The sequence below is a fragment of the Collinsella sp. AF20-14LB genome (assembly GCF_003459505.1).
GTDB lineage: Bacteria > Actinomycetota > Coriobacteriia > Coriobacteriales > Coriobacteriaceae > Collinsella.
In genome coordinates this window covers 1-57,671 of record NZ_QRWD01000006.1, presented here as the reverse complement: position 1 = coordinate 57,671, position 57,671 = coordinate 1, and the positions used below count along the sequence as shown (strand labels likewise).

The following is a 57,671-nucleotide window of genomic DNA, read 5'->3' as shown; positions in this document are numbered from 1 at the left end:
CATCGGAGCGTTTGTGCTTATTGTTGGGCTTGTCTTTGGCGCTTCGCGGACATGGATTCATTTTGATGGTCCGTGGGATCTCGGCACTATTGCATCCGGCTTGTCCGGTAGGGACGATGCGGTTGACGCCGATGTTTTGAACGATGGCGGTAAGTATTCCGCTCAGCCTCAGCAGCTTTCGAGCACGACTTTTGATGCCGATGAGTTCCGCTACCTCGATTTCGATATCAATGCGGCTTCGGTGGACGTCAAGGTTGTTGATGGCAACAAGGCTCGCGTTATCGAGCGGGGGCGCGTTGCCGAGGGTATGGATGCCTCCAAGGCCGCGACGCAAAACATCGCATCCGTCGAGGACTCGACGCTCAAGGTTTCCCAGTTTGGAAGTGACGACGGTAAGGCAATCGATCGCTCAGTTACGGTCGAGCTGCCGCGCCGTGTTGCCGAACATCTGAAGGGAGTCAACGCGCACGTGGGCTCGGGCGATCTGCAGATTGCCGGTGTCATCTGTGATGGTTTCGACCTTTTCCTGGGTGCGGGAGATGTAGAGTTTACGGGCAGCGTGACTGATGCGCTCAGCGCTGAGGTCGGTTCGGGCGATGTGACGTTCGAGCTTTACCAGGCCCCCGCGAAGTCGATGGACGTGAGTGTGGGCTCGGGCGATGTGGAGATGACGGTTCCGAACTCGACGGGCTTTAAGGCGAGCCTCACCTTGGGCAGCGGCGACTTCGAGAGCGATTTCCTTCCGCTTGACTACGACGGCGAGACCATTTTGAATCTTGAATTCGATAACGGCGATAAGTCTGCTACGTATCGTTTTGAGGTCGGTTCGGGCGACATGTCGTTTGATCCGGAGTGACATGCGGTTTTCGGAGATCGGTGCATATAGGCATGCTCTTTGATGGAGGCGCCGGGGCCGTGACGGGCTCCGGCGCCTTTGCCTTTACAATGGGGGCATGGAACAGATTATTTTGAACATACTCGAGGCTCTGCGTCGCGGTGAGACCGTGGACGACAAGGCGCTCGTCAAGTTGATACATGCCGAGGCGCGCCGCGAGGGTGCCGACAAACGCGATTTGGCCAAGCGCCGTCTGCTGCCGTTCTACCAGCGGGTGAAGCGTGAGGAGCCGGCTCGTTGGGCTGGGTGGAATGTCGATGCCGAGCTGGAACGTCGACTGCTGCAGGTGCTGCGTATGAAGCCGCGCCGAACGGCCTCGGGCGTGGCGACCATTACCGTCATTACCAAGCCGTGGCCCTGTTCGGGCGATTGCCTGTTTTGCCCCAACGACCTGCGCATGCCCAAGAGCTATCTGCACGCCGAGCCGGCATGCGCCCGTGCGGAGCAAAACTGCTTCGACCCGTATTTGCAGGTGAGCGCTCGTTTGACCGCGCTTTCGCAGATGGGGCATGCGACCGATAAGATCGAGCTCATTGTGCTCGGTGGTACCTGGAGCGACTATCCGCAGGGGTATCAGGCATGGTTTATGTCGGAGCTCTTCCGTGCGCTCAATGAAGACGCCGTGGCGGGCGTGGCGGCTAACCCCATGCTGGCACGTCCGGGCATCAGCCGTGCCGAGGCGGGGCGCCTGCTCGATGACGCTCCCGCCGATGCCCTGCCGCCGGTGGTGGCGGAGCGTCGCGAGCGCTATAGGGCTGCCGGTATTGCGACCGATGAGGCCGAGCTTGCCGCCGGCGTTGCCGGCGTGCAAGGGCGTGTGGATGCTGCCGAGGGTGGCTATAACCGCGCGGTGCGTCGTCTGTACGGCCCCGGCACGCCTTGGGGCGCAGTCGCCGAGTGGCAGACGGCAACGATGGAGGAGCTTGAGCAACAGCAGCGCATCAACGAGACGGCGAAGCATCGCGTGGTGGGACTCGTTATCGAGACGCGCCCCGATGCCGTAACGCCGCAGGCGCTTACGCTTATCCGCCGCCTGGGCTGCACCAAGATTCAGATGGGTATCCAGAGCCTCGACCAGCACCTGCTCGATATCAACGAGCGCCGTATTACGGTGGCACAAATCGAGCGAGCGTTTTCGCTTGCGCGCCTGTTTGGCTTTAAGATTCACGCGCACTTTATGCTCAACTTGCTGGGCGCCACGCCCGAGGGTGACAAGCGCGACTACGAGCGCTTTATGACCGAGGGCGCCTTTATGCCCGACGAGGTCAAGGTCTACCCGTGTGCGCTCATCGAGGGTTCGCGCCTGGTGGGCTGTTACGAGCGTGGCGAGTGGCGCCCCTATACCGAGGAAGAGCTGCTCGACGTACTGGCCGATGACATCGTGGTGACGCCGGCGTTCTGCCGCATCAGCCGCATGATTCGCGACTTTAGCTCCGACGACATTATGGTGGGCAACAAGAAGCCCAACCTGCGTCAGCTCGTTGAGAACCGCCTGGCTGCTCGGGGTGACGGTGCGACGGTGCGTGAGATTCGCTATCGCGAGATCAGCACGGCGGGTGCCGACCTGAACGAGTTGGCCCTTGACGAAGAAGTGACGTACGAGACGCCGGTGACGCACGAGCGCTTTTTGCAGTGGGTGACGCCGCAGGGCAAGATTGCGGGCTTTTTGCGGCTGTCGCTGCCCGATCGCGCATTTGTTGCCGCGCATGCGGACGAGTTGCCGACGACGCCGGACGAGGCGATGATTCGCGAGGTACACGTGTATGGCATGGCGGCGCGCGTGGGGGATCAAGGCCAGGCAGCCCAGCACCATGGATTGGGGCGTTTGCTCGTAGAGCGTGCGTGCGAGATTGCCCGGGATGCGGGTTATGCACGCATCAACGTGATCAGTGCGATCGGCACGCGTGAGTACTATCGCCATTTGGGTTTTTACGACCATGGACTCTATCTGCAAAAGGAGCTCTAGATGAACAAGCCGAGTGTTTCTGCCGGCGTCGTTGCCGGCGTTGCTCTGGGAGCCGCGGCGCTTGGTGCGGCCGCCGTCGCTGTTCGCGCCGCCTGCCTGCAGGTCGCGAGGACCCGCAATGGGTTGGCGCGTGTGAAGCGCGTGCACGATGAGAGCGGTGAGGAAGTCCGCGTGTTGGTGCAAGGCAGCGTCTACCAAAGCGCGACCTACGTTGGCGAGCGTTGGGCAGAGCCCGTCTTTGCGTACTATCGTGCGTTTGACGATGTGTTTGAGGCCGAGGATGCCATGCGCGATGCTTATGGTCATGGCATCGACCGCATGCTTATGCTGGGCGGCGGAGGGTTTGCCTATCCCAAGTTCGCGCTGATGTCGCACGAGAGTTTGCGCATGGACGTCATTGAGTACGACGCCGAGATTACACGTCTGGCGCGTCGTTGGTTCTACCTAGACGAGCTGGAGCACGCGGTGGGCGATCGCCTGCGGGTGATTACCGCTGAGGCTCGCTCGTATCTGGGCGTGACGAGTGTGGGGCATCGTCGCTACGATGCGGTCGTGAGCGATTGCTTTGGCGGTGCCGAGCCCGTGCGCGAGCTGGCGACGATTGAGGCGCTGCGTTTGGTGCGGGGCAGCCTGAACCCCGGCGGTATCTATGCGGCCAATATCGTGAGTGCGAACGAGGGGAGCGATGTGACGTTCCTGCGCGGTTGCGTTGCCACGGCGCTCGAGGTGTTTGCGCATGCCTGGGTGGTTCCCTGCGGCGACGCGGAATTTGGCGGCGAGGAGAACTACCTGCTCATCGCCAGCGACGGCGACTATGTCTTCGCCGAAGCCGTGCCTTTTAACGCCGACTTCCTCGGCACCGTCCTTCACGACAAGTAAGTCTCCCCGTACCAAAAAGACTGGTTTTATGTGTGGTCGCACCAGCCGAGAACGCGCTGCTTCATGCCTTCGATGTCGAGCACGCCTTCGGCAAAGCCCTTACGCACGAGCTCTTCGGGAACGAACTCATCGTAACGATCAAAGTAAGGCACTTCGCCGGGATAGACGAGCTCGATGGGATCGAAGTCCTTCTCGGCCTCGGCGGCGAGCACCTCAAAGAACGTCTCCTCGTCGGCCTTCATCTTAAACTGCATAAAGTACGGGCGTGACGGGTCAAGTCCGCGAAGGCCCAGTTCCGCGGCACACTTAATTTTGAGCATGCGCTCGAGCGCCAAAAAGGCGTAGCTGCCCAGCCAGGGGAAAAGTGCCCAGGTATCGCCGCCCAGGTTGATGAGCGGCTTAGTTCCCGCACCCGAAATATCGGCCGTATGACGAGCCTGCGCCAAGCGGGCTCTCGCGTTGCCCATAAGGTACGGATATGTCGCGTGCTCGTTGAGCGCCTTGCGCATGCGCTCGAGTACGTGTGTATTGATGTCACCGGGGCAGTCGCCAAAGTAGGCCGGCACCCGGCCCTTGACCTGCGTGGCAAAGACGGTATGACGCTTCCAGTCCACTTCCTCGACAATCCAGCAGTGTCCGGCGATGGCGATGCGCTCACCGGGCGGTGGCGGATTGACGATCGTGCCCAACTCGGCCGACTCGCTGCGAACGGTGAACTCTTCGTTTTCCTGGAATACGGCGTAGAACTTAAAGTTGTTAATGATGCGCTCGCCCGCGAGACCCACGATGAGCCCGCCACCCTCGGTGACTTGGATATGGTCGATGGTAATGAGGTGACGCAGCAACACGCGATAGTCATCGGCCGAGATGCGATGGAAATAGCTGAGTGTGAGCACGCGCTGGGCAAGCTCTGCCGGCGTGAGTTCGCCGGTGCTGGCAAGCGTCGACATAGTCTGGTGATAGAGCAGACTGTAGGGGAGTCGATCGAGCTCGGGCGGCTCGACCCACTTTTCCTCGCGATAGAGTTGTACGAGTGCGATGCCCTGGAGGAGCTTCCAGGGAATGGTCTCGGGCATCATCGTGCGCGGCTCGGGTTCTTCCTCGCGCATGACGAACCACATCTCGGGCGGAAGATCGCGGCGTCCCGTGCGGCCCATACGCTGCAAAAAGGAGCTGACGGTAAACGGCGCATCGATCTGGAACGCGCGCTCCAGACGGCCGATATCGATGCCGAGTTCCAGCGTAGAGGTGGTGACGGTTGTCTGTGCCTGCTCCTCATCGCGCATGAGTTCCTCGGCCGTCTCGCGCAGCGATGCCGAAAGATTGCCATGGTGGATGAGGAAACGGTCGGGCTCGTGCCGGCTCTCGCAGTAGCTGCGCAGCATGGAGCACACGGCCTCTGCCTCCTCGCGCGAGTTGGCAAAGACCAGGCATTTGCGGCCGCGCGTATGCTCAAAGATATAACCCATGCCGGGGTCGGCGTTGTCGGGCGCCGTGTCGGTGGGGTTGAGAAGCGCCTGCTCGGTCGCACGTGGGATGTCGACTTCGCCCTCGGGGGCCGAGGAAGTGCGACGGTCTTTGGGAGCGGCCTTGCCCCGCGCCTGCTCACGACGTTGACGGTGTTCTTCCTGTGTAAGCTGTCCGCTGTGGCACATGTCTTGTCCGGATGCGGGCAGCGCCGCGGGCGCCGCCGTCTCAATACGCTCGCAAGCAAGCACCTCGGCTTCTTGTGGACCTGTGCCTACGAATCCTCGCTGCTGAGCCTGGGGGCCCGAGTTGTAGAAGTGCTCCATGGAGATGCGCCACACGCGGCGCGGTTCCTCAAAGCGGGGGATGATGCAACCGCGTCCCGTTCCCTGTGAGAGAAAGGCGCCCGTGCGCTCGGGGTCGCCGATGGTGGCAGAAAGGCCAATGCGGCGAGGCTGCACGCCGGCCATGCGCGAGAGTCGCTCGATAAGACAGAGCGTCTGACCGCCGCGGTCGCCGCGCATGAGCGAATGAACCTCGTCGATAACCACATAGCGCAGGTCGCAAAACATGCGCGGGATTGCCATGTGCTTATGGATCAGGAGCGCCTCGAGCGATTCGGGCGTAATCTGTAGGATACCGCTCGGCTTTTTGATGAGTTTGGCCTTGTGTGATTGTGAGACATCGCCATGCCAGTGCCAGACGGGGATATCGGCTTCTTCGCACAGGTCGTTGAGGCGGACGAATTGGTCGTTGATGAGCGCCTTGAGGGGGCCAATGTAGAGGGCGCCCACGCTTGCGGGCGGGTTCTCCCAAAACTCGGTCAGGATGGGAAAGAAGGCTGCCTCGGTTTTGCCGGAAGCCGTTGACGCCGTCAGGAGCACATTGTCCTGTGTGTTGAAGATGGCATCTGCCGCCGCAACCTGGATAGAGCGCAAGCTCTCCCAATCGTGGGAGTAGATGAAGCCTTGGATAAACGGGGCGTAGCGGTCAAAGGCGTTCACGGGGCCTCCTTTCAACAACGAATCTCTCAACGCGGCTGGCAACGGCTTGCTGCATTACTGCTTCAACGTTTGCCCAGATAAAACCTGCCAAAATAAACCTGTCCCTTATTGGCAGGTTAGATGGTGAATTCGGCGAAGTTACGGTCGCCGCCTGCGGTATCGGTGTCGCCTGTTGCGGTTGCCGGCGCCAACGCGTCGCCGCCGACGCTTTGCAGCAGCTCGGCCACGTTGGCGTCGGGGTTTTGGCATAGGATGTCGAGCAGCTCGATAAAGTCACGAATGACTTCACGCGGCGTCAGATGCGTGTCGGCCCCCACGCGGCCAAACTCAATCTTGAGAAAGTCCACCAAGTCGTTTTCGGTAAGCGTGGGTGTCCAGCCAAAGTAGCCGGCATGGATCTGCATGAGTTTTTCGATGAGCACCAGCAACTCCTCATAGGTGAGTGGCTGCAGGCGGATGATGGGCGCGAGCATGTCCTTAAGGTCCTCGCGCGCAAAGCGACCCTGAGCGAGTCGGCTGCGCAGGGCCTCGTAGGAGAACACGCCGCGGCGGCGGTCTTCGATGGAGGTTGGCGTGCCGCCCATGATCATGCCCAGGTACTGCGCCTTGCCCTGAAGTGTGTCGTTGTACATGGTCAGGATCTTCTCGTAGTTGTACTGGCGCGTGATGGCGTTGGGAATCTTATACAGATTCACGAGCTCGTCGATGAGCACCAGCATGCCCTTGTAGCCGCTGCAAACCAAAAAACGCGCGATGAGTTTGACGTAGTCGTACCAGTCATCGTCGCTGATGATGGTTGAGGACCCCAGTTCGGCGCGAGCCTCGCTCTTGGTGCGGTATTCGCCGCGGATCCATTTGGTCACGCGGCTCATGGCCTCTTCGTCGCCCTCGGATACGGCCGTGCGATAGCGGCGAAGCATGCGGGTGAAGTCGAAGCCGTGGACCATCTCCTCGAGCGGGGTCAGTTGGGCATTGACGACCGACTCGTCGACGTTGGCACACGAGGCGACCCAGCGATCCAGAATAAGGTTGAGCGCACCGCCCTCGGGGCGCGTCTTGGTCGATATATTGCGGATGAGCTCGCGGTAGGTGGCAAGGCCCTGCCCCTGACCGCCCTGCAGGCGTCGCTCGGGCGACAAGTCGGCATCGGCGACGACGAATCCCTCGCCCATGGCGTGCGTGCGGATGGTCTGGAGCAAAAAGCTCTTACCGGCGCCGTAGCGACCGACTAAAAAGCGGAAGCTCGCGCCGCCATCGGCGATGAGACTTAAATCGGTGAGCAGGGCGCGGATCTCGACCTCGCGCCCTACGGTGATGTAAGGAAGGCCGATGCGCGGGACCACGCCGCCCTTGAGCGAGTTGAGAATGACGGCAGCGACGCGCTTGGGCACGCGGGGTGCTGCGGATGCGGTATCACTCATGGTCTAGGTATCCTCTCACGTCTGCTTCGTAGTCCTCGATAATCTGCGGCCCTGCCGCGCCGAATTCGATAACGGTGTCTCCCACCAGGTCAAAGAGCGCCTCGTTGATGGTATCGACAAGCATGTCCTCACTCTTGCCCGACTGCGCCACCGCCGATGCCGTCTGCGCTGCGTTTTGCTCGAGTAGTGCTCGAAGATAGGCGTCTGCGGCGGGATCGAGTGCGGACGCGGTGTCAGCGGACGTGGGTGCTGGTGCGAGGAGCGGGGCCACGACGCCAAACTGCTCGGTGGAGATGGTCGGCTCGCTAGCCTCGTCCTGCTGCATGGTCGTCGCGACTGGTTCGGCGATCGTGCCGGCCACGGGCTTGGCTTCCCGTCGTTCGGCAACTGTCACCTCGGCATCCGCAAGCGTGCCGTCCTCGCGTTCCTCGTCGATCAAAAGCGCTTCGCGCGTTTGTGCGGCAGCGCTCCGAATGTGCCCCAGCTGGCTCAAATCGATATCGATCTTGACGGGCTGGTGTGCGGCGTCCCACGAAAGCCATGCCACAATCTCGTCATCGATAATCTTGGCCAGATATTTGGGGACCTTTTCTTCCTTAAGGGGATGGGCGGGGTCCAGCGCCAGGCGCAGGCGTTGGTCGCAGGCGCGCATCATTTCACCGAGCTTGCTGCTCTTTTGCCTGCTACCGTGAATCCGCATGCATTCCCAAAAACCGTTTTGGCAACGGTAGATATGGATGGGGTCCAGACGGTATTCGCAGTCCTCGTGGCGCTCGGGCGCAAAGAATACGGCCGAGGCAAACATGGTGTAGGGCATGGCCGTCTCCTCCCCAAATAAACTTGCCACGATGCCGGTCTTTCGGTGCGTGTCATAGTAGCGCGCCATGCGGACATACACGGCGCACGCCACGTGGCGCAGATCACGGTGGTGGCTGCGGTCGAGCCGCGAGCTACTTAGGTTGTACGTGGAGAGGGCGTTGATGGCGGCCATGAGTCGCTCCTCGCGCACCTCATCGGGCGGAAGGGGGAGCGTGGGCTCGGAGGTTTTGCGACGCTTAGGGGTCTGGCCGGACGGTGCCGGTACAAGGTCTCGTGCCGCGCGCCGCAGTTCGATAAGGGCGTTATCGAACATGACGGTTTTAGAGTCGCGAAGCAGCTTGGGGTCGAGCCCGTGGAACACGGCGTAATCTTGCAGCCACACGCGCGCAAACCGGTCGATGCCGGGCTCGAAGGCGCGATAGACATCCCAAAAAGCCTTGATCTTGTTAAAACCATCGAGTGGATTATCTACGCCAATGCCGCAGATCAGCTCATAGAGATACAGAAAGGCAAAGGACGTAGACGTTTCCTCGACGGTTCCGCGGCGCACTTGGGCACGCCAGGTAAAGTAGCCGCGCAGTTGCCGGTCGCTCATGGCGTTGTAGGTGGGAAAGTACGACTTAAAGGTGCCGTTGTAGGGACAGTCGTCCTCAAAGTCGGCCATCAGCAGGCCCTGGCGGTAAAAAAGCTCGGCTTCCGAAAGCCAGCGGCCCGCACCGCCCTTGGGGTCATCCTGCCAGCGCGATATCTCGCGCATTTTACGGTACTGGTCGGGGAGGAAATTCTGCATCTGTCGGCCGGTTTTGAGAATCGGCTCGTCTGCGTAGGTTTCGTTTGAGAAGCGGGCGGACTGATGGGTCCGGGCCTCGGCCATAATGCGCTCGATGAGCATCTTGATGTCCTGGTCGGCCACCGCTCCTCCTCTCGAACGCAGCTACGGTGACCTCATATCATAGCACAGCATCAAACAGATGTTCGAGATACCGCTGCGTTGCTAGATTTAGAACAGGAGGGCGTATATGACGGCGATGACGACGGAGGGAAGCATATTGGCCGTGCGGAAGGTCTGAGGACGGATGAGGTTGACGCCGACGCAGAAGATGAGCATGGAGCCTACGAGCGAAAGGCTGTTGAGGGCTGCTGTGGTCATGATGGGGGAGAGCGCGCCGGCAAACAACGTGATCGTCCCCTGGAACACGGCGACGGGCAGGGCGGAGAAGATGCAGCCGCGGCCAAGCGAGGCCGTCATGGTGCAGACGATGATGCAGTCCAGTGCGCCCTTGAGGGCAAGCGTTGACCAGTCGCCGAGCAGGCCGTCCTGGATCGATCCCACAATGGCCATGGCGCCGATGCACACGGTGAGTGAAGTCGAGACAAAAGCGTTGGTGAACTCGTTATCGCCCTCACTGCCAGTCTTGCGCTTGAGCCATTCGCCAAGGTTCTCGATGGCGGCCTCCAAGTTGATGGCCTCGCCGATGAGCGAACCGAGCGCAAATGAGACGATGAGCATGGTGGTACCGGTGGTCGCTAGCGCCTTTCCATCGATGATGAGCATCTTTTGCATGGTGCCGCCCAGGCCGATAAACAGGACGCACAGCCCCGATGCTTTCATGAGCGTGTCTTGGATGCGCGGTGTAATGAAGCGGCCGCCCGCTAATCCCAAAAGACCGCCCGCAACTAAAAGCGCAACGTTGATGATTGTTCCCAAGCCCGGCATGAGCCCTCCTGTATTGATGCCAACGTGGCAATCGTAGCAGAACGAAATGCGAGGCACATCGCGACTCATCTAATACGTTATATAAGTGGTATTAGGAATGATGCGCAGCATTTAAGCCTCAGGTGGTTGTCGGGACATAGGGGTAGTAGTCAAAGCGCAGTGTCATAAGCCGCTGCGGGGATTCAATAGCCGCGGCGATGATATTGGCATCGCGGGCACGATCAAACCCTTCGAGTTCGATCTGATACGAGACGTCTTGCATAATGTCCAGACGTCGCCAGGCTAGAAGTGTGTCGCCATCGAATTCCAAGGTCTTGCCTCCGTCTGGGGCAACGGCGTATAGACGCAGTTTAGCGGTGGTTGCAGGGTCGACAACCGTGACCTTTTTAATTTCGTTTCGAGTATTCTTGGCGCCCAACAAGGTGAGCAGTGTTGGGGCCACGACCTCGCCCGATGGCAAAAAGACGACTTCGATGGATTCGGGAAATGCGATGATGGCCGACTTGCGGACGGGCTGATTGGCGGCGGCAACTTCGATGTTTGCAGCATCGATGACCTCTGTGTGGTCGAGGGCGGCAAGCACGCAGCAGTTACCTTCATCGATCTCCTGAGGATCAGCAAGTCCCAGACTGTCCGCGAGCTCGGGATCGTTTGGACCGGTAGCGGGCTCATTCGGTGCTTCGAAAGAAGCTGGGACGCTGTTTGTCGGCGACGGCGTGTCGCCCGCACCTGCTTCTTTGTCCGTGCTCTCTTCTTGTATGGTTGCGTTGATGGGTTCGTCGTTTGAGGGGAGCGTCTTGGCGTCAAGCGCGGAGGGGACAATCCCGATGGCTCCGGATCCGTTCCACTCCATCTCGAGAAGCGCCGGGTCGGCAAGAATGCGTTGCCTGCCTAGCGTGTGGGTATCGATCGCAATAGGGCCTGCCTCCGTCCCGCGCGTAAGGCTGAGCGATCCGGCCGGCTTCTCGAAATGAATGTCTGTGTCTTCGGTACTGGCGGCGTAGAACAGCAGGGATGCTTCTCCCGCCGCGATGGCATCGGTGCCCGCCTTGGTCAGCCGCAGCGATGCCGTGAATGAGAGGGTGGGCTGCACATCGTCTGCATTCGCGGCGGCGCAGCCCAGACATATACCGCCTCCTTTCTCGAAAAACGCACCGTCGAAGGCGACCTTCGCTCCGTTCGCCGAGTCATCGACCGAAGCGATATCGATGCGCAACCCCAAATCGCACGGATCGCCATCTGCATCGAGCACAATCGAGCGCCATGTGCAGACGGCGCACCCCGCCTGGGAGCCGTTTGCCTTGTTCGAACGATTGATATCCACGACTATCGAGCCGTCCGTATTACGACGAAGGCATCCCGAGGTTGAGATTGCGGCCTGTGCGAACGAAAAACGCTTGCACGCAATGGCGCTCGACGGATTTGGTGCGGAGCTTAGGGCTGCTGGTAAGGAGTCTGCCATGACGGGAGTCGCCCAAGCGGCGACAGGCGTTCCGGTTGCGAGCGCGCCGCAGAGTGCGACGACGGGCAAAAGGTTCTTCGATGCCATGGGGTCTCCTTAGCTAATTTAGTGCGGCCTGTCCGTGTTTCGTTTCTGGCTGCGTTTGATGTGCAGACCGAGGCCGGCGGTTCCCGCACCTGCTGCCGTGGCGCCTGCTGCCAAGAGCCATCGTCTGTCGTCTGTCTGTGCCAACGGTTCCTTGCAGTTGCCGCGGTCGAGCTCCGAGAGGTCGACCGTCACTTGCGTGGCGGCCTGCGCCTGTTCTTGCTGGGCAAAGGCCATGGCTGGCCCAAACGCTAGGATACTGACGGCGGCCAGGGCGACGGCCTTATGCCGTGTGCGCACCGGGCTCGACCGTCCAGGTGATCGTTGCAACCTGATCGCCTTCGCCGGTTACGCGGAAGATGTCGCGCGTGACGCGGGCGACGTTTCCGCTTGTCTTGAGCTTAATTTTGTCCGTGCCGCCGGCAATGCCCTGGTAGCCCATGTCGAAGGCTGCATTCTTGGAAAGATCGAGGCCCGTCTCCTGCATTGCGGCGCTGGCGTTCTGGAGTGCGCCGTCGGGGCCGACCTTAAAGTCGATGGAATTCTGCGCGGTTCCGGCCTTGGCGTCGGCGGCAATGGTCCAGGTGTTCATGGCGTCGATCTTCATGTTGGTGACATGGATGCCGTAGGCCGAATGATTGTCGATGGTGGTCGCGTCTTCTGAGGGGCCCTGAAGCGTGCCGTCGGCCTTGGCGACGAAGGGAATAACCGTCGGAACTTTGAACTCTACGTTGTCGATCTCGGTCCTGACCATTACTTTCGTGGTTCCAACGCGCCCGGCTGCCAGAGCTGGCGTCGGGGCGGCGCCCATTGCGAGCGCGAGCGCGAGCCCTGCGCCCACGACGAGCGCTCTGGCTCCGTTCATGTTCCTGGTGATGTCCATGGTCGTTCCTTTCTATTCGCCGCGGGCCGTCCCCGCGATGATTGGACGAATGCTGGTGAATTGCGTGCGGTGTCGCGTCGGCCGAAAAAGCTAGTTCTCGGCTTGCTCAACCCGTACCTTGACACGTGTCGGATTGCCGTGGCTGTCGAGGGTCTTGGCATCGAGTGCCTGGATCTCGATGTATGCCTCGCCTTCTTTGATGTCGCCGGCGGGGCACGTCTCGATTGTCTTGCCGGTCTCGACCACACCGGATTCGTACATGGTCTCGTCGTTTTGGATGACGCGGAATCGCTGGGGAAATTTATTGTCTTGGACGTTTTGCACGTTGACGCGCAGCTTGCCGTCCTCCTGTAGCTGAGCGACCGGCGCGACCGAAATCGTCATCATGTTGTCGCGGACGATGGCATCGAGCTCATCTTGGATTTCCTGACGCGTTTTGCCCCCGGCCGTCGTGACTGAGGCGCCCGCTTCGGGCACGGGCTGCGACTGCCAGGCGTATAGCCCTACGGCGATGAGGGCGCAGGCGATAGCCAGGCAGACAACGACGAGTTTCTTGCGACGCCCCAGTCCTGCGAGGCGGGGCGGCTTCTTCGCACTCATGCGGCGTCCTTGGTGGTGTAGACACGTGCGAACGTGGACGGGTCCGCTCCAAAGAGCATGTGAAGCATCAGGCGGCGCGAGTAGATGAGCTCGTCAAAGTCGTGAGGGAGCTCGATGTCGTGGATACGCGCGATGTGGTGGGCGAGCGCCGAGAACGACTCGGGGTCGCAGATAACATCGGTGGTGACGTGGTAGACCGCCGTATCGGGGAACGCCTCTTCGTCGAAAGGCAGGAGATAGGGATCGTCGTCGACCTCGATGGCGATGCCGTACTGGGGCCAGTAATATGCCATGGGAACCTCCCTGCTTCTGGGGCCAAAACTTCTATCGGTTTTGGCCGTCGACGCCGACCGTATCAGCCGCTACTTGACCAATTTCTGACCAAATGCTTGACGGATTGACATCTCCGCAGGTAAAAGGTGGAAAAATTACTTCAACTTTTTTCGAGCGACAATCGAGCGGTCGGCGACGGCGGGGCGATATGTGTCAAAAGCATCGTCTGCCGAGGAAGCCTTGCCGTTCGCCGAATTGCACAAACGTAAAAATCGCCAATTATGGAGACGGTCTCGAACACGTCGACGAAACGATGCGGTAACATCTCCCTGCAAACACTGTAGTTAGCTAAAGGGGGAGTTCGCGTGTCTGCAACCATTAAACCCTTCACCGATGAGTTCGAAGAGTATGGCCGCGATGAATCTCGTGCATCGGGCGAAGCATCGAGCATCTCGTTTCCGACAACGGAAGACGAGGTCCGTGCCATTTTGGAAACGCTCCATGCCGAGCGTGTCCCGGTAACGGTTCAGGGCGCCCGAACCGGCCTTGCCGCCGGTGCCGTGCCCCACGGTGGGCATATCCTCAATACTTCCCGTATGAATCGCTACTTGGGCCTTCGCCGCGATGAACAAGGCCAATTTCTGCTGCGCGTGGAGCCGGGCGTTGTGCTCTCGGAGCTGCGTAAGCAGCTGAGCAAGAAGGTACTGCCGACCGCTGGTTGGGACCAGGCATCGCTTGAGGCCTACGAGGAGTTCCAAGAGTCCCCCGAGCAGTTCTTTCCCACCGATCCCACCGAGGCATCTGCCTGTCTGGGTGGCATGGCGGCATGCAACGCCTCCGGCGCCCGCAGCTACGCTTACGGCCCCATGCGCCCGCATATCACGGGACTCCACGTCGCGCTGGCTGATGGCGATTTGCTTGAGCTTCAGCGCGGCGAGGCTTTTGCCCAGGGCCGCCACCTGTCGCTCGTGACGGCAGAGGGTCGTACGCTCGAACTCGATCTTCCCGGCTATACCATGCCCGAGACAAAAAATGCCTCAGGCTATTTCGTTGCGGACGATATGGACGCCATCGACCTCTTTATCGGCGCGTGCGGCACGCTCGGCGTTGTCACCGAGCTCGAGATCGCCCTGCAGGCGGCACCTTCGGTCGTATGGGGTGTGAGTTGCTTTTTCGATAGCGAGGACAAGGCGGTGTCCTTTACCGATTCCGTGCGCCCTGTCCTGTCCCATGCGGCTGCCATCGAGTACTTCGATGCTGGCGCCCTGGATATTCTACGTCGCCAGCGCGAGCAGTCGACGGCGTTTGCCTCGCTGCCGGCGCTCGACGACGAGGCAAAGGTCTGTGTCTACGTGGAGCTTGACTGCGACGACGAGGCGCAGGCGACCGAGGAGCTGTACCACCTGGGATGGGTTTTGGAGCTTGCGGGCGCCCGCGACGATGCGACATGGGTCGCCCGCACCGAAGTCGATCGCGAGTGCCAGCGGTTCTTCCGCCACGCGGTCCCCGAGAGCGTCAATATGCTCATTGACGAGCGTCGCCGCATCGACCCCACCATTACCAAGCTGGGCTCGGACATGTCGGTGCCCAACGCACGCTTGGACGATGTCATCGGCCTTTATCGCCGCACGTTAGCCGAAAGTGGGCTTGAATCTGCTGCCTGGGGGCACATCGGTAACAACCATCTGCATGTGAACATCCTGCCGCGCGACGCGCAGGACTACCGTCGCGGTGGCGAGCTGTTTGCCCAGTGGGCTGCGGAGGTAACGGCTATGGGCGGTGCCGTTTCTGCCGAGCACGGCGTCGGCAAGATCAAGGCGGGCTTCTTAGAGACGATGTACGGTCACGAGGCCATGGTCGAGTCGGCGCGGCTCAAGCTCCAGCTCGATCTCGACGGGCAGCTGGGTCGCGGCAACCTGTTTTCGGAGAAGCTCTTGGATGAGCTCGTCCAGAAAGGGGGCGCGTGAAGATGAGCGATTTCCATATGGTGGTGTGCGTCAAGGCCGTGCCGGGCAGCACCGAGGTCAAGATGGACCCCAAGACCAATACCATCGTGCGCGATGGCAAGCAGGCGGTCATTAATCCCTTTGATGCGAGCGCTTTGGAATGCGCGCTGGCGCTGAAGGACGACTTTATCGGCTTTGGCATGGATGTGCGCGTGACGGTGGTGTCGATGGGCATCCCCGCGACCGAGTCGCTGCTGCGCGACTGCATCGCTCGAGGCGCCGACGACGCGCTGCTGCTGACCGATCGAGCCTTTGCGGGCGCCGATACCCTAGCCACCACCTATGCCCTCAAATGCGGCATCGAGGCACTCGATGAGGACTTTGACCTGATCATCTGCGGCAAGATGGCAGTGGACGGCGATACGGCCCAGATCGGCTCCGAGCTGGCCGGCGCCTTTGGGGTCCCCTGCGTGACCGACGTGAGCTGTGTGCAGAGCGCGGGATTTACGACGTGTGGCTCGCTGGCGCTCGTTCACGGCTGCGATGCCGGCGAGGAGACGGTGTACCTGGAGATGCCGTGTGCGATGACGACTGCCAAGGAGATTGGCCAGCTGCGCATGCCGAGTATTGCCGGTATTCGCGCGGCCGAGGATGCAGACGTGCGCGTGGCCAGCGCTGCCGACGTAAACGCCGATCCTTCGCGTTGCGGCCTTGCCGGATCACCGACGCAGGTCGTGCACTCGTTTGTGCCCGACCGTGACCAAACGTGCGAGGCCGTTGAGGGAACGGCGTCCGAGCAGGCGGTAAAACTTGCCAAGATTATCGAGGGGATGGCATAGATGAGCGGGCTGATTATCGATAGCGAAGCCTGCATCGGCTGTGGTCGCTGCGTTCGCGCCTGCGCCTCGGGCGGCATTGTGGTGGAGGGCGAGCGCCCCAATCGCTGTGCCCGCGTAACCGACGGCTGTATCCTGTGCGGCGGGTGCGTCGACGCCTGCCCCGTCAACGCCATCTCGATTGAGCGCGACGAGGCCGCCGGCGCGGCAGACCTTGACGCATATCGAGACATCTGGATCTTCGTGCAGACTGACGAGCACGATGCCGTTGCATCCGTGGCCTTCGAGCTCATGGGCAAGGGACGCGAGCTTGCCGATGCCCGCGGCTGCCGTCTGGTGGCACTGGTCGGCATGAGCCCCGAGGGCTCACTCGGGGACCTGGAGCATCTGACTTGCGCCGGTGCGGACGAAGTTCTGGTCTGTCGTGACGAGCGCCTGCGTCAGAACGACGCGGAGGTCTACGCCCGCTTGATCTGCGATTTGGTAGCCGAGCGCAAGCCCGAGGCCATCCTGTACGGCGCGACCGCCTTTGGTCGCGAGCTGGCGCCCGGTGTGGCCGTGCGCTTGCAGACGGGTCTTACGGCCGATTGCACGGTGCTTTCTATGGATACGGAGACGGGTCTGCTGCAGCAGACACGCCCGGCGTTTGGCGGCAACCTGATGGCCACCATTATCTGCCCCAACCACCGTCCTCAGATGGTAACGGTGCGCCCCGGCATCTTTAAGGCGCCCGAGTTTGACTATAGCCGCTCCGGCACGATTACCCAGGTAGTGCTTGCGGATGACGTTAAGGCCCGCGTCGAGATCTCGATTCCCGCCGAGGAGTGGGGACAGCAGGCCTCAATTGCCGATGCCGAGCGTCTGGTCGTGGTGGGCCGCGGCATCGGCTCCAAGAAGAATCTGCCCCTGATGCGAAAGCTCGCCGATGCCCTGGGTGCCGAGCTTGGTTGCACGCGTCCCATTGTGGAGGCAGGCTGGTTGGAGTATCGCCACCAAATTGGCCAGACGGGTGTATCGGTCTCGCCCAAGCTCCTCGTGAGCATCGGTGTCTCGGGCGCTATCCAGCATCTCGCCGGCATCGGTGGGGCGGAGTGCATTGTCGCCATCAATGAGGACCCGGATGCCCCCATCTTCGGTGCTGCCCAGTATAAGGTCGTCGGCGATGCCGTTGAGATCGTTGAGGAGCTGCTGGCTCAGCTTGAGCGCTAAGCGCGCGTCAGCCAGTCGCGCATCTCGTCCTTTAGGCGGCTCCAGGTTGCCTGCGTGGCGGGGTTGGTAAAGGGCCGCGTAATGCCAAAGGGCGCATCGAGCAGGCGGTGGATATCGCCCTGTTCGCGCGCCAGCGCGCGGCTCGCTGGATAGACGAGCTCAAACATAAAGCAGATGAGTCCCACCAGGTAGTCTGCGGGCTCATCGCGCTCATCGCGTGCGACGCAGCGGTGCTCGTCAAAGGCGGTAAGCGCCGGTGCCGAGAAGTGGCTGGCGAGAAATGCGTCCTCATCCACCTTGAGGATGGTCTCGACGGTGCTGTCGGCGATGGTGCGCATAATGTCGATCTTGTCACCATCGCGCACGATATCGCAGAAGCTCCGCGTACGCTCGTCGAGCTGCGCGGGTAGACGAAAATCGCTGTGATAGGCAATGCTCGCTCGGATGAGCTCATCTTCTGCCGGGTCATCGATAAAGTCGCGGATGCTCGTTACGGCGGGTGCATCGGCGGGATTCTCGCCAAAGAGGACCTCGATGCCCAGCGCTGCATGGCTCATGCTCTCGGCGTCCTTAAAGGTGTCCCAGCGCCGCAACTGCTCAAAGCGGCCCATATCGTGTAGCAGGCCGCAAAGCCATGCCAGGTCAATATCTTCTGACGACCAGCCCTGCTCGCGTGCTACGGCATCGCATGCCTCGGCCACGTGGTACGTATGCTCGAATTTGAGCGCGATGCGTGGGTTAGTGGCGTCGTAGGCATCGGTGTAGCTTTTGAAGGCCGCGCGCGCCCGGTCTCGATCGATAGCTGTCATAATGACTTCCTAAAAAGTTGTGTCTTTCGATCCGGTGGCAATTGTAGGTGAACTCGGTTGCTGTCGGATGATGATTCTGCCGTGTCGCTACATGCGGCTCGGAGACCTTGTCAGGATGAGAAGCGTATGGTGCTCAAAATCGTTAGAACCGTCTGGCCAGTGATGCTTACCTATGTTGCAATAGGCGCGCCGTGCGGAATGATCATGGGGCAGACGGGAATGGAACCCTGGATGGTCTTTGCTCTGAGCAGCACGTTCGTGACGGGCAGCGGGCAGTTTATGATCTGCAATCTGTGGCTGGCAGGTGTGCCTGCGGCGTCGATCGTCGCGAGCGTTGCTGCCATCTCCTCGCGCTTTGCGCTTTACTCGGCATCGATCACGTCGCATCTGACGGGTGCCTCGAAGAGTCAGACGCTGGCTGTTGCCGCGACACTTACCGAGGAGGCATATGGCATCTCGCTTGCCAAGTTGGTTGAAGGGGAGGATTGGGGCCCGCGCGAGTCCTTTGTGCTCAACGTGATCCTTATCGCAACATGGGGCGTATCGTGTACGACGGGCGCCATCGTCGGCGCCGTTGTCGATGTTCCCACCGCCATTGCAGCCTTTGTCTGCACCTCGCTCTTTATCTGCCTGCTCTTTTCGCAGCGGCTGTCGCGCGGCAACGTTGTCGCGGCGGTTTCGGGCGCGGTGTCCGTCGCCGTATGCAAGTTCTTGGGCCTCACGAATATTGCCGTGCCGGCAAGCGTCGTGGCCGGCATGGCCATTGCGTTGGCGTGCGATGCTGTATTTGACGGAAGAGGTGCCCGCGATGCCCGTTAACGAGTTCTTGGTTCTGTGGCTGTCGTCGTGGGCTGCTATCGCGTTCTTTCGCATCGCGCCGGCGTTCGCCTTGCGCGGGCGGACCCTGTCGCCCCGTATTACCGAGGCCCTGGGCTATATCCCGCCCGCTGCCTTTGCCGCGCTGGTCGCCAACGACTTGGTGAGTCCCGGCGCGTTCGACGCGGGGCTCTGGCCTGCCTTGGTTCCCTGGATTGCGGCCGCCGGCGTCGTGGTCGTGGCGGTCAAGACAAAATCGATGCTGTGGTGCTGCGTCTCGGGCATCGTACTCTATATCGTCTTGAGCCTTATATAGGGGTGGCGTCGCGGGCGCCGAATCTCGTTCCATCCCAACTTGTCGAGTTTTTCACCGAGCTGGTCTATTTCTTCTGGTACCATGGTCAAACTTTACTGTAGCAAAGCGTGACGTGGGCTTTTGTACCCCGTCAGCGGAAATGGGGGTTTCATGGCACAGGAAGCAACCGCCAACGAGCAAAAGAAATTCAAGGTCCCGCGCATCCCGGGCGACATCATGATTTATCCGATGATCGTCGGTCTTTTGCTCAACACCTTCTGCCCGCAGGTTTTTGAGATCGGCGGATTCTTTACGGCTGCCTGCCGCGGTGGCTCCAATACCATCGTCGCCGCGATCCTGCTGTTTGTGGGCGCCGGCATCAGCTTTAAGTCCACGCCGGGCGCTATCAAGACCGGCATCGTCGTGCTGATTCCCAAGCTGGTCGTCGCAGCGGCTCTCGGCCTGGGCGTGGCATATTTCTTTAACGACAACTTCCTGGGTCTGAGCTCCGTGTCTATCATCGGCGGCATCACGTTTTGCAACATGGCGCTCTATACGGGCATCATGGGCGAGTTCGGTGATGAGTCTGAGCAGGGCGCCGTCGGTATCCTGTTCTTTACGGCCGGCCCCGCCGTCACGATGATCATCCTCGGTGTTTCCGGCCTCGCCAACATTCCCATTGGCACCATTATCGGCTCCATCTTGCCACTCGTTATTGGCATGGTTCTGGGCAACCTGTTCCCGTTTATCAAGAACCTGCTGGTTCCCGGTGCCAATCCCGCGATTGCCGTCATCGGATTTCAGCTCGGTGCGTCCATGAGCCTGTCGAGCTTTATCACCGGCGGTATTTCCGGCATCTTGCTGGGCCTTGTCACGCTGTTTGTCGTCGGTCCCATCACCTTTGCGTTCGAGCGTCTGTGCGGCGGCAATGGCAAGGCCGCTGTGGCTTGCTCCACCATTGCCGGCACGGCTATGACCACACCGGTTGCCCTCGCCGAGGTCGCACCGCGCTACGCCGAGCTTGCGCCCACCGCGTACGCTCAGATCGCCACCGCCGTTATCATCACGGCGATCATGGCTCCGATTCTGACTGGCTGGGTCGACAAGAAGTTCTGCCAAGGCAAGGAGGATCTGTCGCCTGTCGGTGTCGAGGCCATAGAGGAGGCCGTCGCGACTGACATCGATGGCGAGTAGCAATCGATACCCATCAATGATGCCGGCGTGTGCAATTCGCGCCGTATGGGCGCCCGAACAGAAACTGTTTTGCAGTGATGTTCGGGCGCTCTGCTATTATCCCCTTTACCCCTGTGGAGTAAAGGGGTGTTTATTGCCCTGATTCGAATTGGGCGATTCTGACCACTTGGGTATTGAAGGGATGGCGCTAGTGGTTAAGGCACTCAAGATTGAGATATTCGTGCTATGCATGATTGTTCTTATCGGGCTTGCCGTGCGAAGTCGTCGCTCCTTGTTCTCGAGCACCCAGCAGCTATTGTTTAGCATGCTTGGCTACACCTCTGCCGCGTACATATTATTCGATATGATCTGGACGCTTTCGGACGGTGTGGACGGCACGTTGGGCATTGCTGCCAACTGGATTTCCAACGCGGTTTCGTTTTCGCTCTTTGCTATCGCGTGTCTCATTTGGTTTATCTATTCCGAGACGGTGCAGGGTTCTCGCCTTTTGACCTCGCGCTATAGGGTGGTGCTTGTAGCGTTGCCTACGGCTCTGGTGGTCGTGCTGGCGTTTACCAGTTACTGGACGCACGCCCTGTTCTATATCGATTCGCAGGGCGTGTATCGTCGCGGCTTTGCCTATATGATCCAGCCCATCGTCAGCTACTGTTACGTTATACATACGTCCCTGCATGCATTTGTGCAATCTCGCAGGGTCGAGAGCCTGCAGACGAAGGCCATCTATCGAACCTTGGCATTTTTCGCCATTCCGGCCCTGGTGGGCGGTACCTTTCAGGTCGTATACTCGGTGCCCGGCCTTTGTGTCGGCATAATGATTAGCATGTTGCTGCTCTACATCATCTACCAGGAGCAGCTCATCTCGACCGACCCGTTGACTGGACTTAACAATCGCAACCGTTTTGAGACCTATATGCTGTCGCTCTTCTCAAATGTGGATCAGGCCGAAGATGTATATCTGCTTATGATGGACGCCGACGGCTTTAAGCAGATTAACGATCGCTATGGGCATGTGGAGGGCGACCATGCTCTTCAGGTCATATCCGCTGCGCTCAAAGAAGTCTGCTCGGCGTCTGGCGGCTTTATCGCACGTTATGGTGGCGATGAGTTCGTGGTGCTCCAAAAGGCAGTGGCGGAACAGGATATCATGCATCTGTGCGCGACAATCAACGATGAGCTCGCGCGCGCCGAGGTTCCGTATCTGTTGCGGATGTCCATCGGCTGCGCACGGGTCGGTGATGGCGTCGATACCTGGCAAGACTTGTTTCGTGCTGCCGACGCGGAGCTCTACCGCGTAAAGCGCGAGAAGAAGAAAGCCGGCGCCCAGATACGCTAGAAAAAGGGCGCACGCTGGCGGGCGTGGCGGCCCTCGGCTCTCCGATGTACTCCATTAAGCTAAAGCATGTGAACCCCCTCTGCTAAATAGGGGTAGTTCGTTAGACCTTTTTGGGCCTGTTGACGATGATGATGCCGCCGCAGACCAACAGCAGGGCAACAAGTACGGTAACAGGGCTCGTGCCAGCGCCCTCGCCGAGCAGCAGAGCGCTCAACAGTACGCCAAAGACTGGATTCATAAAGCCAAAGACCGACACACGGCTGACGGGGTTGACGGCAAGCAGACGCGACCATAGCGAGTACGCGACGGCGGAAATGAGTGCCATATAGATAATGAGTGCGATGGCGGGGATGATCGCGGTGGGGGAGAGCGCGCCGCCCATCAAAAACCCGATGGTGGTAAGGACCAAACCTCCGACTAAAAACTGCCAGCCGGCGAGCAAGACGCCGTCATGCTTGCGCGAGAAGATGCCGATCAGGCAGGTCGAAAGAGCACCCGCGACAGTGGAGGCTAGGATAAAGCCCTCGCCATCGAGCCTGAAGCCAAAGGTGCCATCTGCGCCCGAGAGGTTGACGAGCGCGACGCCGGCAAAGCCCAGCGCACAGCCAAGCACCTTGGCCGTATTGAGCTTCTCGGTGTGAAATGCCAGGGCGGCAAAGAGGATTGCGAGGAAGTTGGCGCTGGCCTCGATGATGGAGCTCGACATGGCGCTGGCGTGCGAGAGGCCCAGATAGAAAAAGAAGTACTGCCCGATAGTCTGGAAGAGCGACAAGACAAAGATGGGCTTGATGTCGCGAGCCTGCGGAATGAGGGGGCGGCGCTGGGCCGCACTCATCCCAACGATAACCAGGGCGCCGGCAAGCGTGAAGCGCAAGCCCGCAAAGAGCAGCTGCGAGGCGCTATCGTGCGCCGGGATACCAAAGAGTGCGTAGCCGATCTTGATGCAGGGAAAGGCCGATCCCCAGAGCGCGCAACAAACAAGACAGCCCAGGATGAGTCCGGGCAGGGTGGCGAGATACGGCTTGCGGCTTTCCATGATGTCCTTCCTGCATGCGCGAAGCAAAAAAGAACCCGCCACCGGATGTGTCGGTGGCGGGTGTTGTTACCCGAGGGGATTGTACCCGATGGGAAAGGTTTAAGCGAAGTAGGCCACGCCGCTCTCAAAGATCGGCATGAACTTATCGCCGGGGACATGCTCGGGCACGTTGCGGTACAGGTTGTCGCCGCGACGCTCGGCATGGCCCATCTTGCCCAGGACGCGGCCGTCGGGGCTCGTGATGCCCTCGATGGCGAGTGCGGAGCCGTTGGGGTTGACGGAAAGATCCATGCTGGGCTTTCCGTCTTCACCCACGTACTGCGTGGCGACCTGGCCGTTGGCGATCAGCTGGGCGAGCACCTCGTCATTGGCGACAAAGCGGCCCTCGCCGTGGCTGATGGCGACGGTGTAGGGGTCGTCCAGGCTGCACTGCGAAAGCCACGGGGACAGGTTGGACGAGATACGGGTGCGCACCAGACGGCTCTGGTGGCGACCGATGGTGTTGAACGTCAGCGTGGGCGCATCGGGCGTGGCGTCGACGATGTCGCCGTAGGGCACCAGGCCGAGCTTGATCAGGGCCTGGAAGCCGTTGCAGATGCCCAGCATCAGGCCATCGCGGGCCTTGAGCAAGTCGCGGACTGCCTCGGTGACCTCGGGAGCGCGGAAGAACGCCGTGATGAACTTGGCAGAGCCGTCGGGCTCGTCGCCGCCCGAGAAGCCGCCGGGGATCATAACGATCTGGCTTGCACGGATGCGGCGCGCAAGCTCGTGGGTGCTCTCGGCGACGGCCTCGGGCGTGAGGTTGTTGATCACGAAGGTGTCGGCCTCGGCACCGGCGGCACGGAAGGCGCGGGCGCTGTCGTACTCGCAGTTGTTGCCGGGGAACACGGGGATGATCACGCGCGGGCGGGCGATCTTGGCGCCGCCGAACACGTGGATATCCTTGGCGCGGAAGTCGATGGTCTCGACCTCGGGGGTCTCGCCGGCGCTGCGGTAGGTGAAGACGCCCTCGATGCCGCTCTCCCAGGCCTCCTGGAGCTCGGCGAGCTCGATGACCTCGGAGCCGGTGTCGATGACATAGCCCTCGACGGTGGTGCCCAGGGGCTCGACGACAACGCCGTCGGCGACTTCGGGCAGCTCGGCGTCCTCGGCGAGCTCGACGATAAAGCTGCCGTAGAGCGGGGTGAAGAGGCTCTCCACGTCCACGTCCTCGGCAAGCTCGATACCGATCTGGTTACCGACGCACATCTTAAAGAGGCTCTCGGCGCCGCAGCCGTAGCCGGGCGTGGAGACGGCCAGGGCGTCGCCGGTAGCGGTGAGCGCCTCGACGGCGTCAAACGCGGCGAGCAGCTGCTGGGCATCGGGGCGGTAGTCCTCGCCATAGGTGGCGGGGGCGATACGGACGACGCGGTGTGTGAGGCCCTTGAACTCGGGGGAGACAGCGCGGGCCGCCTTGCCCACGGCGACAGCGAAGCTGATCAGGGTCGGCGGAACGTTGAGCTCGCCGGCCTCGTCCTCAAACGAGCCGCTCATGGAGTCCTTGCCGCCGATGGCGCCGGCACCCAGGTCGACTTGGGCCATGAGGGCGCCCAGGACGGCTGCCGTGGGCTTGCCCCAGCGCTCGGCCTCGGTGCGCAGACGCTCGAAGTACTCCTGGAAGGAGAGATAGGCGCGCTTGTGCTCAAAGCCGGCAGCCACGAGCTTGGCGATGGACTCGACCACGGACAGGTAGGCGCCCGCAAACTGGTCGGCCTCCATCAGATAAGGGTTGAAGCCCCATGCCATGGCACTCGCCGTGGTGGTCTCGCCGTCCACGGGGAACTTGGCGACCATGGCAGAGCTCGGGGTGAGCTGCGTCTTGCCGCCAAAGGGCATGAGCACGGTTGCGGCACCGATGGTGGAGTCGAAGCGCTCGGAAAGGCCCTTGTTGGAGGCAACGTTGAGGTCGGTGACAAGCGAGGTCATGCGCTCGGCAAGCGTGGTGCCGGCCCAGCTGGGCTGCCACACGCTGCGGGCGCAGACGTGAGCAGTCTGATGCTTGGGCGCACCGTTGGAGTTGAGGAACTCACGGGACAGGTCGACGATGGCGACGCCGTTCCAGGCCATGCGCATGCGCGGCTCGGCGGTAACCTCGGCGATAACGGTAGCCTCCAGGTTCTCCTCGGCGGCGTAGCCCATGAACTCCTCGACATCACCGTCGGCGACGGCGCAGGCCATGCGCTCCTGAGACTCGGAAATGGCGAGCTCGGTGCCGTCCAGGCCGTCGTACTTCTTGGTCACGGTATCGAGGTCGACATACAGGCCGTCGGCAAGCTCGCCCACGGCGACCGAGACGCCGCCGGCGCCAAAGTCGTTGCAGCGTTTGATCAGACGGCAGGCGTCGCCGCGGCGGAACAGACGCTGCAGCTTGCGCTCGACCGGGGCGTTGCCCTTCTGGACCTCGGCGCCCGAGGTCTCGATGGACTCGGTATTCTGGGTCTTGGAGGAGCCGGTGGCGCCGCCGATGCCGTCACGGCCGGTGCGGCCGCCCAGCAGGATGATCTTGTCGGTGGGGGCGGGGCACTCGCGGCGCACGTGGTTTGCCGGGGTAGCGCCCACGACGGCGCCAACCTCCATGCGCTTGGCCACGTAGCCGGGGTGATAGAGTTCGTTGACCTGACCGGTGGCAAGGCCGATCTGGTTGCCGTAGCTGGAGTAGCCGGCGGCAGCAGTGGTCACGAGCTTACGCTGCGGCAGCTTGCCCTCGAGCGTCTCGGACACGGGGACGGTGGGGTCGCCGGCGCCGGTGACACGCATGGCCTGGTACACGTAGCTGCGGCCCGACAGCGGGTCGCGGATGGCACCGCCCACGCAGGTGGCGGCACCGCCGAAGGGCTCGATCTCGGTCGGGTGGTTGTGGGTCTCGTTCTTAAAGAGGAACAGCCAGTCCTGGTCCTCGCCGTCGACATCGACCTTCACCTTGACGGTGCAGGCGTTAATCTCCTCGGACTCGTCGACATCGGTCATGACGCCGGTCTTCTTGAGGTACTTGGCGCCGATGGTGCCCATGTCCATGAGGCAGACGGGCTTGGTGTCGCGACCGAGTTCGTGGCGCATCTCCATGTAGCGGTCGAAGGCCTGCTGCACCACGGCGTCGTCGATCGTCACGTCGTCCAGGACGGTGCCGAAGGTGGTGTGGCGGCAGTGATCGGACCAGTAGGTGTCGATCACGCGGATCTCGGTGATGGTGGGGTCGCGATCCTCATCGCGGAAGTACTGCTGGCAGAAGGCGATGTCCGCCTCGTCCATGGCAAGGCCGCGCTCGGAAATAAAGGCGGCAAGGCCGGCTTCGTCGAGCTCGCGGAAACCGTCGAGCACCTCGACGGGCTGGGGCTCGGGGGTCTCCATGTACAGCGTCTCGGGCAGGTCGAGCGAGGCGATGCGCGCCTCGACGGGGTTCACCACGTAGTGCTTGATGGCATCAATGGCGGCCTCGTCCAGAGCGCCCGAGATCATATAGACCTTGGCGGAGCGCACGGCGGGGCGCTCGCCCTGGCTGATGAGCTGCACGCACTCGCTGGCGGAGTCGGCGCGCTGGTCAAACTGGCCAGGCAGGAATTCGACGGCAAAGACGGCGCCATCGCTTGCGGGGAGCTCGTCGTAGGTCACATCGACCTGGGGCTCGCTAAAGACGGTCGGCACGCAGGACCGGAAAAGCTCCTTGTCGATGCCCTCGACGTCGTAGCGGTTGATAATCCTCAGGGCCTCGATGCCCTTGATGCCGAGAATTTCGGTCAGCTCGCCCTTGAGCTGCTGAGCCTCGACGTCGAACCCGGGTTTCTTCTCCACGTAGATACGAGAGACCATTGGTTCCTGCCTTCCTGATCGGTTGGGCGTACGGTACGGTATGCGGCAGCGGTCGGTTTGCGGGGTCTGCCCTGCGGTCGCCTTGAGCCACATGTTTGTAAACCTCACTATGATACGACAGCTCGCGGCGCGTTGAGGACGGCGAGGGTGCTACAGTGAAGCGCAAACAAGAGAAAGGCATCACATGGCATTCGTTTCGCTCGCCATCATCGCACTCGTGGCCTTTGCGAGTCCTTTTATCGCCTCGGCGATTCCCGGAAAACCCGTTCCCGAGACGGTCTTTTTGCTCGTGCTCGGCGCGGTACTGGGACCCCATATGCTCGGCGTCATCCATGTAGATGCTGAGGTCTCGCTTGTGTCCGAGCTGGGCCTGGCCTTTTTGTTCCTGCTTGCCGGCTTTGAGATCGACCCCAAGAGCATCACAGGCGTCGAGGGGCGCTACGGCTTGGCGACGTGGGTCGTCACGTTTGGTATCGCCTGGCTTGCCGTGCGCTTTACCCCGTGGTTCTCAGTCAGTCATTTCGACGGTATCGCCGTGACGCTTGCCCTCACTTCGACGGCGCTCGGTACGCTTGTGCCCATCATGCGTGAGCGCTCGCTCACCGGCACGCGCGTGGGCGACTCGATTCTCGCGTATGGCACTTGGGGCGAGCTCGGTCCCGTGCTCGCCATGTCGGTGCTGTTGTCTGCCCGCACTGGTATCCAAACGCTCGTTATCCTTGGCTTGTTTGCGGTGGTTTGCGTGTTGCTGGCCGTGGTCCCGAGCCGCTCCAAGCGCGTCGGCAGCCGCTTCTTTGCATTTGTTGAGGAGCGCGCCGATACCACGTCGCAGACCTTCGTGCGCCTGACGGTGCTCATCCTGGTCACGCTCGTGGCATTCTCGGCTGTCTTTGATCTCGACATCGTGTTGGGTTCTTTTGCCGCCGGCTTTGTCCTGCGCTATATCATCCCCGAGGGCAACCATACGCTCGAGACCAAGCTCGACGGTCTGGCCTACGGTTTTTTGATTCCGGTGTTCTTTACCGTATCGGGCGCAAAGATCGATCTGACGGCCGTGGCGTCGCGCCCGGGTCTGCTCGTGGGCTTTATCGTGGCGTTGTTGATTATTCGTGCCGTGCCCATTCTTATTTCCATGAGCATTTGTCCTGCGACGCGCGATGTGTCGGCGTATGGTCGCATTACCGTGGCCCTGTACTGCACCACGGCGCTGCCGATCATCGTTGCCGTTACGAGCGTTGCCGTCAACGCGGGCGCGCTGTCGCAAGATATTGCGTCGGTCATGGTTGCCGCCGGTGCCATCACGGTGTTCTTGATGCCATTGCTCGCGCAGCTCTTCTACCGCGTGGTGGATGCCGCACCGGTCGCCGCCGTGGCAGAGGTTGCCGAGCATCCATCCGATGCGCTCGACATCTTGCGCGCCCACCACGACCTAGCGAGCTTGCTCGCGCGCGAGCACGAGCTGCTGACCTCGCATGGCCATGGTCGCGTATTCGAGGGCCTGCCTACGCTCGATACGATTGCCGAGCGTCTTTCCGCCGAGGCAGCGAGCGGCCACATCGATGCCCGCATCGTGGACGCGGCGCACCTGCTTGCCGATAAGACCTATGGAGACGAGGTCGACCCGTCCGAGCTGACTCCGCGTGAGCGCCGCCGCCTGGAGCGCGCCAAGCTCGCTGTGCGCGAATACCGCCGTCGCATGCTGGAGCTCTATGCGCGCGAAGAAGCCGAAGACGACGACGGTAAGTAGTCGATACTTTCTCGGGGAAGCCGCGTCCCGCTTTGAAGGCTCGGAACGGGATGTGGTTTCCGAAACGGGGGCCGTTGGGAAGCTGTGTCCCGGAATGGGCGCTCAGAGTGGGATGCAGTTTCCGCAAGGAGGTCCTGGGGGAAACCGTGCCCCGTTCTGATCCGAAATACTGGGACATAGTTTCCCTTTCATAACAGGAGAAGGCGCGCTGTCTGCAGTTGATTCAGACGGCGCGCCTTTTTGGTTGAGCTATGTTGAAGCTTGAAGCCAAAGCTTGTGGCTCCTTAGGAGCGGGCGGCTCCGTCGACGGGGAGCACGGCGCCCGTGACATAGGAGGACATGTCGCTCGCCAGGAAAACAAAGGCGTTGGCGACATCCTCGGGCTCGCCCATGCGACCCAGCGGAATGGTGGCGATGATGGGCTTGATGACCTCTTCGGGCAGGTTGGCGACCATGTCGGTCTTAGTCACGCCGGGGGCGACGGCGTTGACGCGGATGCCCATGGGAGCGAGCTCGCGCGAGAGCGACTGGACCATACCGTTGACGGCAAACTTGGACGTGGGGTAACCGACGCCGGAGGGCTGGCCGTACTTGGCGACCATCGAGCTTGTGGTAGTGATGGTGCCGCCGTGGCCGGCCTCGGTCATGATCTTGGCGGCAGCCTGGTGGCCATTAAAGACGGCGACGACGTTGAGGTCCATAACTTTGGCGAACTCCTCGGCCGTGTAGTCCAAGAGGGGTGAACGCTGGGAGATACCGGCATTGTTGACGACCGTGTCCAAGCCGCCCATGTCGGCTGCAGTCTGCGTAAAGGCCTCAGTCACGGCCTCGAGCGAGGTGAGATCGCAGGAGCGACCCCAGACCTTGGCGTCGGGATAGGCGGCTGTCAGCTTCTCAACGGCCGTGTCGGCAGTCTCCTGGCGCGAGCCAAAGACGGTGACGGCAGCGCCTTCCTCGATAAAACGGCAGGCGATGGCATAGCCGATACCGCGTGTGCCTCCGGTGATGATTGCTTTCTTGCCCTCGAGCAACATGGTGCTTCCTCTCATCGCGGGCGGACATTCGCAGCACAGCGTAGCGGTAGTCGGAATCGGCCGCGTTTGCATATCGGTGAACGGTAGCCCGCGTTACCGATGAGCGGCTCGCGCAAATATGCTTTGCCGTTGTGCTTAGGGCAGGTGACAAAAGGGCTCCCGTCCCACATCGGACGGGAGCCCTCAAGGCGCGTATTGCTAGGCGAGCGTTGGGCTAGTTCGCCATGACGCCTTCGGTCCAAGCCTCAACGTCCTCGATGCGCAGGACGTTGGCGACCTCGGCCACGCAGCCGACGCTGGCAAGCTCGGCGGCGGCAGCCTGGACGTCCTTCTCGAGCGCGCGGTGCGTCAGGAAGATGACCGAGCAGGCATCGCTGACGCCCGATTTGCCGTCCTCGACCTGGTTGATGAGCGAGATCGAGATGTTGTGCTTGGCAAAGATGTCGACCGTCTCGGACAGGGCGCCCACGCGGTCGGCGACTTTCAGGCGCACATAGTACTTGGTCTGGAGCTCGTCCATGGGCTTAAAGGTGAGGTTGTGGCCATAGGGCTCAATCTCGGGCAGCGGAGCCACGCCGCGGCTGATCTGCTCGGAGAGCGACAGGATATCGCCCACGACGGCGCTCGCGGTGGGGAAGGAGCCTGCGCCCGCGCCGTAGAACATGGTCTCGCCCACGGCGTCGCCTACCACGTAGACGGCGTTCATGGCGCCGTTGACCTTGGCGAGCATATGGTCTGCGGGGATCAGCGTGGGATGCACGCGAACGTCGACGCCAGCGTCGGTGTTGCGGGCGATGCCGAGCAGTTTGATGGTGTAGCCGAGCTCGCGGGCCTGGGCGATGTCCTCGGCGCCGATGGTGCGGATACCCTGCTGGTACACATCATCGGTGGTAACGCGGGTGCCAAAGCCGATGGAGGCGAGGATGGCCGTCTTGCTGGCGGCATCGAAGCCGTCGACGTCGGCGGACGGGTCGGCCTCGGCATAGCCCTTAGCCTGTGCGTCGGCGAGCACGTCAGCGTAATCGGCGCCCTCGGCGTCCATGCGCGACAGGATGTAGTTGGTGGTGCCGTTGAGGATGCCGGCGATGGTCAGGATCTTGTTACCCACCAGGTCGTGCTCGAGTGTGCTGACAATGGGGATGCCGCCACCGCAGCTGGCCTCGCACTTAATCTGCACGCCGCACGCACGCGCCTTCTCGGCAAGCGTCTCGACATGGCGGCCCAGCAGGGCCTTGTTGGCGGAGACGACATGCTTGCCGTTCTCGAAGGCAGTGGTGAAGATCTCGGTTGCGGGATGCTCGCCACCAATCAGCTCGACGACGATGTCGACGGCGGGGTCGGTGACGACATCGTGCCAGTCGCTCGTAAAGGCCTCGCGCTCAATGCCTGCCGCCTCGGCCTGCTCCCAAGCAAGCGCGCAGGCGCGGGTCAGCTTAAGGTCGATGCCGTAGGCTGCCAGGTACTCATCGTGGTGGCTCTTGATCAGACGGGCCACGCCGCCGCCGACGGTTCCCAGACCGATCAGACCGACGTTCACGGTGCGCAGGGGTTCGCTCATAGATAACTCCTTCGTGCATCTTATGGATGGATAAACCGCTTAAAGGTTGAGTGCATTCTAGCGTGAACCGGGGGCGCGTGCTCGCCAGGCAACAGGAGCCGCACAAAACGGCACCCCCGAAACGCTGCGGAAACATTGGAAACACGCTCGCTACAAACGGACTTCCGTAACAAACTGTCAACGTTTGCGCCATAAGGTTTGCCCTGTACCGCAAGACGGCCGCACCGCGGCCAGCGAAAAAGGGGGACACCATGTTTATTCAGAGCGGGAACGCTTGTAACAGAATGGAAACATTACTTTTACACAATAAAGTGGCATTACTGCATAAAATAGTGGGGAAATGCAGAACTATGGATAAATGAACAAATCCAAAGAAAAGTTGAAATAATCGCCACTTTTCCTAACTAAAGCGTCTACTATTTTGCGAACGCCGAACACGGCGAAGGATGGCCTGTCGGGCAACCAAAACCCGACGAGATTTGAGAGGAGAGCCGCATGTCGAGCCTCACCGGTAAGTCATTGAACCCTGTTATGAATCGCAGGAGCGTTATCGCGAGCGCAGCAGGTCTGGGGGCGATGTCCATTCTAGCTGGCTGCTCCTCCAACGGCGGCGACAGCGGTTCCGCGTCGGGCGACGCTTCGTTTAAGATCGGCACCATCGGCCCGCTGACCGGCGCCAACGCGTCCTACGGCAAGTCCGTTACACAGGCTGTCGAGCTTGGCTGCAAGGATTTCTCGACTAAGGAGCTGCCGCTTGTCAGCAAGGCCGAGGACGACCAGGCTGACGGTGAGAAGGCCGTCAACGCCTTCAACACCCTGTTCGACTGGGGCATGCAGGCCCTCGTCGGTCCGACCACCACGGGTGCGTCGGTCGCCGTTGCCGCCGAGTGCGGCAACGACCCCGAGACGTTCATGATCACCCCGTCTGCGTCCTCCGAGGACGTTACCAAGGGCAAGGATTGCGTCTTCCAGGTTTGCTTTACCGACCCCAACCAAGGTGTCAACGCTGCCAAGTTCCTGGCAGAGAAGTATGCGAACGAGAAGTTCGTGCTGTTCTATAACTCCGGCGACGCCTATTCTTCGGGCATCGCAGATTCCTTTAAGGCCCAGGCCGCTAAGTCTAAGCTTGAGATTGTCGACGAGGAGACCTTTAAGGACGACTCCGCCACGAGCTTTACCAACCAGCTGACCAAGGCCAAGCAGGCAGGCGCCACCATGATCTTTGCGCCGATCTACTACACGCCGGCGTCCGTCCTGCTCAAGAACGCCAAGGACATGGGCTACGACGTCAAGATGATGGGCTGCGACGGCATGGACGGCATCCTGGGCGTTGAGGGCTTCGACACCTCTCTTGCCGAGGGTCTGCTGCTCATGACCCCGTTCTCCGCCGACGACGAGAAGAACGCCGACTTCGTCAACGCTTACAAGGATAAGTACGGCGATACCCCCGACCAGTTTGCCGCCGACGCCTACGACGGCGTGCATGCTGTGGTCGAGGCTCTCAAGGAGGCCGGCCTGGGCGTCGACGCCGACCCTACCGAGGTTGCCGAGAAGCTTCCCGAGGCTATGCTCAAGATTACCGTTGACGGTCTGACTGGCAAGCTCTCCTGGAACGACAAGGGTCAGGTCCAGAAGGACCCGACGGCGTACGTCATTACCGACGGCAAGTACGTACAGGCCTAATATGCCGCCTTATATAGAGCGGTTTTGATCCCAAGCAGGGGAGGTTTTGGCCTTCCCTGCTTGCTTGGTATCTAGGGACGATGTAACGTCCCTGTTTCATACATCAACTGGAAACCTATTCGAAAGGGGGATGTGGAACATGACGGTCTTTATCCAATACTTGGTCAACGGCCTGTCCATGGGCAGCGTCTACGCCATCATCGCGTTGGGCTACACCATGGTCTACGGTATCGCCAAGATGCTCAACTTCGCTCACGGCGACGTCATCATGGTCGGTGCCTATGTCTCGTTCTGCGCCACGTCGTATCTCGGCCTCCCGGGCTGGGCATCTGTAATTCTCTCTTGTGTGGTCTGCACGGTTCTCGGTGTTCTCATCGAGGGTCTGGCATACAAGCCGCTGCGCCAAGCAGGCCCTCTGGCCGTTCTGATCACGGCCATCGGCGTGTCTTACTTCCTGCAGAACGCCGCGCAGCTTCTGTGGGGCGCCACGCCCAAGAACTTCACTTCGCTCGTCACCTTCCAGGTGCCGGAGTTCTTGGCCAAGTTCAACGTAAGCGCCGTCTCGCTCGTCACCATCGTCGCCTGCCTGGTTATCATGGCCGGCCTGATGTTCTTTACAGGCAAGACCAAGATGGGCAAAGCCATGCGCGCCGTGTCCGAGGACAAGGCCGCCGCTCAGCTCATGGGCATCAACGTCAACCGCACCATCTCGATGACGTTCGCCATCGGCTCCGCCCTTGCCGCCATCGCCGGCGTGCTGCTGTGCTCCTACTCGCCGGTGCTGCAGCCCACGACGGGTGCCATGCCTGGCATCAAGGCCTTCGATGCCGCTGTCTTCGGTGGCATCGGCTCCATCCCCGGTGCCTTTGTCGGTGGCATTCTCATCGGTATCATCGAGGCGATGGCACAGGCTTATATTTCCACGAGCCTTGCCAACTCCATCGTCTTTGGTGTTTTGATCATCGTCCTGCTCGTCAAGCCTGCCGGCCTCTTGGGCAAGTACGTCCCCGAGAAGGTGTAGGTGAGCGTTATGAAGTTTCTTAAAGACAAGCAGACGCGTCACGACTTTGTTACGTACGCCATGTGCCTTGTGGCGTTCGCCATCGTGTTCTTTATGCAGTCTAACCACATGATTCCGCGCATGATCGCCGGTCAGCTGGTTCCCATCACGGCCTATATCGTCATGGCTATCTCCCTTAACCTCGTCGTCGGCATCGCGGGCGACTTGTCGCTGGGCCACGCGGGCTTTATGAGCGTCGGCGCCTATACAGGCATCGTTACCGCGGTCGCCCTCGAGAGCGCCGTTCCCTCCGATCCGATACGTCTTGTCATCAGCATCGTGGTCGGCGCCATCGCTGCCGCCATCCTGGGCTTCTTGATCGGCATCCCGGTCCTGCGCCTGAGCGGCGATTACCTGGCTATCGTGACGCTGGCCTTTGGCGAGATTATCAAAGAGATCGTCACCTGCCTTATCGTGGGCGTCGACTCCCGCGGCCTGCATGTGATCTTTAACATTACAGGTAACTCCACGATCGACGACCTGCACCTGCTCGAGGACGGCACCGCCATCATCAAGGGCGCCCAGGGCGCATCGGGCGTGTCGACGTACTCGACCTTCCTCGCCGGTGCCATCCTGGTCATGGTCGCACTTGTGATCGTGCTCAACCTGGTTCGCAGCCGTACCGGCCGTGCCATTATGGCCGTGCGCGACAACAAGATCGCTGCCGAGTCCGTGGGCATCTCCGTCACCGAGTACCGCATGATCGCCTTCGTGGTTTCCGCCGCTCTCGCCGGCGCTGCCGGAGCCCTCTTCGGCGGTAACTTCTCGCAGCTTTCCGCCACCAAGTTCGACTTCAACACGTCCATCCTCATCCTGGTATTCGTGGTCCTGGGCGGTCTGGGCAATATGCGCGGCTCCGTCATCGCGGCGGCGTTGCTCACGGTGCTTCCCGAGCTGCTCCGTCAGTTCTCGGACTACCGCATGCTCATCTACGCCATCGTGCTGATCCTGGTCATGATCTTTACCAACAACCCGCAGCTCAAGGCGTTCTTCGCACGCATTAAGGACCGCTTTGCTTCCAAGAAGGAGGTAGCAGCCGATGCCCAGTAAGTTTGAGTTCAACAAGGGCAAGATGGTCCCGTATCCTTCTGGCGCCATCGTTCCCGACCGCGACCTGGGCCAGCGCCCGGCGCTCGAGTGCATCCACTTGGGCATTGAATTTGGCGGCCTTAAGGCAGTCGACGACTTTAGCCTGACCATCGGTAAGACCGAGATCGCCGGTCTGATCGGTCCCAACGGTGCCGGTAAGACCACGGTCTTCAACCTGCTCACCAAGGTGTACCAGCCCACGCACGGTACTATCCTGCTCGACGGCGAGGACACCTCGGGCAAGTCCGTCTACCAGGTCAACCGTATGGGTATCGCCCGTACGTTCCAGAACATTCGCCTGTTCAACACCATGACGGTGGAGGACAACGTTAAGGTCGGCCTGCACAACCAGGAGCGCTACTCTGGTTTTGAGGGCGTGCTGCGTCTGCCGACGTACTGGAAGCACGAGAAGGCCGCCCACGAGCGCGCCATGGAGCTGCTGTCCATCTTTGATATGGAGCACCTGGCAAACGAGCAGGCCGGCTCGCTGCCTTACGGCGCCCAGCGTCGTCTGGAGATCGTCCGCGCGCTTGCCACCAACCCCAAGCTGCTGCTGCTCGACGAGCCTGCTGCCGGCATGAACCCGTCCGAGACCGCGGAGCTCATGGAGAACATCGTCAAGATCCGCGACACCTTTGGCATCGCCATCATGCTTATCGAGCACGACATGTCGCTCGTCATGAATATTTGCGAGGGCATTTGCGTGCTTAATTTTGGCAAGGTCATCGCCAAGGGCACGGCCGAGGAAATTCAGAACAACGACGCCGTTATCGAGGCATATCTGGGCAAGCAGGATAAGGGGGAGAACTAAATGGCAGAGCCGATGCTTTCCGTCTACAACATCAACGTCTGGTACGGCGCTATCCACGCCATCAAGGACATCTCCTTTAACGTCAACGAGGGTGAGATCGTGGCCTTGATCGGTGCTAACGGCGCCGGCAAGTCTACAACGCTTAAGACTGTCTCGGGCCTGCTGCGTTCCAAGACCGGCTCCATCAAGTTTATGGGCGAGGACATTACCCATACGCCTGCCGACAAGCTGGTGGGCAAGGGCCTGGCCCAGGTGCCCGAGGGCCGTCGTGCCTTTTTGCAGATGACGGTCGAGGAGAACCTGGAGATGGGCGCTTACACGCAGCCCAAGTCCACGGTGGCTCCGGGCCTTGAGCGCGTCTACGAGCAGTTCCCTCGCCTTAAGGAGCGCCGTCGCCAAGTCGCCGGCACCCTTTCGGGCGGCGAGCAGCAGATGCTCGTTATGGGCCGCGCCCTTATGAGTAACCCCAAGCTGCTCATGCTTGACGAGCCTTCCATGGGCCTGGCGCCGATTCTGATTGAGCAGATCTTCCAGATTGTCGAGGACCTGCACAAGGCCGGCACCACGGTGCTTCTGGTCGAGCAGAACGCGCAGATGGCGCTCTCGATCGCCACGCGTGGCTACGTGCTCGAGACCGGCAAGATCACCATGACCGGCACCGGCCAAGAGCTCCTGCACGACGATAACGTCCGCAAGGCTTACCTGGGCGGCTAGGGACTTCCGCCGTTCTGCCGAACGGCGGACCGGCCGACGCTGCGCGGGCGCCCTGATCGACGTGCCGAAGCTCCTCACCCTTGGGGCTATGCCGCGGTACGAGGCCAGGTGGTCATGGTCCGGGAACCTCGCGATGTCGAATGACACCGCGAGGTTCGCCGCCGTCCTCGGCGACCTCGACCCCCGAGTGGGCGATCCCCACGCGCTAACGCCTGCAAACAAGGGGATCGCCAAGACGCCGCCGGGCACCTCCGTCATAGACGTGGAAGTGCGGCCGCGCTGAAGCTCTGCGCGGTGTCTGCTCGCTTATGTGCGCATCACGAAGGAAGACCAGATCGGTGAGCGGGATTGGCCCGAAGTCGAGAGATTCCCATCAGCCTCTCGTCGGTCGATGACCGGTTCACCACGCAGGAAGAGCGTGACGGAAGGTCTCGCAAAAAGGCTCCGAGCGCGGCGTGCTCATGCCCGTCGTGGTGCGCCCGAAGGGGGGGGGACGGCTGCTACGAGCTCGATCATTTGCGAGGAGAAGACGAACCAGTCGTTGCAGATCCAATATGGATCTCGCCGACCTCGGCAAGCTGCTCGATGAGTGGAAGCCCTGTCGGGTCGTCTATTTCAACACCACCCAGAATGATGGTGTCATCGCGCAGGTCGATCTGCGTGTTGAGCACAGCGAGGTTAAAGCCGGAGGCCACAAATCCGATAGCAGCCAGGACGAGCCCCGTGGCAACAAGCCCACCCGCTACGGCAAGGTAAATCCTTTTTACGCTGGACATGTTTGCACTCCTTCCTATGCCGTGAGCGGCGCCGCTTCGGCGCCCATGCGGCTCTTATTGCCTCGATCTTTCCAGAAGGGCGAAACGGCTTTCTTCGCCCAAAGGGCAGAGAGGCGCGCGATCTGCTTGGACGCCGTCCAGGCGCCGGCTCCCGTGAGGAGCGCCACACCGATGGAAGCGAATCCCATTCCCATCGAGGCCAAAACGTACGGAACATGCCCGATAATGATGCCGTCCACGGCGAACAGGAGCCCTACCAGGCCCGCGCCCCCGAATGCCGCGGCCACGATCCACACGCAGAGCGCAAGAACCCAAATACAGATGTAGACTGCAGCGGCAACGGCGACGAACGCGAGCAGCAGCGGAATCCATACCGGAGAGCCCACGATGGCGAGCGCCCATAGAAGTGCCGTGCTCTTGCGCTTGGTCCTCGCGATCGCGCGCGGCACGGCGGGCAGTTCGTCGAGCGTTGCCTCGGCGACCTCACCGGGCGTGCCCATGGCGGCCACAGCCTCGGCCTCCGTCATGCCGTCCTCCATACGGTCGGCGATGGCCTCCGCGTAGAACTCCTGCGTTTCCTTTACCTGATCTGCCGGCAGGCAGGCCAGAAGCTCGCCCAGCCGGTTCAAGAACTCATCGCGCGTCATGGTGCGCCCCCTCCACGTAACGGTAGATCTCCTGCACGGATGGCCATTCGGCGAGGAACTCGGCGATACGCTCGCGCCCGGCGTCCGTGATGCGGTAGTACCTCCGCAGCCGCCCGTTGTGCTCGGCGGAGCGCGCGGTGATGCAGCCCGCCTTCTCCAGGCGCTTGAGCAACGGATAGAGCGTGGATTCCGTGAGCCCCATACTCGCGGGCACGTCCTTCACGATCTGATAGCCGTAGGATTCCTCGCCCGAGACGGCCGCGAGCACGCAGGCCTCGAGGAAGCCGCGCTTCATCTGTGCCTCCATCCGCACACCTCCTTTCGTAGTATACTGTGTAACACCTACTATATGACACATAGTATATGATGTCAACAGTTGTCGTATAGGGAGTCCGGTCTGTCTGTCCCCTGCGGGTACTCATTGGGGACGTACTTAAATGAGTAGACGTTGTGGCAGATGCCAACGACTACCCCTTTAAGTTGCGGTGGAATAGGGACTAAATGGGAGCCTCAGAGGCCAAAAGAGTCCTTATTCCACCGCAACTTCATGGGGGTGTGTGACAATGCCCGTCGGAAAACATCTGCTGTCTTCGGGGGTCTATCTATGCTGTACGAGTTTTGTGCCGAGAACTTTGAGCGGGTGCCGGCGGCCATTAAGGCCGGTGCGAGTCGTATTGAGCTGTGCGACAACCTTGCCGTTGGCGGCACCACACCTTCCGCCGGCGTTATCAGCGCTACGGTCAGCTACGCTCACGAGCACGATGCGCGCGTGATGTGCATGATTCGTCCGCGCGGCGGGGACTTTCATTACAACCAGGACGAGCTGCGCATGATGGAGATGGATCTGGGCCTTGCCGTAAGCGCCGGCGTCGATGGTCTGGTCTTTGGCTGTTGCAAGCCTTGTGCTGGCGGATGGGCGCTCGACGAACTCACGCTCGGTGCCTTGGTGATGGCTGCGGGGTGTGCGGCCGAGGAGTGCAAGCGCGAGTCCCTTGACATCACCTTCCACATGGCGTTTGACCAGCTCTCGCCCGAGGCTCAGCTCGATGCGATTGATACACTTGCCGACTGCGGCGTTACGCGCATCCTCACGCATGGCGGCGCTGCCGGTACGTCGATCGAGGGCAACTTCGAAAACCTGGTCCGCTTGATCGAGTACGCGGGCGACCGCCTGACCATCCTTCCTGGCGGCGGCATTACCACGGCCAACCGCGATGCCGTGGCGGCAGCACTTGGCGTCTCCGAGCTGCATGGCACCAAGATCGTGCCGCTGGAGGTGTAACCTGTGGCACTGGTATTTGACGTTCAGCAGGCGAGCGGTAAGCCCGACGATAATCGTCGCCCTGGCACCGCGTGCCCCTTTTGTGATACGGAGGGGCTCGCCAGCGTCATCCAGCGCGATGGTGACTGCATCTGGCTCGAGAATAAGTTCAAGACCTTGCGGGCCACCCGTCAGACCGTATTGATCGAGTCTGCCAATCACGACGCCGACCTGGCGACCTATGAACCGGATGAGCTGCATCATGTGATGCGGTTTGCCCTGGGCTGTTGGCAGCAGATGCTCGATTCCCAACAGTACCGCAGTGTGCTCATGTACAAGAACAAAGGCCCGCTTTCGGGCGGCAGCCTCGTCCATCCACACATGCAGATTGTGGGCTTGGAGCAGGAAGACGGCTATGCTTCGCTGGCTTCCGCCAATTTCGAAGGCATCAATGTTTGGCAACAGGGGAGAATCTCGGTCAACATCTCAACCGAACCGATTATGGGATTCTTTGAGGTTAACGTCTCGGCTCCACAGGGAATCGCCGCCAGCGACGACGCCCGCGACCAAGCCGAAGCGGACCTGTTTGCCGATGCGATTCAGGTGGCCCTGCACTATATCCTGCACGAGCACCACGGCGGCCGCGCGGAGTCGTACAACTTGTTCTTCTACCACATGGACGGCCGGACCATTGCCAAGGTGTTGCCGCGTTGGGTGGTTTCGCCCTACTTTGTCGGTTATCGTTTGGCCCAGGTCAATGCCGAGACCACGCTCGATATCGATGCAGAGCGCCTGCGTGCGCATCTGGAAACGCTCGTATAGCAAGACTATCACCCGCGTAATGCGGACAGTCTAGCGTCCCATGGCGTCGCGGCCGGCCTCGACGCGCTTGCGCTGGGCGGCGCGCTCCTCGCCGGTCAGTCGCTCAAAGAGATGTCCGATAACCGAGGCGAGCACCTGCTGAAACAGCGTTCCGCACATGACGGGAAACACGACCTCGCCGGGAAAATACTGCGTGGCGATGACGGCGCCCGAAGAGATATTGCGCATGCCGCAGGTAAAGCACATGGTGGTCGTCTCGCTATACGGCAGGTGCAACGCGCGGGCGACCAGAATGCCGACGACAAAGCCGCTGATGGCGAAGGTCAAAATAAAGAGGGCGACTTCCAGGCGCACCGCATTCATGTGTAGCACGTACTCGCTCATGGCGGTGGAGTTGGAGGCGATGACACCCATCATCATAAACTTGCAGGCGGGCGAAAGCGCGGGGGAGAGTTTCTCGTGTCCCCATCCGCGCGTGAACTCGTTGATCACGATGCCGAGCACGGCGGGGATGGCGATCATAAAGGCCATGTTCTGCATCATGCCCGTAACATCGATTGCAACGGTGGCACCCAGCAGGAGCTTAAGCGTGAGCGGAATCGTGACGGGCGAGATGACCGAGGACGTCAGGATGATGGTGAGCGCGAGCGGGCCGTTGCCGCCGAACATGCTGATCCACATAAAAGCGGTGACGGCCACGGGCACGCTGTATTCGAGCACAATGCCGCAGACAAGGTTGGGGTTGGAGCCAAAGAAGAGTGACCCCATGGCATACGCCGCGATGGGAATAAGCACCGCCGAGACGAGCAGCGCCAAGACTAGGCGCAACGGACGGCGGAACACCTCGGTTGCCTGGTGAAAGGTGTTGCTGAGCGCACCCTGAAACGTCATAAAGGCAAACAAGGTGGGAACGATGGGCTTGAGTACGCCAATCTGTTGGGGAAAGAGCACGCCGAGTGCCACGCAAATCGGAACGATGACCTGCATGTGCCCCGCGAGAAACTTGCCCAGTCCAACCCATTGCTTCATATGCGCTTGTGACTCCCTTTGCCCGTGAACCCGTTTTGAATGGATATGCTAGACGCTCGCATGCGTCCGTGCGTCAGAAACGCTCGAATATTTCGAGGCTATTACCGGCATCGTTTACCGAAACCGCGGCGTGCTGCGGCGATTTGCGTCTGCTCTGCACGGTATAATAAATCCGTTCAACAGATCTGCCTGCCGAAGCGGGCATACACAGAGGACTCATCGCTATGAACCGTGAGAGGTATCGCGGCGACCTGCCCCTATCGGGGGTGGGCGCCTATGTCATCGCTTAAGACGACGCATCGCTGGGCGGTCGCTCAGCAAAACCCCGAGCTCGAAAAGGAGCTTTCGGCTGGCCTGGGCATTCCCGGGCTGGTGGCGCGTATTATGGTCGCGCACGGCATTACATCCATCGAAGAAGGTCAGCTGTTTTTGACGCCTTCGCTCGATCGCGACTGGGCCGACCCACTCATTATTCCGGGCATGGCGGTCGTTGCCGACCGCGTCGAGCGCGCTATTCGCAACCACGAGCACATCGCGGTCTTTGGCGATTTTGACGTTGACGGCATTACGTCGACCTGCCTGTTGACCGAGGCACTGCGCACGTTTGGCGCCGATGTCACGCCGTTTATTCCGCATCGCTTTGACGAGGGCTACGGCCTGTCGCGTGCGGCGCTCGACCGCGTCAACGAGCTCGCCCAACCCAACCTGATCGTGACCGTCGATAACGGCATTGCCGCCAAGGAGGAGGTCTCCTATCTGGAGAGCCTGGGGATCGATTTGGTGGTCACGGACCATCACGAGCCGTCCGACCAGGTGCCGCAGGGCGTGCCCCTGACCGACCCCAAACTCGAGGACGAGGGTCCCTCGCGCGAGCTTGCCGGTGCCGGCGTGGCGCTCAAGCTGGTGCAGGTCCTGGGCGAGCGTTTGGGCAAGCCGTCGTATTGGCGTTCGCTGATAGAGGTCGCGGCGCTGGGCACCGTGTCCGACATGATGCCGCTCACGCCCGAGAATCGCGCACTGGTCGCCGAGGGCATCCAGCAGATGCGCGTGACGGCCCGTCCCGGCTATATCGCGCTTGCCGCGCTCGCCAAGGCGGACCTTTCGAGCATTACGGCGGATGGCCTATCGTTCTCGCTCATTCCCCGCTTAAACGCTGCCGGTCGCATGGCCGATCCCAAGCTGGCGCTCGACCTGCTGCTTGCCCGCGATCCCATCGAAGCAAGCGCACTGGCAGCCGAGCTCGAGGAAATCAACCGCCAGCGCCGTGAGATCGAGGCGGAGCTCACGCGCGATGCCATGGCAAAGGTCGAGAAGACCTATGATGGCGGGCGCGCAATCGTCGTGGGTGGCGAGGGCTGGCACGAGGGCGTCAAGGGCATCGTGGCAAGCCGTCTGACCAACCGCTATCACGTGCCGGCGCTGCTGTTCTCGATCGAGGGCGGTATCGCGCGCGGCTCTGGTCGCTCGGTGGGCAAAGTTAACCTGTTTGACGCCGTCGAGCGCTGTTCCGACCTGCTGATTCGTCGCGGCGGACATGCCGGTGCGGTGGGTGTGACCATCGAGGCATCCAAGCTCGATGAGTTCCGCCGCCGCCTTTCCGCCGTGCTATCGGAGCTTCCCGCCGAGGACTTTGAAGACACCGACGAGGTCGCCGCCACCGTCGACCTTTCCGAGCTGAATATCGAGACCATCGAGCAGATCTCCCGTCTTGAGCCGTTTGGCCAGGGCAACAAGGTGCCGCTGCTGGCTGCCGAGGGCGTGACGATGTGCGATCGCGCCGTGGTGGGCAAAACCGGCGAGCACATGCGCTTTGTGGCGACCGATGGCGCCGCGAGTGTGCCGGCCATCATGTTCCGCGTGCCGCAGATCGATAAGCTCATCAATTGCGACAGCGCCGTCGACTTGGTGTTCGAGGCCGTGGCCGAGCATTGGCAGGGACGCGTGAAGCCCAAGCTCATGATCAAAGATGCCTTGGTGCGCGATACCGCGGCGTCCAATATCGACGATCCGGCATGCGAGCTTCGCCGCGGCGTGGAGCCTGCGGACGCCGGTCTTCGTCTGGAGTCCCGCAAGCGCCAAGCGCTCGCCCAGCTTTCCTATACCGAGCTGACGCGCTCGCTTATCCATAGCTTTATCGGCTCGAACCAGCCGCACCGCGCGCAGGTCGAGGCGCTCGATGCCCTGGCCGATCACCAAAGTGTTCTGGCCGTTATGGGAACGGGGCGCGGCAAGTCTCTTATCTTCCATGTGCATGCCGCGCGCGAGGCGGTCCTTCGTGGGCGTGCGAGCATCTTTGTCTATCCGCTGCGCGCGCTCGTTGCCGACCAGGCCTATCACCTCTCGTCGACGATGGCCGCGCTCGGCATTGGCGTGGGCGTGTTGACTGGCGAGACCGTGGAGGCGGCGCGTGATGATGTGTTTGCCGGCCTGGCTTCGGGCCGCACCGGCATCGTACTCACGACGCCTGAGTTCCTGTCTATTCACCGCGACCGCTTTGCGCGTTCAGGGCGCATCGGCTTTGTCGTTATCGATGAGGCGCACCATGCCGGTCTTGCCAAGGGCGGCGACCGCAGCGCATACCTCGACATGCCCGATATCCTCAAGGCCCTGGGCGATCCGGTCGTTATGGCGGCGACGGCCACCGCGACGGCTCCGGTCGTGGCGGAGCTTGCCCGCGTGCTGCCGATTACCCGTACGGTGGTCGACGAGACCGTGCGCGAGAACTTGCAACTCGAGGATGACCGAGATCTTGCGAGCCGCGAGAACCGCCTGGTGTCAATCGTGGCGACGGGGGAGAAGACCGTCATCTACGTCAACTCGCGCGACCAGTCCGTGGCGCTTGCTAAGACGCTGCGCAAGCGGGTACCCGATTGCGCGGCCCGCATCGCGTTCTATAACGCGGGGCTTGCGCGCTCCGATCGTCGCCGTGTCGAGGAAGCGTTTCGTGACGGAAGCCTCAGCTGCATCGTCTCGACCTCTGCCTTTGGTGAGGGCGTCAACCTTCCCGATATCCGCCATGTTGTGCTTTACCACATGCCCTTTGGCGCCATCGAGTTCAACCAGATGAGCGGACGCGCCGGTCGCGATGGACAGCCCGCCGTGATTCACCTGCTCTATTCGTCGCGTGACGCTCGCATTAACGAGCGCCTGCTCGACTGTTACGCGCCCGAGCGCGATGAGCTTGTCACGCTCTATCGCGCGCTGCAGACTATGTGGCGCTCCAACCGCGGCAAGACCGGAGCCGACTCATTTAGTGCGAGCGATATCGACATCGCGCAGATGTGCCTTGCCATCGATGCCCGCACGCCGGTTGACGAGCGCTCGGTGGCAAGCGGTCTGGGAATCTTCGAAGAGCTTGGCTTCTGTCGCGTTTCGGGGTTTGATGACACCCGTCGCATTGCGATGGCCGAAAACCCCGGCCGTGTGCAATTGAGCAGGTCAATCCGCTATTTGGAGGGCTTGCGCTCGCGCATGGAGTTCTCGGCTTTCCGGAGTTGGGCGCTTGATTCGTGCGCTTCTGATATGCTAGCCAAAGTTAACCGCCCGATCGTACCGCGGGCCTAGGGGAAGGGGACCTCGATGGATGCCGCAGCCCGTACCGCCCATGATTCCACCCTCCAACCGTTCTCGGAGATGGAGCACTATAAGCATGCCGATGAGCTGCCGCCCGAGATTATGGCGGACAGCTACGACAAGCTGGAGCGCCTGTGCCTCAAATATATGAATGAGGACGACTTCTCTAAGGTTGAGCAGGCCTATTGCTTTGCTGCCGAGAAGCACTGCAACCAAAAGCGGCGCTCGGGTGAGATGTACATCAACCATCCCGTCGAGGTGGCTATCATTCTGGCCGACCTCAAGATGGACTGCGATGTGGTGTGCGCCGCGCTGCTGCACGATACCGTCGAGGATACCGAGACCTCGCTCGCCGATGTTTCCGGTCTGTTTGGCGATACGGTGGCCGAGCTCGTCGATGGCGTGACCAAGCTCACCAACATCGAAGTCGATAGCATGGACGAGAAGCAGGCGCTTACGCTGCGCAAGATGTTCCTCGCCATGTCCAAGGACATCCGCGTCATCATCGTTAAGCTTGCCGACCGTCTGCACAACATGCGCACCCTTGCAGCCCTGCGTGAGGACCGTCGCCTGTTTAAGGCTCGCGAGACCATGGACGTGTATGCGCCCCTGGCCGACCGTCTGGGCATGAGCTCCATTAAATGGGAGCTCGAGGACCTGTCCTTCTTCTACCTGGAGCCCGATGCCTACCAGCGCATCGCACGCATGGTGGCGGAGTCGCGCGAGGTCCGTGAGCGCTATCTGGCCGAGACCATCAAGACGCTCACCGACGAGCTCAACCGCATTGGCCTGGAAGACTTCCAGATCAACGGCCGTTCCAAGCACTATTGGTCCATCTACCAAAAGATGAAGCGCAAGGGCAAGGAATTCTCCGAGATCTACGACCTGGTGGCACTGCGCGTCATCACGCATTCGGTGCGCGATTGCTACTCCACGCTCGGCGCGGTGCACACGCTGTGGCACCCCATGCCCGGCCGCTTTAAAGACTATATCGCCATGCCCAAGGTCAATAACTACCAGTCGCTCCACACGACGGTCATCGGCCCCACGGCTCGCCCGCTCGAGATTCAGATTCGAACCTATGAGATGCATGAGCAGGCCGAGTACGGCATTGCCGCCCACTGGCTCTATAAGAAGTCGGGCGGATCGTCTGCTTCCAAGACCAATGACGCTCAACGTTTGGACGACCAGATCAACTGGCTCAAGCATTCGCTCGATTGGGCGGCTTCCGACGAGATCACCGATGCCAAGGAATACCTGCATTCGCTGAAGGTCGACCTCTTCGATCAGGAGATCTTTGTCTTTACGCCCAAGGGCGAGGTCATGGCGCTTCGTGCCGGCTCCACGCCGCTCGACTTTGCCTACGCCGTTCACACCGAGGTGGGAAACCATTGCGTCGGCGCCAAAATCAACGGTGCGGTGGCTCCGCTCACGCACGAGATTAAGACGGGTGACCGTGTCGAGATTCTGACTAACAAGAGTTCCAAGCCGTCGCGTGATTGGCTCAAGATCGTTAAGACACCTTCCGCCAAGTCAAAGATCCGCCGCTATTTTGCCGCTGCGACCAAGGACGACGACGCTGCTGCTGGTCGCGATATGCTGGCTAAGGACCTGCGTAAGCGTGGCTATGGCATTTCTACGCCGCGTTCGACGCGTGCGCTCAACGCCGTGGCGGAGCAGTTTAACTTCAAGCAGCTCGAGGACCTGTTTGCCGCCGTCGGCGCCGGCAAGGTTGCCCCGCGCGCTGTGGGCAATAAGGTCGAGCAAATCTTGGACCCCAAGCCCGAGGAACAGCTCACCAAGGCCGAGGCTATCGCCGAGGTCGTGAAGCAGCCTGCTCGCGGCTCCAACCGCAAGCCGCAAAAGCGCGGCAAGAGCGCCAGTAACGGCATTATCGTCAAGGGCGAGAGCAACAGCGGCCTACTGGTCCGTCTGGCTCATTGCTGCAACCCCGTGACGGGCGACGACATCGTCGGCTTCATCACGCGCGGTCGTGGCGTTTCGGTGCATCGCGCCAACTGTCCCAACGTCAAGGGTCTTATGGAGCATCCCGAGCGCATGATCGAAGTGGAGTGGGACGGCGCTGCCGACACCCTCTTCCAGGTCGAGATCGTGGTCGAGTGCCTGGACCGCATGGGCCTGCTCAAGGATGTCACCATTGCCATTGGCGATGCGGGCGGCAATATCCTTTCTGCCGCCACGTCGACCAACCGCGAGGGTATTGCAACCCTGCGCTTTATGGTCGAGATCTCGGACGCGAGTGGTCTGGATCCGCTGCTGGCCTCCATCAGCAGCGTTGACTCGGTCTACGACGCGCGCCGCCTGATGCCCGGTGAGGGTGGAGCCCAGCTTAAGCGCCGCGTTTAGTCGCGACGAACGTGTCACATTATCGATATTCGCTACACTCGAGGCATCGTTTGATGCCTCGAGTTCTATAGAGAGGAGAGGGACATGAGTGCTGTGTCCTTGGATTTAACTCCCAAGGGATCGGTCGAGATCGAGACGCTCGTAAACGGTCCCATTCAGACCAATAGCTATGCTGTTATTTCGGACAATGAGTGCGTGATTATCGATCCCGCATGGGAAGGCGAACGCCTGGTGGAGCATATTCGAGCCGAGCATCCCGGCGTACGCGTGTTTGGCGCCGTATGCACTCATGGCCATGCCGATCATGTTGGTGGTGTTGCAGGCGTGCGAACCACCGTTGGCGAGGGCTGCCAGTATGAGCTGTGTGCTAAGGATGTGGCGGTGCCGCATGCGAACATCGAGGAACAGCGAGCTATGTGGGGCATTGAGACGCCTGACCCCGGGGAGCCGACGCGGCTGCTTGCCGAGGGCGACACCATTGAGCTGGGCGACATTTGCCTGCAGGTAATTGAGGTGCCCGGGCACACACCGGGCGGCATCGTTCTGTTCGCCGCCACCGAGCAGGGGAACATTGCCTTTGTGGGCGACACCCTATTCCCGGGCAGCCACGGCCGCACCGATCTTGCCGGTGGCGACGAGGCAGCGATTCTGCGTTCGCTCTCCAAGCTCGCCCACATGCTTCCACCCGATACCGTTTGCCTAACCGGCCATGGCGATTCGACCACCATGGCACGCGAGCTCATGCAGAACCCTTTCATGCGGATGTAGCTTAATAGTCGGCTTTTGAAGCACGAGAAGCGTCCAAACGTCAAGCTATTTTTCCCCAACGGGTCGATTCCGTAGGGCAAACGGTCAAAAAAAGTCTGTTTGGACGATATTCGTGAACAAACGAACGTTTATGCCCGGGTGCGCCGTGGTAAAATCTCAGGCGTTATCGGAGCAACCTTACAGGAGGTTTCTTTTATGCTCGTCAACGCAGCAGACATGCTCAAGAAGGCTGAGGCCGGCAAGTACGGTCTCGGTGCCTTCAACACCAACAACCTCGAGTGGACCCTGGCTATTCTCCAGGCCGCCGAGGAGGCCAAGTCTCCGCTGATCCTTCAGTGCACCGCTGGTGCCGCTAAGTGGATGGGCGGTTTCAAGGTCTGCGCCGACATGGTCAAGGCTGCCGTCGAGGCCACGGGCGTTACCGTTCCCGTCGCCCTTCACCTCGACCACGGTTCTTACGAGGACTGCTTCAAGTGCATCGAGGCCGGCTTCACGTCCATCATGTATGACGGCTCTCACGAGGAGACCTTCCAGCTTAACCTCGACCGCACCAAGGAGCTCGTTGAGCTTGCCCACTCCAAGGGCATGTCCATCGAGGCCGAGGTCGGCGGCATTGGCGGCACCGAGGACGGCGTGACCTCCAACGGCGAGCTCGCTGACCCCGCTGAGTGCAAGCAGATTGCTGACCTGGGCGTCGACTTCCTCGCCTGCGGCATCGGCAACATCCACGGCGTGTATCCCGCCGACTGGGCCGGCCTTTCCTTCGAGCGTCTGGGCGAGATCAAGGCTCAGACCGGCGACCTGCCCCTCGTCCTGCACGGTGGCACCGGCATCCCCGAGGATCAGATCAAGAAGGCCATCTCCCTGGGCATCTCCAAGATCAACGTCAACACCGACCTGCAGCTCGTCTTCGCCAAGGGCGTCCGCGAGTACATCGAGGCTGGCAAGGATCAGCAGGGCAAGGGCTTTGACCCCCGCAAGCTCCTCAAGCCTGGTCGCGACAACATCGTTGCCCGCACCAAGGAGCTCATGGAGGAGTTTGGCTCCGTCAACAAGGCGTAAGCGTCGCTAAACTTCCCGCCGGAAGCCCCGTCCCCCTACACTGTTTCCTTTGCGCTCACCTGGCTTTGCCAGAAGTCGCGCCAAGAAAACAGCTCCGGGGGACGGGGCTTCCTTCGTTTAACGCCGCAGGGTTACGAGGCTGAATTATTTATTTGACTACCGTTCAGCAGTGTTGATGGCTCCCTTGTTGGGGCTTTCTTTTTTATCTCGCTACAATGGGCTTCAAGCGTTCTAGTGACTTGGAGTTTTGGTATGGCTGTTATTAATGTACTGCCTTCGGATGGGAAGGTTATTGACGAGGGTCCTGTTGGCTGCTCTGTTGATGTTTGCAGTGATGATTTTCGCCATCTCGATATTGGGCTACCCCCTGAGATTCTTCGTCTTAAGGATGCCGGGTATTTGATGCAGGCTGTTGCTGCCTGCGATCGCCTTCTGGAGCAGAACCCCGAGCCTTCGCTGGCTGCTTGTGTTCGTGCCGAGCGGTATCGCATGCTCGAGACGCCGCTTCATTTTTCGGTGTCGCGCGATCAGGCTATTGCGATGATTCGCGAGGAGTGGCCAGAGTTTACCGAAGAGCAGTTTGATGACCTGATTAATCGTAAGCGTATTGACTGGCGCTTTATCGATGGCGAACTGTTCGTTCTCGACAACTTCCTCGATTCGCTTCGCGTATATCCTAAAGAGGTTCCCGGCATGCGGCCCGATTCTACGGACGGAATAGCACTGCGCAACGAGATGCTCAAGGAGATGGAGTCACAAAACGGATTGGCTCGCGTCATTACGCTTAAAGCGTCCGTGTCTGTCCCCGGCGCTCTAGATGGAGAGACTGTTTGCGCGTGGCTACCCGTTGCCGCCGCCTGTCGTCAACAGTCTCATATCGAGGTTCTCGATATGACGCCGGAGGGTGCTGTTGCCCCCGCGAATGCTTCGGCGCGTACCGCCTCGTGGTCTTCTTCGAGTGAGCGCTCATTCTCGGTGACCTATCGTTATCAAATCGATGCTGCTTATTGTGATGTCTACGGTGGCACACTTCCGGTTCACCCGCGTATGGACGCGCCTCTGCCCGAGGATATTTTCGAGGACCGTCCGCACATTGCGTTTACACCGTACCTGCGGCAGTTGACGGAGCGTGTTATTGACGGGCTCGATGATCCGCTCGATCGCGCCCGTGCTATCTATGATTACCTGACGCAGTATATCGACTATCGCTATCAGCCGCCGTACTTGCTTTTGGGATCTATTGCCGATGACTGCGCGCATTCGCTCCGCGGCGATTGCGGCGTTATGGCGCTCACGTTTATCACCATGTGCCGTATCGCGGGCGTGCCTGCCCGTTGGCAGAGCGGCCTGTATGTTGCGCCCGATTCGGTGGGGTCGCACGACTGGGCAGAGTTCTATACGCCGCAGACCGGTTGGCTCAACGCCGACGTGTCATTTGGATCTTCTGCTCGCAGGATGGGGGAGGAGTGGCGCCGCCGTCACTACTTCGGCAATCTCGACCCGTGGCGTATGGTGGCCAACAATCGATTCCAGGCAGAGTTTGAGTCCTCTTTCGACGGCATGCGCGAGGATCCCTATGACAACCAGATGGGCGAGGCTTCAATCGACGGCCGCGGATGTCGTCAGCGCGAGATGCTCCGCACGGTCGAACTCGTCGAAATGCTTGAAGTTCCATTTTCGGACTAATCAACAGAAAGCTGTGATAAACTAACTCACGCATTACGTGCCCGAGTGGCGGAATTGGCAGACGCAGTGGACTCAAAATCCACCGTTGGCAACAACGTGCGAGTTCGAGTCTCGCCTCGGGCACCATTCATGCAAGCGAGCGTTCAAGGGGGCTGCGGCCCCCTTTTTCGTGCCGAACTCGCGTGAGCGCGCGAAGCGTTAAGCAAACAGGCTTGTGGCCTGTTTGTAGCGGAGCGTGGCGAGGGCGCCACGCGCCCGAAGCCTGGAGCTTCGCGAAGCGAAGGCCCTTCGAGTCTCGCCTCGGGCACCATACATACAAGCGAGTGTTCAAGGGGGTCAAGGCCCCTTTTTCGTGTACGTAATGTGATAACGTGCTGTACGTGTTATTATTCGCAAGGCGTTGTTCCCGCAATGCCCTAAAGAGGAGCCTGAGGGTTCCCACCTTTTGGCGCCAATGAGCAGCTGACTGGTCATACAACTTAGATTCCCTTCCTCAAATCGAGGAGGTCTATGTGTACGACCTGGTTGCTGAGAAGCGCCGGGTTATTTTTTTATGAATGGAGGTAGGGAAAATAGCTAAGTCTGATGACACCCGCATCAACGACGAGATCACTGCATCTTCGTGTCGTTTGATTGGCGTCGATGGCTCTCAGCTCGGCCTGTTCGCCATCCGCGATGCCCAGCGCGTCGCCGACGATCAGGGTCTCGACCTGGTCGAGATCGCTCCCAACGCGGAGCCGCCGGTCTGCAAGGTCATGGACTACGGTAAGTTCAAGTACCAGCAGGCCATGAAGGCCAAGGCTGCTCGTAAGAACCAGTCCAAGGTCGAGGTCAAGGAAATGAAGTTCCGACCCAAGATCGACGTTGGCGACTACGAGACCAAGAAGGGCCACGTTCTGCGTTTCCTCAAGAAGGGCGCACGCGTTAAGATCACCATCATGTTCCGCGGCCGTGAGATGGCTCACCCGGAGCAGGGCCTTAACGTTCTCGAGCGTCTCGCCGAGGATCTCAAGCCTTACGCTACGGTCGAGTCCAAGCCTAAGATGGAAGGCCGTAACATGCTTATGCTGCTCGCCCCGATTAAGGGCGCCTTCGATGAGGATAAAGCGGCAAGCGATAGCAAGTAACTAGTGTTCTGTAACCGATTAAGGAGTATTTCATGCCTAAGATGAAGTCCCACAGCGGCACCAAGAAGCGTTTCCGCAAGACTGGTACCGGCAAGCTTATGCGCGCCAAGGCTTTCAAGAGCCACATCCTGAGCAAGAAGTCCACCAAGCGTAAGCGTGGCTTCCGTCAGGAGACCGAGATCGCCGCTGCCGACCGTAAGGTCATCAAGTCGCGTCTCGCCTAAGTTCGCGTTCCCGTTTTCGTTTTACCATCTAGGAGTTGATAGAACATGGCACGTATTAAGCGCGCTGTTGCCGCCAAGAAGAAGCGCCGTACCGTTATGCACCGTGCGAAGGGTTACTACGGTGCCGCTTCGCGTACTTACAAGCATGCTAAAGAGCAGGTCCAGCACTCCCTGCAGTATCAGTATCGTGATCGCCGCAACAAGAAGCGCGAGATCCGTTCTCTCTGGATCACCCGTATCAACGCTGCTGCTCGCCTGAACGACATCTCTTACTCTCAGTTCATGCACGGCCTGAAGGTTGCCGGCATCGAGCTCGACCGCAAGGTCCTGGCTCAGATGGCCTACGAGGACATCGAGTCCTTCAACGAGCTGGCTACCATCGCCAAGAAGGCTCTCGAGGCCTAATAGATTCTCTTGAATCGCTAGGGGAGTGTCGCGTTGTGCGCGGCGCTCCCTCTTTTTATCTGAAGCGCGGTTTACATTGCTAAAAGCGCGGGTAGATAGACACTTACAGGTGACCGATCTCTATATATTCCTGAACCAAAGGGTCATCATCTGATGCGTGCGGAAGATCCGCACTAGTCTTTCTATTACCTATAGAAAGCGATATGTTGTGTAGGACTTGTGAAGAGTGGAATTGACGTCCCACAAGGCTTCGCGGTCTGGCAATATATCTCCTTGCCGCGCGGCCCGGTCGGACCGGATCAGCCGCAGAGCGTGCACCTTGAGAACCGGATACTGCGAGGATGGACACACCAGTTGTGTCGCATCCGGGCAGACATCGAACCATTTGAAATGGTCTAACTTGGATTTGTTTTTCGCAAGGCCGCCGAGAGGCGGCCCCGAGAAATTCCTTTTCCTATACAGAACCATATGAATCGAACGGAACCGATCAGCGATGGACTGAGAGGACCGGACGGGCTCGAAGCCCAATACATTTTGGACGGAGAGTTCGATCCTGGCTCAGGATGAACGCTGGCGGCGCGCCTAACACATGCAAGTCGAACGGCACCCACCTCCGGGTGGAAGCGAGTGGCGAACGGCTGAGTAACACGTGGAGAACCTGCCCCCTCCCCCGGGATAGCCGCCCGAAAGGACGGGTAATACCGGATACCCCGGGGTGCCGCATGGCACCCCGGCTAAAGCCCCGACGGGAGGGGATGGCTCCGCGGCCCATCAGGTAGACGGCGGGGTGACGGCCCACCGTGCCGACAACGGGTAGCCGGGTTGAGAGACCGACCGGCCAGATTGGGACTGAGACACGGCCCAGACTCCTACGGGAGGCAGCAGTGGGGAATCTTGCGCAATGGGGGGAACCCTGACGCAGCGACGCCGCGTGCGGGACGGAGGCCTTCGGGTCGTAAACCGCTTTCAGCAGGGAAGAGTCAAGACTGTACCTGCAGAAGAAGCCCCGGCTAACTACGTGCCAGCAGCCGCGGTAATACGTAGGGGGCGAGCGTTATCCGGATTCATTGGGCGTAAAGCGCGCGTAGGCGGCCCGGCAGGCCGGGGGTCGAAGCGGGGGGCTCAACCCCCCGAAGCCCCCGGAACCTCCGCGGCTTGGGTCCGGTAGGGGAGGGTGGAACACCCGGTGTAGCGGTGGAATGCGCAGATATCGGGTGGAACACCGGTGGCGAAGGCGGCCCTCTGGGCCGAGACCGACGCTGAGGCGCGAAAGCTGGGGGAGCGAACAGGATTAGATACCCTGGTAGTCCCAGCCGTAAACGATGGACGCTAGGTGTGGGGGGGCGATCCCCCCGTGCCGCAGCCAACGCATTAAGCGTCCCGCCTGGGGAGTACGGCCGCAAGGCTAAAACTCAAAGGAATTGACGGGGGCCCGCACAAGCAGCGGAGCATGTGGCTTAATTCGAAGCAACGCGAAGAACCTTACCAGGGCTTGACATATGGGTGAAGCGGGGGAGACCCCGTGGCCGAGAGGAGCCCATACAGGTGGTGCATGGCTGTCGTCAGCTCGTGTCGTGAGATGTTGGGTTAAGTCCCGCAACGAGCGCAACCCCCGCCGCGTGTTGCCATCGGGTGATGCCGGGAACCCACGCGGGACCGCCGCCGTCAAGGCGGAGGAGGGCGGGGACGACGTCAAGTCATCATGCCCCTTATGCCCTGGGCTGCACACGTGCTACAATGGCCGGTACAGAGGGATGCCACCCCGCGAGGGGGAGCGGATCCCGGAAAGCCGGCCCCAGTTCGGATTGGGGGCTGCAACCCGCCCCCATGAAGTCGGAGTTGCTAGTAATCGCGGATCAGCATGCCGCGGTGAATGCGTTCCCGGGCCTTGTACACACCGCCCGTCACACCACCCGAGTCGTCTGCACCCGAAGTCGCCGGCCCAACCGCAAGGGGGGAGGCGCCGAAGGTGTGGAGGGTGAGGGGGGTGAAGTCGTAACAAGGTAGCCGTACCGGAAGGTGCGGCTGGATCACCTCCTTTCTAGGGAGACACATTCTTAGAGAGAAAACACTTTAACTCGAATAGAGGGCAGGAGCCCGTCCGGTGGATGTCGCCCGGGGGAAGTCCCCGCAGCACCCGGTCCCCGGGGTCGCACCCGCGTACCTTGAGAGCCGCATAGCGATAGGAGAGAGATGGAAGATCATTCTTCCAGACTCGATTCTTTTCTGCGATTAAATCAAGAATGATAGCAATCATTCATCCGATCCAAACAAGAAGAATTCACTTATATATGAGTGAGGAGCATCTGATCGCGAGCACAGTCAACTACTGTGCCGCGGTATGAGATACCCGAATTGCGACATACGAGCGCTATTCATGATATCGATTAATTTAACTTAATTAGCGACACGTGGATATCCCGCGGGCCCGAGAGCGGTCCCGCAAGATACCACGGGCGCACGGCGGATGCCTTGGCACAGGGAGCCGATGAAGGACGCGGCAAGCTGCGATAATCCCCGGCGAGGAGCACACATCCTTCGACCCGGGGGTCTCCGAATGGGCGAACCCATCCACAGCAGTGTGGATATCCCCACCCCGAACACATAGGGGCGGGGAGGACAACCCGGGGAACTGAAACATCTAAGTACCCGGAGGAGAGGAAATCAATCTCGAGACTCCCCGAGTAGCGGCGAGCGAAAGGGGACCGATGGCCAAACCGTCGAGCGGGCATACCCGGCAGGGGTTCCGCCGACGGGGTTGCAGGGCCGCGCATCCGGGGGCTGCCGCCCCCGGGCGCAGGTCCGGCTGGGGAGCGGAACGGCATGGGAGGGCCGGCCGCAGCGGGTGACAGCCCCGTACGCGAACCCAGACCGGACGGCGCGACGCGGTCCCTGAGTAGGGCCGGGCACGTGAAACCCGGTCCGAACCTGGGTGGACCACCATCCAAGCCTGAGTACTACCCTGTGACCGATAGCGCACCAGTACCGTGAGGGAAAGGTGAAAAGCACCCCGGGAGGGGAGTGAAACAGTACCTGAAACCGTGCGCCCACGAGCAGTCGGAGCACCTATACGGTGTGACGGCGTGCCTTTTGTAGAATGAGCCAGCGAGTCGCTGGCGCGGGGCGAGGTTAACCGAAAGGGAGCCGGAGCGAAAGCGAGCCTTAACAGGGCGACTTGAGTCCCGCGCCGCGGACGCGAAGCCGGGTGAGCTATCCGTGGGCAGGCTGAAGCGGGGGTAAGACCCCGTGGAGGGCCGAACGCACGTCGGTTGAAAACGGCGGCGATGACCTGCGGATAGGGGTGAAAGGCCAATCAAACCCGGAGATATCTCGTTCTCCCCGAAATAGCTTTAGGGCTAGCGTCGCGCGTTCACCGCCGGAGGTAGAGCACCGGATGGACGAGGGGGCTTCGCCGCCTACCGAATCCAACCGAACTCCGAATGCCGGCGGCCCAGAGCGCGGCAGTCAGAGCATGTGGGCTAAGCTGTGTGCTCGAGAGGGAAACAGCCCGGACCGCCCGCTAAGGTCCCCAAGTTCCAGCCGAGTGGCAAAGGATGTGCGTCCGCCCAGACAACCAGGATGTTGGCTTAGAAGCAGCCATTCATTCAAAGAGTGCGTAACAGCTCACTGGTCGAGTGGACATGCGCCGACAATACACGGGGCTAAGCTGGACACCGAAGCGGCGGGGTTTTACCTAAGTAGAATCGGTAGGGGAGCTTCCCATGGGCGGGGAAGCCGCCGGGCGACCGGCGGTGGAGCGCATGGGAGTGAGAATGCTGGCATGAGTAGCGAGAGACGAGAGAGTAACTCGTCCGCCGTGAACCCGAGGTTTCCTGGGCAAGGCTAATCCTCCCAGGGTCAGTCGGGGGCTAAGGCGAGGCCGGGAGGCGTAGCCGACGCGCAGCAGGCAGACATTCCTGCACCGCGCACGCGGCGCTACGACCGACGGGGCGACGGATGGGGGTGGCTCGGCGGGGTTCTGGACGTCCCCGTGATGGAGCGCGGCCCGCGGACCAGGGAAATCCGGTCCGCACGAGGGCGAGGCTCCGGACGAAGCACTTAAGCGAAGCGAGTGAGCCCGAGGTCCCTAGAAAAACCCCTAGGCAGGCGCGTGCGCGCCCGTACCGCAAACCGACACAGGTGGGTGGGTAGAACATACCGAGGCGATCGGGTCAACCATGGTCAAGGAACTCGGCACAATGGCCCCGTAACTTCGGGAGAAGGGGTGCCCGCGCGTACGTGAACGGACTTGCTCCGGGAGCGGAGGCGGGCCGCAGTGGAGAGGCCCAAGCGACTGTTTACCAAAAACACAGGACTCTGCAGAAGCCGCAAGGCGACGTATAGGGTCTGACGCCTGCCCGGTGCCGGAAGGTCACGCGGAGGAGTTAGCGCATCGCGCGAAGCCCCGAAGCCAAGCCCCGGTAAACGGCGGCCGTAACTATAACGGTCCTAAGGTAGCGAAATTCCTTGTCGGGTAAGTTCCGACCTGCACGAAAGGCGCAACGACTTGGGCGCTGTCTCGACCATGGACCCGGTGAAATTGCACTGGTCGTGAAGATGCGACTTACCCGCGGAAGGACGGAAAGACCCCGTGAACCTTCACTGCAGCTTGGCATTGGCCGCTGGTCCCGCGTGTAGAGGATAGGCAGGAGGCACAGATCCGGAGGCGCCAGCCCCCGGGGAGCCGCCCTTGGAATACTGCCCTCGCGCGACCGGCGTCCTAACCCGAGGCCGTCGACCGGCTCGGGGACCGTGCCAGGCGGGCAGTTTGACTGGGGCGGTCGCCTCCTAAAGGGTAACGGAGGCGCGCGAAGGTCCGCTCGGGACGGTCGGCAACCGTCCTTTTGAATGCAAGAGTACAAGCGGGCTTGACTGCGAGGCCCACAAGCCGAGCAGGTGCGAAAGCAGGCTCTAGTGATCCGGCGGCCCCGAGTGGGTGGGCCGTCGCTCAACGGATAAAAGGTACTCCGGGGATAACAGGCTGATCTTGCCCAAGAGTCCACATCGACGGCAAGGTTTGGCACCTCGATGTCGGCTCATCGCATCCTGGGGCTGGAGCAGGTCCCAAGGGTACGGCTGTTCGCCGTTTAAAGCGGTACGCGAGCTGGGTTCAGAACGTCGTGAGACAGTTCGGTCCCTATCCTCCGTGGGCGCAGGAGAATCGATGGAGGCTGCCCCCAGTACGAGAGGACCGGGGTGGACGCACCTCCGGTGAACCGGTTGTCGACCAACGGCACGGCCGGGTAGCCGCGTGCGGCGCGGATAACCGCTGAAGGCATCTAAGCGGGAAGCCGTTCCAGGGATTAGTTCTCCTTCCGGTAAGGGCCCAGGTAGACTACCTGGTCGATAGACGGCAGGTGCAAGGCTGGCGACAGCCTCAGCCGAGCCGCACTAATCGCCCGAGCTCTTCCGGAACCGCACCTCGCGGCCCGCGGGAC

44 protein-coding genes, 1 tRNA gene and 2 rRNA genes (1 of these 47 running past the window's edge) are annotated in these 57,671 nt (G+C 60.9%); 29 read left to right on the top strand and 18 right to left on the bottom strand.

Features of this window, described 5'->3' with window-relative positions:
- From DWX63_RS04385 to DWX63_RS04375, 3 genes are all read left to right on the top strand, one after another.
- Nucleotides 1-856 carry the 3' portion of a DUF4097 family beta strand repeat-containing protein gene (locus DWX63_RS04385; protein ID WP_117842919.1) on the top strand. It extends 41 nt beyond the left edge of the window, so 856 of the gene's 897 nt are visible here — the last part of the coding sequence; the start codon falls outside the window, past its left edge; its stop codon occupies nucleotides 854-856.
- 97 nt (nucleotides 857-953) lie between these two features.
- Nucleotides 954-2,861: an elongator complex protein 3 gene (locus DWX63_RS04380; protein ID WP_117842918.1), complete on the top strand. Its 1,908-nt coding sequence runs from the start codon at nucleotides 954-956 to the stop codon at nucleotides 2,859-2,861.
- Complete coding sequence (locus DWX63_RS04375) at nucleotides 2,862-3,740, top strand: spermidine synthase (RefSeq protein WP_117842917.1); 879 nt, start codon at nucleotides 2,862-2,864, stop codon at nucleotides 3,738-3,740. It abuts the gene before it with no gap.
- A 26-nt stretch (nucleotides 3,741-3,766) separates the two neighbouring features.
- On the opposite strand, the gene DWX63_RS04370 is transcribed toward DWX63_RS04375, so the two are convergent.
- The 9 genes from DWX63_RS04370 to DWX63_RS04330 form a co-directional block, all read right to left on the bottom strand.
- Nucleotides 3,767-6,211 (bottom strand): DEAD/DEAH box helicase, encoded by a 2,445-nt coding sequence (locus tag DWX63_RS04370; RefSeq protein WP_117842916.1) that lies wholly within the window; start codon nucleotides 6,209-6,211, stop codon nucleotides 3,767-3,769.
- Between the two features lie 116 nt (nucleotides 6,212-6,327).
- Nucleotides 6,328-7,632, bottom strand: a complete 1,305-nt coding sequence (locus DWX63_RS04365) for an ATP-binding protein (RefSeq protein ID WP_117842915.1) — start codon at nucleotides 7,630-7,632, stop codon at nucleotides 6,328-6,330.
- Complete coding sequence (locus DWX63_RS04360; protein ID WP_233505685.1) at nucleotides 7,625-9,364, bottom strand: TerB N-terminal domain-containing protein; 1,740 nt, start codon at nucleotides 9,362-9,364, stop codon at nucleotides 7,625-7,627. The genes DWX63_RS04365 and DWX63_RS04360 overlap by 8 nt, the downstream gene beginning before the upstream one ends.
- Before the next feature lie 87 nt (nucleotides 9,365-9,451).
- Nucleotides 9,452-10,225: a DUF554 domain-containing protein gene (locus tag DWX63_RS04355; protein WP_233514464.1), complete on the bottom strand. Its 774-nt coding sequence runs from the start codon at nucleotides 10,223-10,225 to the stop codon at nucleotides 9,452-9,454.
- 61 nt (nucleotides 10,226-10,286) lie between these two features.
- The gene (locus DWX63_RS04350; RefSeq protein ID WP_117842914.1) at nucleotides 10,287-11,717 is read right to left on the bottom strand and encodes a hypothetical protein; all 1,431 of its coding nucleotides are present in this window, start codon (nucleotides 11,715-11,717) and stop codon (nucleotides 10,287-10,289) included.
- A gap of 18 nt (nucleotides 11,718-11,735) precedes the next feature.
- Complete coding sequence (locus tag DWX63_RS04345; protein WP_147325188.1) at nucleotides 11,736-11,951, bottom strand: hypothetical protein; 216 nt, start codon at nucleotides 11,949-11,951, stop codon at nucleotides 11,736-11,738.
- A 46-nt stretch (nucleotides 11,952-11,997) separates the two neighbouring features.
- On the bottom strand, nucleotides 11,998-12,597 hold the full coding sequence (locus tag DWX63_RS04340) for a hypothetical protein (RefSeq protein WP_089573324.1): 600 nt from the start codon (nucleotides 12,595-12,597) through the stop codon (nucleotides 11,998-12,000).
- Between the two features lie 90 nt (nucleotides 12,598-12,687).
- A complete protein-coding gene (locus tag DWX63_RS04335; protein WP_117842913.1) occupies nucleotides 12,688-13,197 on the bottom strand; it encodes a hypothetical protein in 510 nt (169 codons plus the stop codon).
- On the bottom strand, nucleotides 13,194-13,490 hold the full coding sequence (locus DWX63_RS04330; RefSeq protein WP_117842912.1) for a hypothetical protein: 297 nt from the start codon (nucleotides 13,488-13,490) through the stop codon (nucleotides 13,194-13,196). The genes DWX63_RS04335 and DWX63_RS04330 overlap by 4 nt, the downstream gene beginning before the upstream one ends.
- A gap of 345 nt (nucleotides 13,491-13,835) precedes the next feature.
- Between DWX63_RS04330 and DWX63_RS04320 the strand changes: the two genes are divergently transcribed.
- From DWX63_RS04320 to DWX63_RS04310, 3 genes are read left to right on the top strand one after another with little or no spacing between them, the layout of a single operon-like run.
- Nucleotides 13,836-15,437 carry an FAD-binding oxidoreductase gene (locus DWX63_RS04320; RefSeq protein ID WP_117842911.1) on the top strand — a complete coding sequence of 534 codons (1,602 nt, stop codon included), beginning with the start codon at nucleotides 13,836-13,838 and terminating at the stop codon, nucleotides 15,435-15,437.
- A 2-nt stretch (nucleotides 15,438-15,439) separates the two neighbouring features.
- Nucleotides 15,440-16,255, top strand: coding sequence for an electron transfer flavoprotein subunit beta/FixA family protein (locus DWX63_RS04315; RefSeq protein WP_117803727.1), 816 nt, complete (start codon nucleotides 15,440-15,442; stop codon nucleotides 16,253-16,255).
- The gene (locus DWX63_RS04310; protein ID WP_117803726.1) at nucleotides 16,256-17,461 is read left to right on the top strand and encodes an electron transfer flavoprotein subunit alpha; all 1,206 of its coding nucleotides are present in this window, start codon (nucleotides 16,256-16,258) and stop codon (nucleotides 17,459-17,461) included.
- Here the strand turns inward: DWX63_RS04310 and DWX63_RS04305 are convergent.
- Entirely contained in the window at nucleotides 17,458-18,270 is an 813-nt protein-coding gene (locus DWX63_RS04305; RefSeq protein WP_117842910.1) for an HD domain-containing protein, read from the bottom strand. The two genes, DWX63_RS04310 and DWX63_RS04305, sit on opposite strands and share 4 nt — an antisense overlap.
- 126 nt (nucleotides 18,271-18,396) lie before the next feature.
- Here DWX63_RS04305 and DWX63_RS04300 point away from each other — a divergent pair, with 126 nt between their 5' ends.
- From DWX63_RS04300 to DWX63_RS04285, 4 genes are all read left to right on the top strand, one after another.
- A complete protein-coding gene (locus DWX63_RS04300) occupies nucleotides 18,397-19,089 on the top strand; it encodes an AzlC family ABC transporter permease (protein ID WP_117842909.1) in 693 nt (230 codons plus the stop codon).
- The gene (locus DWX63_RS04295; protein WP_035137063.1) at nucleotides 19,079-19,402 is read left to right on the top strand and encodes an AzlD domain-containing protein; all 324 of its coding nucleotides are present in this window, start codon (nucleotides 19,079-19,081) and stop codon (nucleotides 19,400-19,402) included. The genes DWX63_RS04300 and DWX63_RS04295 overlap by 11 nt, the downstream gene beginning before the upstream one ends.
- Nucleotides 19,403-19,552: 150 nt before the next feature.
- Nucleotides 19,553-20,575: a 2-keto-3-deoxygluconate permease gene (locus DWX63_RS04290; protein ID WP_117645720.1), complete on the top strand. Its 1,023-nt coding sequence runs from the start codon at nucleotides 19,553-19,555 to the stop codon at nucleotides 20,573-20,575.
- A gap of 229 nt (nucleotides 20,576-20,804) precedes the next feature.
- Complete coding sequence (locus tag DWX63_RS04285) at nucleotides 20,805-21,908, top strand: diguanylate cyclase (RefSeq protein WP_158559607.1); 1,104 nt, start codon at nucleotides 20,805-20,807, stop codon at nucleotides 21,906-21,908.
- 100 nt (nucleotides 21,909-22,008) lie between these two features.
- Here DWX63_RS04285 and DWX63_RS04280 read toward each other — a convergent pair whose 3' ends face one another.
- Together DWX63_RS04280 and DWX63_RS04275 are read right to left on the bottom strand one after the other, a co-directional pair.
- Nucleotides 22,009-22,944 carry a DMT family transporter gene (locus DWX63_RS04280; protein WP_117842907.1) on the bottom strand — a complete coding sequence of 312 codons (936 nt, stop codon included), beginning with the start codon at nucleotides 22,942-22,944 and terminating at the stop codon, nucleotides 22,009-22,011.
- Between the two features lie 99 nt (nucleotides 22,945-23,043).
- Complete coding sequence (locus tag DWX63_RS04275) at nucleotides 23,044-26,790, bottom strand: phosphoribosylformylglycinamidine synthase (protein WP_117842906.1); 3,747 nt, start codon at nucleotides 26,788-26,790, stop codon at nucleotides 23,044-23,046.
- A 184-nt stretch (nucleotides 26,791-26,974) separates the two neighbouring features.
- Between DWX63_RS04275 and DWX63_RS04270 the strand changes: the two genes are divergently transcribed.
- Nucleotides 26,975-28,537, top strand: a complete 1,563-nt coding sequence (locus tag DWX63_RS04270; protein ID WP_006234446.1) for a cation:proton antiporter — start codon at nucleotides 26,975-26,977, stop codon at nucleotides 28,535-28,537.
- Nucleotides 28,538-28,821: 284 nt separating this feature from the next.
- Here DWX63_RS04270 and DWX63_RS04265 read toward each other — a convergent pair whose 3' ends face one another.
- Both DWX63_RS04265 and DWX63_RS04260 read right to left on the bottom strand, forming a co-directional pair.
- The gene (locus DWX63_RS04265) at nucleotides 28,822-29,571 is read right to left on the bottom strand and encodes an SDR family NAD(P)-dependent oxidoreductase (protein ID WP_117645711.1); all 750 of its coding nucleotides are present in this window, start codon (nucleotides 29,569-29,571) and stop codon (nucleotides 28,822-28,824) included.
- 214 nt (nucleotides 29,572-29,785) lie between these two features.
- The gene (locus DWX63_RS04260) at nucleotides 29,786-31,129 is read right to left on the bottom strand and encodes a homoserine dehydrogenase (RefSeq protein WP_117645709.1); all 1,344 of its coding nucleotides are present in this window, start codon (nucleotides 31,127-31,129) and stop codon (nucleotides 29,786-29,788) included.
- Between the two features lie 495 nt (nucleotides 31,130-31,624).
- On the opposite strand from DWX63_RS04260, the gene DWX63_RS04255 reads away from it, so the two are divergent.
- From DWX63_RS04255 to DWX63_RS04235, 5 genes are all read left to right on the top strand, one after another.
- Entirely contained in the window at nucleotides 31,625-32,812 is a 1,188-nt protein-coding gene (locus DWX63_RS04255) for an ABC transporter substrate-binding protein (RefSeq protein WP_117842905.1), read from the top strand.
- 139 nt (nucleotides 32,813-32,951) lie between these two features.
- The gene (locus tag DWX63_RS04250) at nucleotides 32,952-33,833 is read left to right on the top strand and encodes a branched-chain amino acid ABC transporter permease (RefSeq protein WP_117582912.1); all 882 of its coding nucleotides are present in this window, start codon (nucleotides 32,952-32,954) and stop codon (nucleotides 33,831-33,833) included.
- 9 nt (nucleotides 33,834-33,842) lie between these two features.
- A complete protein-coding gene (locus tag DWX63_RS04245; RefSeq protein WP_117842904.1) occupies nucleotides 33,843-34,922 on the top strand; it encodes a branched-chain amino acid ABC transporter permease in 1,080 nt (359 codons plus the stop codon).
- Entirely contained in the window at nucleotides 34,912-35,772 is an 861-nt protein-coding gene (locus DWX63_RS04240) for an ABC transporter ATP-binding protein (protein WP_089573307.1), read from the top strand. The genes DWX63_RS04245 and DWX63_RS04240 overlap by 11 nt, the downstream gene beginning before the upstream one ends.
- Before the next feature lie 12 nt (nucleotides 35,773-35,784).
- Nucleotides 35,785-36,486 carry an ABC transporter ATP-binding protein gene (locus DWX63_RS04235; RefSeq protein ID WP_035137222.1) on the top strand — a complete coding sequence of 234 codons (702 nt, stop codon included), beginning with the start codon at nucleotides 35,785-35,787 and terminating at the stop codon, nucleotides 36,484-36,486.
- Nucleotides 36,487-36,998: 512 nt separating this feature from the next.
- On the opposite strand, the gene DWX63_RS04225 is transcribed toward DWX63_RS04235, so the two are convergent.
- The 3 genes from DWX63_RS04225 to DWX63_RS04215 are packed head-to-tail and all read right to left on the bottom strand — an operon-like array spanning nucleotide 36,999 to nucleotide 38,216.
- Nucleotides 36,999-37,262, bottom strand: coding sequence for a hypothetical protein (locus DWX63_RS04225; protein ID WP_089573305.1), 264 nt, complete (start codon nucleotides 37,260-37,262; stop codon nucleotides 36,999-37,001).
- A gap of 14 nt (nucleotides 37,263-37,276) precedes the next feature.
- Nucleotides 37,277-37,909, bottom strand: a complete 633-nt coding sequence (locus DWX63_RS04220; protein ID WP_117655177.1) for a DUF1700 domain-containing protein — start codon at nucleotides 37,907-37,909, stop codon at nucleotides 37,277-37,279.
- On the bottom strand, nucleotides 37,896-38,216 hold the full coding sequence (locus tag DWX63_RS04215) for a PadR family transcriptional regulator (RefSeq protein ID WP_187362357.1): 321 nt from the start codon (nucleotides 38,214-38,216) through the stop codon (nucleotides 37,896-37,898). Before DWX63_RS04215 ends, DWX63_RS04220 begins: the two co-directional genes overlap by 14 nt.
- 297 nt (nucleotides 38,217-38,513) lie before the next feature.
- Here DWX63_RS04215 and DWX63_RS04210 point away from each other — a divergent pair, with 297 nt between their 5' ends.
- A complete protein-coding gene (locus DWX63_RS04210) occupies nucleotides 38,514-39,191 on the top strand; it encodes a copper homeostasis protein CutC (RefSeq protein WP_117635467.1) in 678 nt (225 codons plus the stop codon).
- 3 nt (nucleotides 39,192-39,194) lie between these two features.
- Nucleotides 39,195-39,992, top strand: coding sequence for a DUF4931 domain-containing protein (locus DWX63_RS04205; protein WP_117842902.1), 798 nt, complete (start codon nucleotides 39,195-39,197; stop codon nucleotides 39,990-39,992).
- A gap of 30 nt (nucleotides 39,993-40,022) precedes the next feature.
- On the opposite strand, the gene DWX63_RS04200 is transcribed toward DWX63_RS04205, so the two are convergent.
- Nucleotides 40,023-41,021 carry a bile acid:sodium symporter family protein gene (locus DWX63_RS04200; protein ID WP_117842901.1) on the bottom strand — a complete coding sequence of 333 codons (999 nt, stop codon included), beginning with the start codon at nucleotides 41,019-41,021 and terminating at the stop codon, nucleotides 40,023-40,025.
- 276 nt (nucleotides 41,022-41,297) lie between these two features.
- Here DWX63_RS04200 and recJ point away from each other — a divergent pair, with 276 nt between their 5' ends.
- From recJ to DWX63_RS04145, 11 genes are all read left to right on the top strand, one after another.
- Complete coding sequence (gene recJ, locus DWX63_RS04195; RefSeq protein WP_117842900.1) at nucleotides 41,298-44,585, top strand: single-stranded-DNA-specific exonuclease RecJ; 3,288 nt, start codon at nucleotides 41,298-41,300, stop codon at nucleotides 44,583-44,585.
- 15 nt (nucleotides 44,586-44,600) lie between these two features.
- Nucleotides 44,601-46,961 (top strand): bifunctional (p)ppGpp synthetase/guanosine-3',5'-bis(diphosphate) 3'-pyrophosphohydrolase, encoded by a 2,361-nt coding sequence (locus DWX63_RS04190; protein WP_089573299.1) that lies wholly within the window; start codon nucleotides 44,601-44,603, stop codon nucleotides 46,959-46,961.
- A gap of 84 nt (nucleotides 46,962-47,045) precedes the next feature.
- On the top strand, nucleotides 47,046-47,729 hold the full coding sequence (locus DWX63_RS04185; protein WP_117842899.1) for an MBL fold metallo-hydrolase: 684 nt from the start codon (nucleotides 47,046-47,048) through the stop codon (nucleotides 47,727-47,729).
- Nucleotides 47,730-47,924: 195 nt separating this feature from the next.
- Entirely contained in the window at nucleotides 47,925-48,791 is an 867-nt protein-coding gene (fba, locus tag DWX63_RS04180; protein ID WP_117766024.1) for a class II fructose-1,6-bisphosphate aldolase, read from the top strand.
- 252 nt (nucleotides 48,792-49,043) lie between these two features.
- Nucleotides 49,044-50,477, top strand: a complete 1,434-nt coding sequence (locus DWX63_RS04175) for a transglutaminase-like domain-containing protein (protein ID WP_117842898.1) — start codon at nucleotides 49,044-49,046, stop codon at nucleotides 50,475-50,477.
- A gap of 39 nt (nucleotides 50,478-50,516) precedes the next feature.
- Nucleotides 50,517-50,603: transfer RNA gene (locus DWX63_RS04170), tRNA-Leu, on the top strand.
- 431 nt (nucleotides 50,604-51,034) lie between these two features.
- Nucleotides 51,035-51,604, top strand: coding sequence for a translation initiation factor IF-3 (gene infC, locus DWX63_RS04165; RefSeq protein WP_089573296.1), 570 nt, complete (start codon nucleotides 51,035-51,037; stop codon nucleotides 51,602-51,604).
- Between the two features lie 32 nt (nucleotides 51,605-51,636).
- A complete protein-coding gene (gene rpmI / locus DWX63_RS04160; protein WP_006234422.1) occupies nucleotides 51,637-51,828 on the top strand; it encodes a 50S ribosomal protein L35 in 192 nt (63 codons plus the stop codon).
- Between the two features lie 45 nt (nucleotides 51,829-51,873).
- Nucleotides 51,874-52,233: a 50S ribosomal protein L20 gene (gene rplT, locus DWX63_RS04155; RefSeq protein ID WP_006234421.1), complete on the top strand. Its 360-nt coding sequence runs from the start codon at nucleotides 51,874-51,876 to the stop codon at nucleotides 52,231-52,233.
- Between the two features lie 535 nt (nucleotides 52,234-52,768).
- Nucleotides 52,769-54,274, top strand: a 16S ribosomal RNA gene (locus DWX63_RS04150).
- 399 nt (nucleotides 54,275-54,673) lie between these two features.
- A 23S ribosomal RNA gene (locus DWX63_RS04145) occupies nucleotides 54,674-57,648 on the top strand.
- The 16S and 23S rRNA genes sit together here, the layout of an rRNA operon.
- Nucleotides 57,649-57,671: the final 23 nt, after the last annotated feature.

Bases quoted from the DNA above. Each gene is read 5' to 3' on its own strand.
- DWX63_RS04380 (WP_117842918.1), top strand. From the start codon at position 954: ATGGAACAGATTATTTTGAACATACTCGAGGCTCTGCGTCGCGGTGAG.
- DWX63_RS04375 (WP_117842917.1), top strand. From the start codon at position 2,862: ATGAACAAGCCGAGTGTTTCTGCCGGCGTCGTTGCCGGCGTTGCTCTG.
- DWX63_RS04365 (WP_117842915.1), bottom strand. From the start codon at position 7,632: ATGAGTGATACCGCATCCGCAGCACCCCGCGTGCCCAAGCGCGTCGCT.
- DWX63_RS04350 (WP_117842914.1), bottom strand. From the start codon at position 11,717: ATGGCATCGAAGAACCTTTTGCCCGTCGTCGCACTCTGCGGCGCGCTC.
- DWX63_RS04345 (WP_147325188.1), bottom strand. From the start codon at position 11,951: ATGGCCTTTGCCCAGCAAGAACAGGCGCAGGCCGCCACGCAAGTGACG.
- DWX63_RS04340 (WP_089573324.1), bottom strand. From the start codon at position 12,597: ATGGACATCACCAGGAACATGAACGGAGCCAGAGCGCTCGTCGTGGGC.
- DWX63_RS04335 (WP_117842913.1), bottom strand. From the start codon at position 13,197: ATGAGTGCGAAGAAGCCGCCCCGCCTCGCAGGACTGGGGCGTCGCAAG.
- DWX63_RS04330 (WP_117842912.1), bottom strand. From the start codon at position 13,490: ATGGCATATTACTGGCCCCAGTACGGCATCGCCATCGAGGTCGACGAC.
- DWX63_RS04315 (WP_117803727.1), top strand. From the start codon at position 15,440: ATGAGCGATTTCCATATGGTGGTGTGCGTCAAGGCCGTGCCGGGCAGC.
- DWX63_RS04310 (WP_117803726.1), top strand. From the start codon at position 16,256: ATGAGCGGGCTGATTATCGATAGCGAAGCCTGCATCGGCTGTGGTCGC.
- DWX63_RS04305 (WP_117842910.1), bottom strand. From the start codon at position 18,270: ATGACAGCTATCGATCGAGACCGGGCGCGCGCGGCCTTCAAAAGCTAC.
- DWX63_RS04300 (WP_117842909.1), top strand. From the start codon at position 18,397: ATGGTGCTCAAAATCGTTAGAACCGTCTGGCCAGTGATGCTTACCTAT.
- DWX63_RS04295 (WP_035137063.1), top strand. From the start codon at position 19,079: ATGCCCGTTAACGAGTTCTTGGTTCTGTGGCTGTCGTCGTGGGCTGCT.
- DWX63_RS04290 (WP_117645720.1), top strand. From the start codon at position 19,553: ATGGCACAGGAAGCAACCGCCAACGAGCAAAAGAAATTCAAGGTCCCG.
- DWX63_RS04285 (WP_158559607.1), top strand. From the start codon at position 20,805: ATGATTGTTCTTATCGGGCTTGCCGTGCGAAGTCGTCGCTCCTTGTTC.
- DWX63_RS04280 (WP_117842907.1), bottom strand. From the start codon at position 22,944: ATGGAAAGCCGCAAGCCGTATCTCGCCACCCTGCCCGGACTCATCCTG.
- DWX63_RS04275 (WP_117842906.1), bottom strand. From the start codon at position 26,790: ATGGTCTCTCGTATCTACGTGGAGAAGAAACCCGGGTTCGACGTCGAG.
- DWX63_RS04270 (WP_006234446.1), top strand. From the start codon at position 26,975: ATGGCATTCGTTTCGCTCGCCATCATCGCACTCGTGGCCTTTGCGAGT.
- DWX63_RS04265 (WP_117645711.1), bottom strand. From the start codon at position 29,571: ATGTTGCTCGAGGGCAAGAAAGCAATCATCACCGGAGGCACACGCGGT.
- DWX63_RS04260 (WP_117645709.1), bottom strand. From the start codon at position 31,129: ATGAGCGAACCCCTGCGCACCGTGAACGTCGGTCTGATCGGTCTGGGA.
- DWX63_RS04255 (WP_117842905.1), top strand. From the start codon at position 31,625: ATGTCGAGCCTCACCGGTAAGTCATTGAACCCTGTTATGAATCGCAGG.
- DWX63_RS04250 (WP_117582912.1), top strand. From the start codon at position 32,952: ATGACGGTCTTTATCCAATACTTGGTCAACGGCCTGTCCATGGGCAGC.
- DWX63_RS04245 (WP_117842904.1), top strand. From the start codon at position 33,843: ATGAAGTTTCTTAAAGACAAGCAGACGCGTCACGACTTTGTTACGTAC.
- DWX63_RS04240 (WP_089573307.1), top strand. From the start codon at position 34,912: ATGCCCAGTAAGTTTGAGTTCAACAAGGGCAAGATGGTCCCGTATCCT.
- DWX63_RS04235 (WP_035137222.1), top strand. From the start codon at position 35,785: ATGCTTTCCGTCTACAACATCAACGTCTGGTACGGCGCTATCCACGCC.
- DWX63_RS04225 (WP_089573305.1), bottom strand. From the start codon at position 37,262: ATGTCCAGCGTAAAAAGGATTTACCTTGCCGTAGCGGGTGGGCTTGTT.
- DWX63_RS04220 (WP_117655177.1), bottom strand. From the start codon at position 37,909: ATGACGCGCGATGAGTTCTTGAACCGGCTGGGCGAGCTTCTGGCCTGC.
- DWX63_RS04215 (WP_187362357.1), bottom strand. From the start codon at position 38,216: ATGGAGGCACAGATGAAGCGCGGCTTCCTCGAGGCCTGCGTGCTCGCG.
- DWX63_RS04210 (WP_117635467.1), top strand. From the start codon at position 38,514: ATGCTGTACGAGTTTTGTGCCGAGAACTTTGAGCGGGTGCCGGCGGCC.
- DWX63_RS04200 (WP_117842901.1), bottom strand. From the start codon at position 41,021: ATGAAGCAATGGGTTGGACTGGGCAAGTTTCTCGCGGGGCACATGCAG.
- recJ (WP_117842900.1), top strand. From the start codon at position 41,298: ATGTCATCGCTTAAGACGACGCATCGCTGGGCGGTCGCTCAGCAAAAC.
- DWX63_RS04190 (WP_089573299.1), top strand. From the start codon at position 44,601: ATGGATGCCGCAGCCCGTACCGCCCATGATTCCACCCTCCAACCGTTC.
- DWX63_RS04185 (WP_117842899.1), top strand. From the start codon at position 47,046: ATGAGTGCTGTGTCCTTGGATTTAACTCCCAAGGGATCGGTCGAGATC.
- fba (WP_117766024.1), top strand. From the start codon at position 47,925: ATGCTCGTCAACGCAGCAGACATGCTCAAGAAGGCTGAGGCCGGCAAG.
- DWX63_RS04175 (WP_117842898.1), top strand. From the start codon at position 49,044: ATGGCTGTTATTAATGTACTGCCTTCGGATGGGAAGGTTATTGACGAG.
- infC (WP_089573296.1), top strand. From the start codon at position 51,035: ATGGAGGTAGGGAAAATAGCTAAGTCTGATGACACCCGCATCAACGAC.
- rpmI (WP_006234422.1), top strand. From the start codon at position 51,637: ATGCCTAAGATGAAGTCCCACAGCGGCACCAAGAAGCGTTTCCGCAAG.
- rplT (WP_006234421.1), top strand. From the start codon at position 51,874: ATGGCACGTATTAAGCGCGCTGTTGCCGCCAAGAAGAAGCGCCGTACC.